Here is a 57671-nt window from a genome sequence, read left to right on the forward strand (position 1 = left end):
CGAGAACTTCAGCGAGATCCCCGACGACTCCACGAGATAGCTGTGGCCTGCTCGTATGCCGCGCCCGCGCCGTCTCCCGCATCGCGGCGGCGCACGGCGTCGCAATCGTCTACGGCTACCCCGAGCGAGACGGCCGGGCCGTGCACAACTCCGTGGCCCTCGTCGGCCCCGACGGCAGCGCCCTCGCCGGCTACCGCAAGACGCATCTCTACGGCGGCTACGAGACGACCAACTTCTCACCCGGAGACCGGCTCGTCGTCCAGGCCGACCTGGAAGGCGTCCGGATCGGGCTTCTCGTCTGCTACGACGTGGAGTTCCCCGAGACCGTACGGGCCCACGCGCTCGCCGGAACCGAACTGCTGGTCGTGCCGACGGCGTTGATGCGCCCGTACGACATCGTCGCCGAGACGGTCGTACCCTCCCGCGCCTGGGAGAACCAGCTCTACATCGCCTACACCAACCGCCTCGGCCGCGAAGGGGAGTTCGACTTCGCGGGCCTCAGCGTCCTCGCAGCCCCCGACGGCACGGCACCCGCCAGGGCCGGACGCGGCGAGGAAGTGCTCGTCGCCGGAGTCGACACCGGCCTCCTTCGAGCCTCGCGGGACCAGAACCCCTACCTCGCCGACCGGCGCCCCGGCCTCTACGCCGCCTGACCCCGCCGGTCGTCAACACACCCGGCTTGCCCACGAGTTGAGCCGCCACGAACACCCGCACCCCACGCACAGGAGAAGCACGCGATGACGTCCACGGTGCCCACGGCCGTACACGAGGAGCAGCAGACCGCGGCCGCGCCGCTGACGATGTTCGGCCCCGACTTCCCCTTCGCCTACGACGACTTCCTCGCCCACCCGGCCGGGCTGGGCTCCGTACCGGCCACCGAGCTGGGCACCGAGGTCGCAGTCATCGGCGGAGGCCTCTCCGGCATCGTCGCCGCCTACGAGCTGATGAAGACGGGCCTCAAGCCGGTCGTCTACGAGGCCGACCAGATCGGCGGCCGGCTGCGCACCGCCTCCTTCGAGGGGTCCCAGGACGGGCTGACGGCGGAGATGGGGGCCATGCGCTTCCCGCCGTCCTCCACCGCCTTCCAGCACTACGTGGAACTGGCCGGCCTGGAGACCGTTCCCTTCCCCAACCCCCTTGCTCCCGGCACCCCTTCGACCGTCGTCGACCTCAAGGGGCAGTCGCACTACGCCCGTACGCTGGAGGACCTGCCGCCCGTCTACCACCACGTCATGGACGCATGGAACGCCTGCCTGGAGGACGGCGCCTCCTTCTCCGCCATGCAGCGCGCCGTACGGGAGCGCGATGTGCCGCGCATGCGTGAGATCTGGTCCCGCCTGGTCGACAAGTTGGACAACCAGACCTTCTACGGCTTCCTCTGCGACTCGCCCTCCTTCTCCTCCTTCCGGCACCGCGAGATCTTCGGACAGGTCGGGTTCGGCACGGGCGGCTGGGACACCGACTTCCCCAACTCCATCCTGGAGATCCTCCGCGTCGTCTACACGGGAGCGGACGACGACCACCGCAGCATCGTCGGCGGCAGCCAGCAACTCCCCCTGAAGCTTTGGGAGTTCGAGCCCGACAAGCTCACGCACTGGGCGCGCGGCACATCTCTCGCCTCGCTCCACCCCGGCCGTACGCACCGGCCCGCCGTCACCCGGCTGCACCGCACGGCGGGCAACCGCATCACCGTCACCGACGCCGACGGCGACATCCGCACCTACCGGGCGGCGATCTTCACCGCACAGTCCTGGATGATGCTGAGCAAGATCGACTGTGATGACGCGCTGCTGCCCATCGACCACTGGACGGCCGTCGAGCGCACCCACTACATGGAGTCCTCGAAGCTGTTCGTGCCCGTCGACCGCCCGTTCTGGCTCGACGAGGCCGTCGACGACAAGGGTGAGCCGACCGGCCGTGACGTGATGAGCATGACGCTCACGGACCGCATGACACGCGGCACGTACCTGCTGGACGACGGACCGGACCGTCCCGCGGTCATCTGCCTCTCCTACACGTGGTGCGACGACAGCCTCAAGTGGCTCCCGCTGGACGCCAATCAGCGGATGGAGGTGATGCTGAAGTCGCTCGGTGAGATCTATCCGGGCGTCGACATCAGGAGCCACATCACCGGCAGCCCCGTCACCGTCTCCTGGGAGAACGAGCCCTACTTCATGGGCGCGTTCAAGGCCAACCTGCCCGGCCACTACCGGTACCAGCGGCGGCTGTTCACCCACTTCATGCAGGACGCCCTGCCGCAGGACAAGCGCGGGCTCTTCCTCGCCGGCGACGACATCTCCTGGACCGCGGGCTGGGCCGAGGGCGCCGTGCAGACGGCGCTCAACGCTGTGTGGGGCGTCCTCCACCACCTCGGCGGCGGCACCGACCCCTCCAACCCGGGCCCCGGTGACGTCTACGACGAGATCGCGCCTGTCGAACTGCCGGAGGACTAGCGGACACCCCTAGGGCCTCGTGCAGCTGGATCAGGGGCGACTCGTGGCGGGGGAGTCGTTGGCCGACCGCCCCGCGCGCCAGCCGGACGAGCGGTGAGCCCGGGATGAACGGCCGCCCCGGGTCCGTACCCGGGGCGGCCGCCCTCACATCCCCGCTTCGCGCACAGCGGCGTACAACTCGCGGGCCGAATCGAGCAGTTCGGCCACATCGCGTGATCCCGCCTGCACGTCCACGATCGCCTCCTGGACCCCGGCCGCGACGCCTTCCGCAAGGTCCTCCACGATCTGCCCCACGCTTCCCTGATGGGGGCGCCGGTCACCGCCCATCGGCTTCGGCGTGATCCGCGCGCTGCAGCGCTGCACCAGAGTCAGGGAGTCGGGATCCCGCCCGTGGCTCTCGGCCAGCTCGCGGATCTTCGCCCAGGTCGAGGCCACCACCGGATGCGGTGTGAGGGAGGGGAGCCAGCCGTCCGCGCGGCGCGCGAGCCGGTCCAGCGTGCGGTCGTTGCTCGCCGCCAGCAGCACGGGGACGCGACCGGCCGCCGGCTTCGGACCGACATCGGACGCGGGGATGCGCGTACGGACACCCTCGTACGCCGATGGCCCGGGGCCCCACACCGTCTCGCACACGTCCAGAACCTCGTCCAGCAGCTCGCCCCTCCTGCTGAAGTCCACGCCGGCCGCGGCGTATTCGTCACGCGACCAGCCCGTGCCGAATCCGGCGACCATGCGGCCGCCGCTCGCCGCGTCCAACGAGCCCAGGGTGCGGGCCAGGTCGAACGGCGCGTGCAGCGGAGCGACCAGCACCGAAGTCCCCAGCCGCACGCGCTCGGTGACGGCCGCCGCGAGCGCGAGGGTCACCAGCGGGTCCGCGACGTGACGGAAGGTCTCGGGCCAGGGCCTGCCCGGCACGCGGTACATGCCGTCGACCGGTTCGTCCGGCACCAGAGTGCGCTCGAAGACCCACACGCTGTCGAAGCCGCACTCCTCGGCCTCCCGTGCCACTGCGGTCACATCGTGGCTCGCCCCGTACTGCTTCATCTGCGGCAGACCGAGGCCCAGGCGCAGTGTCATGTTTCCTCCCACGCGTCCCTCCGCCCGTACGGTGCGCACGGGCATCTCGCATCCCTAGACGAGAACACTCCGCCGTACAAGACCCCGTGGCCGAGTGGCCCGCGGCCGTCAGCGGACGGGAAGGGGCGTCAGCAGGCATCGTCCGGCCATGCCCACACCGGCGTCGAGACGCTCCGCGAACTCCTCGGCGAGCTGCGGCAGGCCGCGAAGCTCCCACAGAGTCCTGAACGCCGCCCACGCGCCGCCCCGCGCCATCTCCAGGCTCCAGGCACCCAGCAGATGGGTCAGCGGGTCCGCGACGTCGAGCATGTCCGGGCCGGGCATCAGCTCCTCCCGGATGCGCTCCTCCAGCCCGGTCAGCAGCTCACCGATGCGCTCGAAGTCGCCCTCCAGGGCCTACGGTTCGGCGCACCGGGACCAGCACGTCCCCAGCAGCGCCAGCGGCAGGTCGTGACCGATGTGGGCGTTGATCCCGGAGATGGCGAACTGAAGCGGCCGTACGGACGGATGGCGGCGGAGCTGGAAGAGCGGACGCCACGAGGCGGGCGTGCGGTCGCCCGTGGCCGACGCCTCCACAGCGCGCAGATAGCGGTCGGCGAAGCGCACGCCCAGCTCCTCGGCCGCTCCACGGTCGGTGAACCAGCCCGTATCCAGGCGCAGTTGAAGCTCTTCGGTCACCGCCAGATACACCCGGTTGAAGACCGCCACCCCGTCTCCGCGGGGCAGATCCGTGCTGATCGCGCGCATCCGCCGCACGACGTCCCGCACCGAGTCCGGCCGTCGCGGGCCAGGCTGGGCGAGGAGCGTGCACTGTCTCGAGTACGGAGGGGCATCGGACGCCCGTCGCAGGGGCGTCTGCTCGGTCGACGTCATCAACTCAGCGTGACAGGTCGGTGGCGTACGGTGGCGAATCCGCGGCGCACTGCGCCCGGACGGGGGACGGACGGGGCCGTACGAGCGCAGCGCACGGCCCTCGCTCACCGGCCGCTGAGGTCTCTCTCTCGCGTCGGGGCAGCGTCCGGACGGCCGTTGATCCCTTGCGGAGGCGGCTCAGTCCGCCGTCTCACCGGCCTTGGCTGCCCGGCCCGCCTCGTCGTGCTCCGGCGCCCGCGGTGCGGAGACTGCCGAGACGCCGCCGGCACCCGCCGTCGCCGCTGGGGGAGTTGTCTGCGTACGCAGCACTCCCGCCCCGAAGACCAATCCGAGCAGCAACACCGTGACAAGGCCGAACGAGAACCTCAGCGAGGTCGCCTCCGCGATCCAGCCGACCGCGGCGGGAGCGGCAAGACCGGATGCGTAGGCGAGCGTCGCGACGCCCGCGATGGCCTGCCCGGGGGCGGACGTCTTGATGCGTCCCGCGGCGGCGAAGCACAGCGGAACCACCACCGCGACGCCGACTCCGATCAGCGCGAAGCCGGTGATCGCGAGCGGAGAGGTCTCGGCGGCGACGACGAGCGCACAGCCGAGCGCGGCAAGGAGGCCGCTGGCACGCACCGTTCGGACCGGGCCCATGCGCCGCACCACGGCGTCCCCCACGAGCCGCGCGACGGCCATCGTGCAGGCGAAAGCGGTGAACGCCGCCGCAGCGAGCCCCGGATCGGCGTCGGTGACGTCGCGCAGATAGATGCCCGACCAGTCCATGGAGGCACCCTCGGCGAAGACCGCGCAGAGGCCGATGAGGCCGACCGCCAGCACACCCTTGCCGGGCAGCGCGAAGCGCGGCGGCTCCTCCGCGCCTGACTCGCCGGTCTCCGGATCCGCCGCGGACTCTTCCCGTACGTCCAGTGCCCAGCGGCTCGCGACGAGTGCCGTGACCGTCAACACCGGTGCGACCAGCGCCAGATGGATGCGGCCGTCGAGCCCGTTGTGCGCGGCCAGCGCGCCCACCGTGCCCCCCAGCAGCGTGCCCACGCTCCACATGCCGTGGAGCCCCGACATGAGTGAACGTCCGTACCGCTCCTCGATCTGCACGCCCTGCGAGTTCATCGCCACGTCCATCAGGCCCAGTCCGCACCCGTAGACGAACAGAGCCACGCACAGCCAGGGCAGACCGGGGGCGAGCGGAGGCAGTACGAGCGCCAGGCAGCACAGCACGGACAGCCATGTCAACGAGCGGCGGGGACCGTAGCGGTGCGAGAGGCGGGCGCAGAGCGGCATCGCGGAGGAGGCGCCCACGGTCAGGAAGACCAGAGCAAGGCCGAGCCAGCCGGGAGTGAGATCCAGGTGCTCCCGGATCCACGGGATGCTCGTGGCGAAGCTGCCGCTCGCGCCGCCGTTGACGGCGAAGACGACGGCGATCGCGCCCCGTGCCCGGCGAGTGGCGCCATCGGCACCGGTCTGCTGCATGTACGGGACCCTCCGGCCTGTGTGTTCGTTCCCCCTGCGCGCTGCGCGCACCTTTGCTCGCGCGCCCCACGGCCTGCACGATCCGGGCCACTGTACGGGGGGTCGTGCACCGTCGAACAAGAGGTTTCCGCAACGGGATCGAGCCAATTGAGAGCGCTCACATCCGGCGCTCCCCGCCGCGGTGTGCTGTGAGTGAGCCCACAGCACTCGGGAGCGTGCCCGGAGCGGCGGCGTGGCAGACTGGAGGCGTACCAGTGACGTCAGCGCACTCCGGGGTCGGTGAAAGTCCGAACCGGCGGTTACAGTCCGCGACCCGATCGCCTCCAGCGACCGGTTGACCAGGTGAAATTCCTGGACCGACGGTTAAAGTCCGGATGGGAGGCAGTGCGCGGCGGGCCGAGACCGGTACACCACCGCATCCGGGCGGTCCGTTTCCGTCGTATCCGCGACGGGGCCGGTTCCGCTTCCGAGGACCGTTCTGGTTCCAGGTGGTGTCCACCGCTCGCAAGCCCGTACACATCCCACATGCCCCGGAGTCCGTGCCCTAGAGGCAGGAGAGACCCGGTGGCCACCGACGCCGCAGTGTCAGCACCGTCAGCCGATCCGGCAGAGCGGGCTGCCATGCGCCGAGCGGTCGAACTCGCCGCCCGCGGGCTGGGATCCACCAGCCCCAATCCGGTCGTCGGCTGCATCGTGCTCAACTCCGAGGGCTTTCCCGTCGGTGAGGGCTGGCATCAGCGGGCCGGCGGCCCGCACGCCGAGATCCACGCACTTGCCGAGGCCGGTGACGACGCCCGCGGAGGCACCGCGATCGTCACCCTCGAACCCTGTGACCACACCGGCCGCACCGGCCCCTGCTCTCTGGCGCTCATCGACGCGGGCATCGCGCGCGTCGTCTACGCCGTCGCCGATCCCGCCGCGGGCGGAGGCGCCCGCAGGCTCGCCGAGGCGGGCGTCGACGTGGAGCGGGGGCTGCTCGCTGAGGAGGCCGTGGCCGGCAACGCCGCCTGGCTCACCGCGATGCGGCTGCAGCGCCCGTACGTCATCTGGAAGTACGCCGCGACACTCGACGGCCGTATCGCAGCGGCCGACGGCTCGAGCCGCTGGATCACCTCCGACGAGGCGAGGGCGGACGTGCACCGGCTCAGGGCCCGCACCGACGCCGTGATCGTCGGCTCCGGCACGGCCCGCGAGGACGACCCCCACCTGGCGGTGCGCGGTGTCGCCGGAGCCGTCCAGCCGCTGCGGATCGTCATCGACACCGACGCCAAGTCCGTACGGCCCGGCGCGCGCGTCCTCGATGACGCCGCCCCCACCCTGATCGCCGTCGCGGACGACGCCGACGCCGGTGAACTCGAGCGCACCGCAGAGCTGTTGCGCCTTCCACGCGCCGCCGAGGGACGCCCGGGGCTGGACCTGACGGCGCTGCTGGACGCACTGCACGCCCGCGAGGTGCGGTCGGTCCTGCTGGAGGGCGGCCCGACGCTCGCCGGCGCGTTCGTCGAGGCCGGCGCCGTCGACGAGGTCATCGGCTACATCGCGCCCGTACTGCTGGGCGCCGGACCCGCGGCGCTCGGGCACGCCGGAATCGCCACCATCGCGCAGGCGTTGCGGCTGAAGGTGACCGAATCCGTACGTGTCGGCGCCGACTTGCGCATCACCGCGGTTCCCGAAGGCGCTCCCCGCGCCAAGGCCACCGCTGCTTCCGCTGCCGCCACCGCTTCCACTGCTGCCACCGAGGAGTCCTGAGTGTTCACCGGAATTGTCGAAGAACTGGGCGAGGTCGTCGGCGTCGACGAACTGCCGGGCGCCGCCCGCTTCCGGCTGCGCGGCCCCGTCGTGACGGAAGGCGTCCGGCACGGCGAGTCGATCGCCGTCAACGGCGTCTGCCTGACCGTCGTCGAGACCTCCGACGGCGAGTTCACGGCCGACGTCATCCAGGAGACCCTCACCCGCTCCAGCCTCGGTGCGCTGAGCGTCGGCTCCCGCGTCAACCTCGAACGCCCGCTGGCACTCGGCGGCAGGCTCGACGGACATCTCGTCCAGGGCCACGTCGACGGCACCGGCCACATCACCCGGCGTACCGAGGACGGCACGGTGGAGGTCCAAGTGCCGCCGGGGCTGGCGAGGTACATCGTGGAGAAGGGCTCCATCACCGTCGACGGCGTGAGCCTCACCGTCGTCGAGGCAGGCGACGAGCACTTCACGGTCAGCCTGATCCCCACCACCCTGGAGCTGACCACTCTCGGCATCAAGCGGCCCGGAGACCCGGTCAACCTCGAGGTCGACGTACTGGCCAAGTACGTCGAGCGGCTGCTCGGGAAGGAAGCCGTCCGATGAGCGGACTCGAGTGGCTGAACAGCCAGGCGTTCACGGCGTTCGGCCAGCACGTGATCTACTCCGACATCATCGGCAACGTCGTCGGACTGGCCGCCCTCGCACTGGGCTGGCGGCGCTCCATCCTCACCTGGCCCGTGCAGCTGCTCTCCGGCGTCATCCTCGTCGGCGCCTACTACTCGGCCCAACTCGCCGGCGGAGTGGGCAAACAGCTCCTGGTCATCGTCGTCGCCGTGTGGGGCTGGCGGCAGTGGCGGAGCGGCAAGCAGCAGACCGGGGACGGGACCATCGCCGTCCGCTTCGCCGGCGCACGCGAGCGGACGCTGCTCCTGGCCGGCACGGTATTGGGCACCCTCGCCGTCGGCTCGCTCTTCACGCTCGTACCGAGCCTGTCGTGGAACCCGTGGCCCGACGCGTACATCTTCGTGGGCACCCTCGCCGCCATGACCGCCCAGGCGCGAGGCCTCGTCGAGTTCTGGTTCGCCTGGCTCCTCGTCGACGTCGTCGGCGTCCCCCTGGCCTTCAGCAGCGGGCTGGCCTTCTCCGGCCTCGTCTACGTCGTCTATCTCGGGCTCGTGCTCTGGGGTCTGCGCAGCTGGTGGCTGCGGACGCGGACGGCCACTGCGGAGACCTCCGCGCCGCACCGGGGCGCGGCGGAAGGAGCGGTCCCATGAACGGCACCGGCAACGGCGCCGGTCCGGCCCCCGGCACCAACCCCACGACCCGAACCGACGGCCCGGGCGGGCCTCACGAAGGAGTCGCAGGCATGAACGCAGCCCCGAGCCCCTACGCGGCGGAGCAGGCAGGAGACGGGCAGGACGGCGGCCCGGTGGACTTCACCCTGGACCCGGTCGAGCGCGCCATAGCGGACATCGCATTGGGCAGGCCCGTCGTCGTGGTCGACGACGAGAACCGGGAGAACGAGGGCGACCTCATCGTCGCGGCGGAACGGATCACCCCCGAGATCGTCGCGTTCATGATGAGCGAGTGCCGGGGCCTGATCTGCACGCCCATGGAGGCCTCCGACCTCGACCGGCTCGACCTGCCTCAGATGGTCGAGCGGAACTCCGAGGCGCAGGGCACGGCCTTCACCATCTCGGTGGACGCCGCCGCCCGCCACGGCGTGACCACCGGCATCTCCGCAGCCGACCGGGCCGCCACCATCCGCCTGCTCGCCGACGCTGAGACCGTGCCCGCCGACTTCGTGCGCCCCGGGCACGCCTTTCCGCTGCGTGCCAAGCCCGGCGGCGTCCTGGCGCGGGCCGGCCACACCGAGGCCGGAGTCGACCTCGCCCGGCTCGCGGGGCTGCGCCCGGCCGCTGCCATCGTGGAGATCGCGGGCGAGGACGGCACCATGCTGCGGCTGCCGGAGCTGCTGCCATTCGCCCGCAAGCACAATCTCGCGATCATCTCCATCGAGGACCTCATCGCACACCGCAGGAAGGCCGAGCCGACGGTCCGGCGCGAGGCCGTCACGCGGCTGCCCACGCGCCACGGCGAGTTCAAGGCGTACGGATACCGCTCCGCCGTCGACGGGGTCGAGCACATCGCCCTGGTCGCGGGTGACCTCGCGGAGGTGGACGGCGAGGACATCCTGGTGCGCGTGCACTCCGAGTGCCTCACGGGCGACGTCTTCGGTTCGCTGCGCTGCGACTGCGGCACCCAGCTGGAGACCTCGCTGGAGCGCGTGCAGGCCGAGGGCCGCGGAGTGGTGCTGTATCTGCGCGGGCACGAGGGCCGCGGAATCGGCCTGCTGTCCAAGCTGCGCGCGTACGAGCTGCAGGAGCGCGGCCGCGACACCCTCGACGCCAACCTCGAACTGGGGCTCCCCGCCGACGCGCGTGACTACGCCGCCGCCGCCCAGGTGCTCGACGACCTCGGCGTACGTTCGCTGAGGCTGATGACCAACAACCCGGAGAAGACGGCCGCGCTCACGGAGTACGGGCTGCGCGTCAACGCGCGTGAGCCCATGCCGGTGCAGGCGGGCGAGCACAACCTCCACTACCTGCGTACCAAGCGGGACCGCATGGGCCACGACCTTCCGGGGCTCGACGTGGAGCCGGTCTCTCCCTGCGCCAACCAGTGAGCGGCGACCAACGCCGGCGCCGTGAGGCGTGACCCGAGCAAGAGCCCGAACATGAACCGAAACATGAACCCGAGCCGGCCCGGCGCGAGCCCGGTCGCCCCGGTCCCCGAAGCGGGTCGAAGGACCCGGACAACCAACTCAGCACTCAGGCAAGGAGCATCGTGAGCGGCAAGGGCGCCCCCGAACTGTCCGTCAAGAACTGCGGCGACCTGCGCGTGGCCGTGATCGCCGCCCAGTGGCACGAGCAGGTCATGGACGGCCTCGTGGACGGGTCGCTGCGCGCCCTGCGCGAACTCGGCATCGACGAGCCGACGCTGCTGCGCGTCCCCGGCTCGTTCGAGCTGCCCGTGGTCGCCAAGGTGCTCGCCGAGCGCGGGTACGACGCCATCGTGGCGCTCGGTGTCGTCATCCGCGGAGGCACACCGCACTTCGACTACGTCTGCCAGGGCGTGACGCAGGGGCTGACGAAGGTGTCCGTCGACTGTGGCGTCCCCATCGGCTTCGGCGTGCTGACCTGCGACACCGAGGAACAGGCCCTGGACCGGGCGGGGCTATCGGGCTCCTCCGAGGACAAGGGCCACGAGGCGGTCACCGCCGCGGTGGCGACCGCCTCCGTGCTGCGCACCGTGGCCGAACCCTGGCGCTAGCGGCCGCGGGGGCTGCACGTAGAGTTGAGAGCACCATGGCGAACAAGACATTCGAGGAGCTCTTCGCCGAGCTCCAGCAGAAGGCCGCCACCGGCGACCCCATCACCTCCCGCACGGCGGAACTGGCCTCCCAGGGCGTGCACGCCATCGGCAAGAAGATCGTCGAGGAGGCCGCCGAGGTGTGGATGGCCGCCGAGTACGAGGGCGACGAGCGGACGGCGGAGGAGATCTCGCAGCTCCTCTACCACCTCCAGGTGATGATGATCGCCCGCGGCGTCTCCCTCGAGGACGTATACGCTCACCTCTGAGTTCGCACCGCCGCGTCCGCCACGCGGCCCCGGCGCCCGGACCCGCTCCCACAAGACGTACACACCCCACGCACCCACGCAAAGAAGGAAGCCCGCACCATGCTGCGCATCGCCGTCCCCAACAAGGGTTCACTGTCCGAGCCTGCGGCGGAGATGCTCCATGAGGCGGGCTACCGGCAGCGCAAGGACCGTCGCGAACTGGTGCTCGTCGACACGGAGAACGAGGTCGAGTTCTTCTTCCTGCGGCCGCGCGACATCGCCGTCTACGTCGGCTCCGGCAAGCTCGACATCGGCATCACCGGCCGCGACCTCCTCCTGGACTCGGGAGCGAGCGCAGAGGAGATCCTCCAACTCGGCTTCGCAGGCTCCACGTTCCGCTACGCCACGCGCCCCGGCACCGCCGAGTCCGTGCGCGACTTCGGCGGCATGACCGTGGCCACGTCCTTCTCCGGCCTGGTCACCAACCACCTTGCCGAGAACGGCGTGAACGCGTCCGTCGTGCACCTCGACGGTGCCGTGGAGACCGCCATCCAGCTCGGCGTCGCCGAAGTCATCGCCGACGTCGTGGAGACCGGCACCACCCTGCGCAACGCCGGCCTGGAGATCATCAGCGAGCCGATCCTGCACTCGGAGGCCGTGGTCGTACGCGGCAAGGACGCCCCTGACGACGACCCGAAAGTCCGCCAGTTCCTCCGCCGGATGCAGGGCGTCCTCGTCGCCCGGCGCTACGTGATGATGGACTACGACATCCGCGCGGAGCACCTCGAAGCGGCCGTCGCCCTCACACCGGGGCTCGAGTCGCCCACGGTCTCCCCGCTGCACGACCAGGGCTGGGTCGCCGTGCGCTCCATGGTCCGCACGAAGGAGGCCCAGCGAATCATGGACGACCTATACGAGTTGGGCGCCCGCGCCATCCTCACCACAGGCATCCACGCCTGCCGCCTCTGAGGCGTGCCGCCCTGTCAGGATCCCGGATGATGAGTGAACTGCCCGCCCTCCCCGTCACGTTCCGCCCCACGCGCACCCGCGTCGTGCTCATCAGCGTGGGCGTCGCGGTCTTCGCCGTGCTCACGCTGATCGGTCTGACCATTCCGGCGTCGAGCCCGGGGGAGAGGGTCAGCTTCGTCTTCACCGGGCTGCTCTTCCTCGGCGTGCTCCTGCTCCTCTCGCGTCCGCACGTCATCGCGGACGAAGGCGGAGTCACCGTCGTCAACCTGACCACCCGGCGCCGCCTCGAATGGGCGGAAGTGCTGGGCGTGATCCTCCGCCCCGGGGACCCGTGGGTCTCCCTCGACCTCGCGGACGGCACCAACCTGCCCGCGATGGGCATCCAGCCCGGAATCGCCAGGCAGCAGGCCATCGCCGACGCGCGAGCCCTGCGCGCCCTCGCGGAGAAGCACGGCACGGGGGACACGGTGCACTGACAGGCAGCCCACCGCCACGCCAGTCCCTCCGCCCGGGCGGAACCAATTCGTCCGGCCGACGCCTCTGCCGCAGGCTCGGCAGTCTTGATTACTCTGGTCGGAATGGCGGTTCCGCCGGACACCCGCATACGACCCCGTCCCCTGCCTTCGGCGGGGAGACCCCCAACCCGAGGAGTGACTCCCGTCGCCAATGGACGGATCGTCCTGTAGTACCTGCGCTGTGCCTCCCCTGCCGGACCGGGGAGTCACAGCATGACCCTGTCACTCGTACTGCTCGCCGCGGCCTTCGTGCTGATTCTGGCCAACGGCTTCTTCGTCGCCGCGGAATTCGGCCTCGTCACCGTCGAGCGCCCCGAGGCCGAGCGTGCCGCGGCCGAGGGCGACCGCCGGGCCCGCGCCGTCACCGCCGCCCTCCGGGAGCTCTCCTTCCAGCTCTCCGGCACCCAGCTCGGAATCACCATCACCTCGCTCGTCGTCGGCATGCTCTGCGAGCCCGCCCTCGCCCAGCTGCTGAGCCCGCCGCTGAGTGCCGCGGGTCTGCCCGAGGGAGCGGTGCCCGGTGTGGCAGTCGGGATAGGCATGCTGTTCGCCTCGGCGGTCCAGATGGTCATCGGCGAACTCGTGCCGAAGAACTGGGCCGTCTCCCGGCCGCTGGCCGTCGCCCGGTTCGTCGCCCGCCCGCAGCGGCTCTTCTCCGCCGCGTTCCGGCCCCTGATCACGCTGCTCAACGCGATCGCCAACCGCATCGTCGGCGCCTTCGGCGTGCAGCCCGCGGAGGAGCTCGCCTCCGCCCGCACCCCCGGCGAACTGGTCTCCCTCGCACGGCACTCCGCACGCGCCGGCGCCCTCGAACAGGACACCGCCGACCTGTTCGTACGCACCCTCTCCCTGACCGGGCTGACCGCACAGCACGTGATGACCCCGCGCGTCCGGGTGTGCGCACTGCAGGCCGGCGCCACCGCCGAGGACGTACTCAACCTCACGCGCGCCACCGGCCTCTCCCGCTTCCCGGTCTACGGCGAACGGCTGGACGAGATCATCGGCACGGCCCACCTGAAGGACGCACTCGCCGTTCCCGCCCAGGAGCGGCTGCGGACCCCGGTCTCCGACATCGCCGCATCCGCGCTGCTCGTGCCGGAGACCCTGCCCGTGCAGCCGCTGCTGGCGCGGCTGCGGAGCGAGGCGCCCATCGCCGTGGTCGTCGACGAGTACGGCGGCACGGCCGGGGTGGTCACCCTGGAGGACATCGTCGAGGAGCTCGTCGGCGAGGTACGCGACGAGCACGACGAGCACGATCTGCCGGAGCTCGCCCCCGCCGCACCCGACCCGGAAGGCCGCCCCGCCTGGGACGCCGACGGGTCCTGCCGCGTCGATGTGCTGCGCCGCATCGGGCTCGACGCGCCGGAGGGCCCGTACGAGACCGTGGCCGGACTCGTCGCCGACCGTCTCGGCCGCATCCCCGCACCGGGTGACGTCGCGCAACTGCACGGCGAGGAGGGCGCCGCGGACTGGCAGCTGCGTGTGCGGCTCGTCTCCCACCACCGTGCCGAGCGCGTGCGCATCGTGCGCGTGGGGGAGGGCGCCCGTACCGCGGCGCTCGCCGGGCGGGCCCAGCCCGCCGAGGGGAGCCGAGGATGAGCGCCCTGCAACTGGTCTTCGCCGCTCTGCTCGTGCTCGGCAACGGCTTCTTCGTCGGTGCCGAGTTCGCGCTGGTCTCGGTGCGCCGCAGCCAGATCGAACCACTCGCAGCCGACGGATCGGCCCGTGCCCGCAGGGTGCTGACCGGGCTGGAGAACCTGCCGCAGATGATGGCGGCCGCCCAGTTCGGCATCACGGTCTGTTCGCTGACGCTCGGCGCGGTGGCCGAGCCGACGCTGGCCCACCTGCTGGAGCCGCTCTTCCACGCGGCACGGCTGCCCGAGGCCCTGGTCCATCCGGTGGGCTACGTCATCGCGCTCGCCGTCGTCGTCTCCTGCCACCTCGTCATCGGCGAGATGGTGCCCAAGAACCTGGCGATGGCCGCTCCCGAGCGCACCGCGATGTTGCTGAGCCCCGCCCTGGTGGCCTTCGCCCGGCTGTGCCGCCCGGTGACCGCAGCCCTCGGCAACTGCTCGAAGCTGATCCTGCTCCTCTTCCGCGTCGAGCCCAGGGACGAGGTCGAGGCCGTCTTCACAAGCGAGCAGCTCACGGACCTCCTCGCGGACTCACGCCAGGCGGGGCTGCTGGACCACGAGGAGCACGAACGCCTCTCCGACGCCCTCGAACTCGGCTCCCGCCCCGTCACGGACGTCCTGCTGGCCCCTGCGTCGCTGGTGACCGTCAGACCGGACGTCACCCCGCGCGAGGTCGAGGAGCTGACCGTGCGCACCGGCTACTCCCGGTTCCCGATCTGCGCACCGCCCGACGGTGCCTTCATGGGATACCTGCACGTCAAGGACGTGCTGGACCTGACCGAGCACGATCGCGCCGTCCCGCAGCACCTGTGGCGCTCGATGACCACGCTGCGCGCCGAACTCCCCCTGGACGACGCGCTGGCGGCCATGCGGGGCGCGGCCTCGCACCTGGCGGCCGTCGCGGACGGTTCGGGGCGGGTGCTGGGTCTTGCCGCGCTGGAGGACGTGCTGGAGATGCTCGTCGGCGAGGTGCACGACCCGGCACACGAAGCCGCCGGCACACCGCCGCGCCAGCGGACGCAACCTCCGGCAGAAGGGAAGGGCGCCTCGAACTCCCCGGCGGAGGAGGGGACTTCGGCCGAGCAGGCGGACGCGTCCGTCAGGTCAGCGGAGGCGGCGGGTCAGCGCGCGGACCGTCAGGGCCCCGCCCGGACAGCACCTCACCGTACGCCTGCATGAGGTCGGGCAGCCGCAGTGTCGACAGGTCGTCCCGGGTGGGGGTGCCCGGGTAGCCGGTGAGCCGGAGATCGCGGTACGCGCAGCTCTTCTCGTAAAGGGTGCGCAGGAAGCGGCCGTTGCCCAGCTCGTCGACCCAGCCCTGGTCGACGACGTGCCCGCTGATGCTGCGCATCTCGTCCAGGCTCTCCTCGTCCCACACGTCGCCGTTCTCCGCGGCCAGCACCTCGCCGATCGCGGTCAGCTCCAGTGGACGGTAACTGGGGAAGTCGACGCGCGTCGTGAACCGGGACGACAGGCCCGGGTTGGCGGCGAGCAGCCGGTCCATGCCCTCCCGGTAGCCGGCGAGGATGACCACGAGCTGGTCGCGGTTGTCCTCCGCCCGCTTCAGCAGCACCTGCAACGCCTCGTCGCCGTAGGCGTCGCCCTTGCTGTAGCCGGAGTTGGCCAGGGAGTAGGCCTCGTCGACGAAGAGCACGCCGCCCATCGCCGAGTCGATGAGCTCGTTGGCCTTCACGGCCGTCTGCCCCAGGAACTCGCCCACCAGATCGGCCCGTTGGGCCTCCACCAAGTGGTCGCCGCCCAAGAGTCCCAGCGCGTAGAACGCCCGGCCGAGTATTCGGGCCACCGTCGTCTTGCCCGTGCCGGAGGGGCCGGAGAAGACGAAGTGCCGTTTCGGCGGCTGCACCGGCAGGCCCTGGGCGGCGCGCAGCCGCGCCATGTGCAGCTGCGCGGAGAGGGCGCGCACCTGCCGCTTGACCGGCTCCAGGCCGACCATCCGCTCCAGTTCGTCCAGCGCCTGCGCCAGCAGCACCGGGTCCGAGGGGCCGGTGAGCACCCGTTCCACACCGGGATCGGTGGTGTGCGGCACGATCCGGTCCCGTACGGCGTCGGAGTCCACCCGCACCGGTTCGGCCGGGTCACCGGAGTCCTCCAGGCGCAGCGCGTCGGCCTCGGGGTCCACATCGGGGTCGGCACACTCGGCCGGGTCGGGAGCGTCGAGTCCGCCCGGGGGCGGGACGGGGCCCGTGGCCGTCTCGCCGGGAGGGCCGTCGCTCTCCATGCCCGCGTCGAGACCGCCCTCCATCCCGTCGAGGCCGTCCAGCCCGCCGCGACCGCCCCGGCCCGCACCGCCCGTGCCCGTACCGGCCATGGTGACCGCAGCGGCCAGATCGCCGGGGTCGCCGAGACCGTCGCCCTCGGCGATGGTAGTCAGCCGGGCCGCGGTGTCCCTGAAGGCGGGGTCTATGCGGTGCACCGCGCGGTACAGCGGCAGCGCGGCGGCGCTGCGGCCCGTGCCCTCGCGGGCGCGCGCGAGCCAGTAGCGAAGCTCCTTGCGCTGCGGCTGTTCACTGCGGCAGCGCATCAGGGCGGCGGCGAGCAGCGGTTCGGCCTGCCCGTACATCTCCAGGCGCACTCGCGCCATCCCGGCGAAGAGCCCCGCCTCGATGCCCAACAGCGGGTCGTCCACGAGCAGTTCGGTGTGTGCGACGAGCCGCTCCCAGTCCTTGGCGAGGTACGCGCGGCACGCGTGCAGGAAGCGGACCTGGGCGTCGGTCTCCACGGGAGGGCAGTCGGCCAGCGCCCGGTCGAGTTCGGCGACGTGCCGTCCGTCGAGCCAGTGCGAGGCGTGCGCCAGCAGCAGATCGCGTTCGCTCTCCAGCACTGGCTGGACCCACCAGCCCAGCCAGTACCAGGAGTTGAGGTTGCGGGCGTAGCGCGAGCGCTGCTCACCGAAGCGCTGCCGGTTCTGGTACATGCGCAGCAGGGCGGTGGGGGTGTCGGCGCGAAGTGCGTGCAGACCGAGCCAGCCGTCGGCCATGCCCGGGTCGAGCCGGACGGCGGTGTGGAACTCCTCCTCGGCCTGGGCGTACTGCCCCACGGTGTAGGCGTCCACTCCGCGAAGCCAGGCGAGATCGGCAGGGGCGTGCAGGTGCTGGCTGCCCTGCGTGCCGTAATCCATCACGTCCCCCACGAAACGTCCCCCGTCATCCGCCGACGGCTGCCCGCTCCACCCCTTGGGACATCGCCCCCCGGGATGTCCCCCGCGCCGGATGACCGGCGACCGGATGAGGCGTCGGACGAACGTCCGTGCTCCGGGCGGGAATTGGGGTCAGCTGACCCTGGTTTGCCCGGACTCCAGCGCCCCTACGCATCGTACCTGCGAGGTCGTCGCGTTCGAAGGGTGGTGCAGAAGTGCGGCAACGGACAGGAGGGAAGGACTCCGGTACGGGGACGGGTGGTCACGCACCGTGAGGAAGGAGCCGGCGGGATCCACCGGGACCGGAGGCGGACAGGACGAAGCCCCCGATCACGGGGGAACAACCGGGGGCTTCGCGCTGCAGGCGACCTGTACAGACCGCCTGTTGGAAACGTAATTCCTGTGGCCCTCCCGGGTCAAGCGGCTCCGAGCCACCGCCGCCGGGGCGGGCCGGAGCCCGCCTGGGGGAAGGTGCATGCACGCCCAACGGGTAACCAAGAGTGACGAGTTGGGACTGTCAGCGGCATCCCACAGGTCCCGTGCGCACCTCGTATCCCCGGGCTCCCTGGCGCACCACGAGATTCGCATACGAATACGAGGCGTCCTCCGTGAAATGCTCGGTCTCGGCACGCGTCCAAGTTGTCCAGAAACCATCGAGCTCTTGGCCGTCCCGTAGCCGTCCGCGACGCCAGGCCTCATCCGCGCGGAGATCCATCCAGTGCACGCACGCCAGGTGCGGGCGCACAGCGCGGCGGCCGGCCCCCACCCCCTCGATGAGCACCACGGGCTCCGGCGGCACCTCGACGTCAGCATCCGGAGGGAAGCTCCGGCGCGTCCAGTCGTAGGCCGCGTAGCGCGCGGTCCGGCCCTGCGAGAGGGGAGTCAGGACCTGTTCCGTCAGCCGTCCGGTCCAGTCGAAGAAGGACTCGTGACTCGCCAGGTCGTCCAGGTGCACCACAGGCGCACCCCCCAGCTCCTCGGAGAGGCGGGCCGCGAACGTCGTCTTGCCCGACCCCGCGTGCCCGTCGACGGCCACGAGCCGCACCGGCCCGCAGGAGGGCGGCAGCGCCCGAAGACAGGCGGTGAGACGGGCGAGCGGGACGGGTATATGGGGATCGACGGGCGGGTTCATCGGACGCATCGGCTTCAGCGTACGGTCCGTCCGCTCCGAACCCCCGCGTCACTGGTCCACACCAATGTTGGTGGGGGCGTCGAAGGCCTGTTCTCTGGCCCGAGGGGCGCTCCAGCGGCGATAGTGGCACTCTTACGCGCACCTGCCGCCGTACGGAAACCGAGTTGAGGGATCTATGGCCATGAACAGCAGACCCGCCACGCGCCGCACCGTACTGGCCGCCGTCGTCGCCACGGCGGCCGGCGTCGCGGGAGCCCCACCGGCGTACGCGGGCGGGCGGGCGGCCGCGAAGGCGGGCCGCGACGCGTCGAAGATCTCGATGCGCACCTGGAGCCGCTACCGCGACTGGGCGGAGGGCAAGGCCGAAGGGGTGCGCGCGGTCAACGGGAACCGGCCCTCCATCGTCTTCGAGCGTCCGCAGGGCACCGCCGAGTACAAGGACCCGCACACCGGCGAGAGCGCCACCTGGGAGTACGCCACCTGGACCTCGCCGCTGCACAAGTCCGGCGTGCCGGCCGGCGAGGTCATCACGTCCTGGAACGCCCATACGCCCAAGGGCACTTGGCTGCGCATCGAACTCCACGGCGTCTACTCCGACGGCACGAAGACGCCCTGGTACACCATGGGCATCTGGACCGCCGGCGACGGCAAGGACGTTCCGCGGCGTACGTCCGTCGACGACCAGACGGACGACAAGTCCAGCGTGTGGACCGACACCTTCGCCATCGACGACCTGGCCGACGGCCTCCGGCTCGTGGCCTACCAGGTGCGCCTGACCCTCTACCGCGCGATCGCCAGCGGCTCCAAGCCCGCGGTGTGGCGCGTCAGCGCGATGAGCTCGGACGTTCCCGACCGCTTCGAGGTCCCCGCATCGAAGCCCGGCGTCGGTCGCGGCGTCGAGCTGGACGTGCCGCCCTACTCGCAGGAGATCCACAAGGGCCAGTACCCGGAGTACGACAACGGCGGCGAAGCGTGGTGCAGCCCGACCTCCTCGCAGATGATCCTCTCGTACTGGGGCCGGAAGCCGTCCGCCGAGGACCTGTCCTGGGTCAACCCCGACTACGCGGACCCGCAGGTCTGCCACGCGGCTCGCCACACCTTCGACTACCAGTACGACGGCTGCGGCAACTGGCCCTTCAACGCCGCCTATGCCGCCACGTACCGGAACATGGAGGCTGTGGTCACGCGCCTCGGCAGCCTCACCGACGCGGAGCGCCTGGTGGCCGCGGGCATCCCCGTCATCACCTCCCAGTCCTTCATCGAGACCGAACTCGACGGTGCGGGATACGGCACCGCGGGGCACCTGATGACGGTCGTCGGCTTCACCAAGGAAGGCGACATCATCGCGAACGACCCCGCGTCCGACGACAACGACGCGGTGCGGCACGTCTACAAGCGTCGCCAGTGGGAGAACATCTGGCTCCGCACGAAGCGCAAGGACGCGGACGGCAAGGTCAAGTCCGGTACGGGCGGCGTGTGTTACCTGTACTTCCCGACCAGCCTGACCGAGAAGCAGCGGCGGGTTCTCAAGTCCCTCGGCGTGCTCTGACATCCACAGAGACGGGCCCCTCGCACACGTTGCGAGGGGCCCGTTCTGCTTCCGGCAGTCGCCGGTGCCGCCTCGGGTGCGCGGCTTGCCTTTGCCGTTGTGTCCGGGCGGCCGGTACGGATGTGCCGGGCCCGGACGCCGCCAGCGGGCCGTCGCCACCGATGATTCTCTTCGTTCCCGATCGTCTCCACCTGGAGAGCGAAACGGAGAGGTGAGAGATGAGCGTGTTCGTCTTGGTTCCCGGGGCCGGGGGCGCGGCGTGGTACTGGCACCGTGTCGTGCCGGAGTTGCACGCGCGGGGCCATGAGGCGGTCGCCGTCGATCTGCCTGGCGCCGACGAGTACGCGGGGTTGCCCGAGTACACCGAGGCGGTGGTCGCTGCGATCGGCGATCACGATGAGCTGGTGTTGGTGGCCCAGTCGATGGGCGGTTTCACCGCCCCGATGGTCTGCGCTCGTGTGCCGGTGGATCTGCTGGTCCTGGTGAACGCGATGATTCCGTTGCCAGGCGAGACGCCGGGGGCGTGGTGGGGGAGTACCGGATCGGAGGCGGCCCGTGTGGCGGCAGCCGAAGCAGGCGGGTACACCTCGGAATTCGACCTGGACACCTACTTCCTGCATGACGTGCCGGCCGAGGTCGCCGCCGCAGGGGAGGCGCACCAGCGGCCGGAGGCCGATGTCGCCTTCGGCCAGCCCTGCGGCATCGAGCGATGGCCGGAGGTGACGACGCGCGTGCTTGCCGCATCCGAGGACCGGTTCTTCCCCGTGGATTTCCAGCGGCGAGTCGCGCGCGAGCGTCTCGGGGTCACGGCCGATGTCGTCCCGGGCGGTCACTTGGTCGCGCTGTCACACCCCGTGGAGCTGGTCGACCGGCTGATCGGTCATCTGCCCTGAAGCGACGTCGGGCTGTCCCCGTCGGGCGACAGGGCGGTGACGTCACCTCGCATGAACATCCGGGAGCCGGTTCATCGGCCCTTGGCGCTGAGAGCACGCCGAACGATCGCTGTCGCGGTGGGGGAACGATCGGCCCGTCGGCGTCTTACCGGTGGAGAGTCTTCGCGTAGGTGACATCCAGCTCGGCGGCGAGGGCCTCGGCCAGCTGGAGCCTCTGGGCCGGGTCGATGACGATCTGCTCGAGCGAGGCGAGGCCGCAGAGCTGGGAGAGGTCGTTGCCGCGCAGGTCCAGGCCGCGGTACTTGCCGCCGTCGAACTCGGTCAGCCGGAGGTCGCAGTCGTCGATCACGACGCCGCTCAGGTCGGCGTCGGCGAAGGCGGTCTCACGCAGCGAGCACCGGGCGAAGATCACGGGACCGGTGGCCCGCACGCGGGTGCAGGTGCTGTAGTCGAGCCTGCAGTTCTCGAAGAGGACATTCTCGAACGTGACGTCTCGCAGGGCGGCGCCCGTCAGAGTGCAGTCGCGGAAGACGGTGCCGGCGACCTTGCTGTCCGTCCACTGGAGGTCGGCCAGGTCGCAGTCGGAGAACTCCACGGAGTCGACCCGGAGTTGGTCGAGCCAGGTGCGCCGGGACTTGAGGCCGGTGATCCGCCCGTCCATCAGGTGCGTGTCGGCCAGGCTGAGGTCGCGCAGCTCGGCGTCGGCGTAGTGGAACTCCGCCATGCGGCCTCGACCGCTCTCCAACGACGTGACGTCGGATAAGCAGATGCCCGGTGCGTCCAAAGCGGGGAGCGTGACGCTCGTGCGGCGAATCGTGCGGGTGTCCATGACCAGCCTCTCAGCGCGGACCGGGCGCCGGCGCTGCTGGCTGCCCGCAGAAATCGGAAGGGCCCTCGCCGACATCGACGAGCGATGACACGGAGGTCAGTGCGACTCCCCACGCCGCCTCGCACTCCCGCTCGTTCTGCACCGGGCGAGACGTCTCACCCGCAGGGGTCCTGGCGCCGCGTGCCTGTACGTGTCTCGCTGAAGATTCGCCTTCTGGATCACGGCCCGGACAGTACCCAACTCACCTGCCCCGGAAGCGCGGTCGCGTCGAATGGCCAGAACGCTTGCTCAGATCCACCGCCGGGGTGCGTCGCACACCAGGGCTTCTGCAACACGTGGTGGAGCTACGCGCCCACCACGACCCGGAACCGGTCTCGATCCGCGTGCAGTCGCCACAGCTGTTCAGCCAAGTCGCCGGGATCACCGAGGGCTTCACCGGGACCGATCCTGACCGGCACCACGAGGTGCGACACGTGAATGTTCTCCGGGGCGAGTGCCTCATGGAGCATGGTCAGGTAGGCGGCCTCGCCGGCCATCGCGATGCTGGTGCCCGCAACTCTCCCTGCTGGTACCAGCGATGAACCGCCGCTGACGAACAACAGGGAGCCGGTTCCGCGTTCGCGCATGCCGGGCAGCACGGCCTCCACGGCTGTCATGGGGCCGTGGACACTGAACTCGAAGGCGGCTTGTGCCTGTTCCCGTGTGGTCTCGAGCACCGGCTGCAGGTAGTCGGAGGCGGGCAGTGGACTGTACTCGAGTACGTCGATACTGCCGAAGTGCCTCTCAGCTTCGAGCAGTGCGCTGGAGAGTGCTTCGTGATCCCGGACGTCAGCGGTGAAACCGGCAGCGTCCAGACCGTCCTCGCCCAAGGCGGTCGCCATGGTGTCCAGCCGCTCCTGGTTCCGGGAGATCAACGCAATCCGGTGGTCGTGGGAGCCGAAGACGCGTGCGACGGCCATGCCCATCTGCGGGCCTGCGCCGATGATGGCGAGGGTTGGCATGAGACTCCTCGGGTTGCTGGAACTGACAAGGACCCTAGAAGAATGGACAGTCCCGGCCTGTCGCCTGGCCAGATTCGCCGCGACGGGTCCCCTCGCTCGGTCTCACCGAGGCGGATGTCTCGCAGTTGTTCACTCGGCTCCACTGCGACGGAGACTGACGGATGGCTCGTCGCTCGACGCGGACAACCTGAGGTCCGTGATGAACGCCTCGCAGCTGTCAGCCACGGTACGTCTCAGCCAGGGAAGAGAGGCTCGTAGGGCGCGCCCTCCGGCGTGAAGATGAGGACGAAGTTCCCTCCGATTCCCAGCACCACCTCCCGCAGGCGGTCCAAGACGTCCTTTTCAGCAGCAAGGGCAAGGCCAAGGGCGGCGGCTGCACGGTCTCGTCGAGCCTCGAGGTTCGGCACTTCCTCCAGGTACTCCGCCGCGAGCTGACGACTTTCCTCCGCAGTGAACCTCTGACAGCCGCGCCACCATGGGGCGACCAACAGGAGCTGCAGGAGTTCGGGGAAGCCGATCGCCAGCAACGCCGCACCCCCTTCGGAGTCCGCATACAAGACAGGACGTTCCTCGCCACCCTCGCCGCAGAAGAAGAAGGTGCCCCCGGCCCCGTCGCCCGCGAAACCCTCCAGCGCGGCACCCGAGGCGAGGTGGACTTCCTCGACATGGTCGCCTCGGTCCAGGTCGAAGTCCCCCGGCCAAGTGAGAAAACGGGCAGCTTCTTCCTGCTCGCGGACGGCACCGATCAACGAGTTCATGCGCGGGAGCTTAGGCCCGCCCCCTGACAAGCATTATTGAGTAGCGATCGGGGAACCGGCTGAACTGCCCGCAGCGGTCCGTGTGTTCGTTAGCCGTTCTTCTCAGCCTGTCGGTGGAGTACCGCCGCGCGCTCGCATCGGTGGCGGCTCTTCCCCGAACACCCAAGGCGCCAGGACGAGTTCGCGCCCGTCCGGATCCAGATACGTCACCGCGTCGTTGAGATCCCAGTACCGGTACTGCTGCGCGGGCTCGTAGCCGGCCTCGGTGATCCGCCGTGCCACGACATCGCGTGCTGCCTTGCCGGAGAAGTACAGCACCAGCTCCTCGTGGCGGTCCACGGGCACCGGTTCGAGCCCTTCCACCAGTTCGAACGTGGTCGATGCTCCGGGCAAGCCGAAAATCGCACAGCCGAAGTCGTCCGGGCCGGTCTCGGCGGCGTACAGCAACGGCAGCCCGACCACGTCGCGGTAGAAGATCACGCATTCCTCGTACCGGTTGCAGCGCCGCCCGATCCGGGTGGCGCCGACGGCCAAGCCCTCGGGCCAGCTGTTCGTCTCGTTCACGCACACCATCCTTTAGCTGTCTCACTGAAGCGGCCAGGTCCGCAGCCTGATGGAGGCAACCTGCGGAGCACATCCGCGGGCCGCCGGCAAACATCGAGAACTTCGTTGCAGCGCCCTCCTCAGCGCACACTCCTTCAGCGACCTGTCGCTCAACCGGTCGGCCAGTCTCCGCGCCCGGCCAGATGCAGCACCAGGGCGGCGATGTTCCAGGCATCGTCGTCGCCCCGGTGGTGACGGCCCTCCAGGGGGAGGCCGGCCACCGTCAGCGCCTGGGCCATTCCGGGGCGTCGGCCCAGGCCGTGGGAGGCGGTGAAGGCTGCCTTCGCGTTGGTGTGACGGCGGCCGAAGGGATACCTCGTATCCGTGTTCCGGCACTGGCGGGTGAACTGGTTCCGGTCGTAGTCGCCCCAACTGGCCCATGGCAGCAGGCCCGTGCGGTGCCGGTCCGCGAGTGCCCGGCACGCCTCGGCGAAGGGCAGCCCCTGGTCCACGTCGGTCTGCGTCAGCCCGGTCAGCCGCGTACAGAACGGGCTCACGCTCGATCGTGCCGGGCGTACCAGCAGCCGGTGCTTTGCGACGCGCTCGCCCACGCGCAGGTCGACGACGGTGAGCCCGATCTCGATGATCTCGCTGACCTGGCCGGGCGGCGGCCGTCCCTCCCAGCACGTCGCTTCGACATCGACCACGTTCAGCAGGTGCTCGTCCACGTCCCCGTCCACGAGGAGTGAGGATAGGGACAGCCTCGCGCCAGGTCATCCGGATTCGGGCCTCCACCGCCCGCCGGCCCACGCCCGCTACACGGCGGCAGAGCGCGGACCTGCCGCTCCTGCTCACGGTGATGCTCCGACTCGGCCTCGACGGACCAGGCGGCACGATCGCTCGTCCGGTTCGAGAATCCGTCTCGAGCCCGTGTGGCGGTGACCCGCGCTGCCACTTTTCGGTCAGGATCACTCTGGGGCAGCCGGCTCGTGATCGCTCTCGCCGACCTGGCTCACATCAGGTAGTGGGCGTCCCGGTGCCGTGTTGGACTGGGCAGAGTGTTGATCATGACGATGCCGATCGGCGTCGTGGTGCGGCACCGGACATACCCGGTCGCTCCCATGGCCTGACATCGAGGATACGGAGGCAGCCGGTGGCGGACCCGCGAGACGACGAGCAGCTCGCCGGACGCCTGGTGGCCGTGACCGCGTTGGGAATGGTGCTGATCGTTCCGCCGCTGCTGGCGCAGTTCGACCGAACGGACCGGGTCTTCGGCGTCCCGATTCTCTGGGCCTACCTGTACATCGTCTGGGTGATCGTGATCGGCCTGGTCGCCCTCATCAGCGGCAGATCGAGGTAACGCCGTGCTCCAGACCTGGGTCATCGTCGTCATTTCGGTGGGATACCTGGGTCTGCTCTTCGCTGTGGCCTCTTTCGCCGAACGGCGGGCGGACACCGGCCGAAGCGTGATCAACAACGCCACCATCTACGCGCTGTCCCTCGCGGTGTACGAGACCGCGTGGGGCTTCTACGGCAACGTGGGCACGGCCGCCACGGACGGAGTCGGCTTCCTGTCGGTCTACCTGGGGCCGATGCTCATGTTCGCGCTGGGCTGGCTGGTGCTGCGCAGAATCATCCGCGTCAGCCGGCGGCTCCGGATCACCTCGCTGGCCGACTTCGTCTCCGCCCGCTACGGCAAGAGCGCCGCACTGGGCGGTCTGGTGACGATCATCGCCGTGGTGGGGATCGTTCCCTACATCTCGCTGCAGCTGAAGGCGATCTCCAACACCTTCGAGATCCTTCGCCGGCATCCCGACATCACCTCCACCTCGGAGCTGGGCAACGTCCCGCTGTTCCAGGACACCGGGTTCTACGTGGCGCTGCTGCTCGCCGCGTTCACCATCCTCTTCGGCACCCGGCACCTGGACACCACTGAACGCCACGAGGGCATCGTCGCCGCCGTCGCGTTCGAGTCCGTGGTCAAGCTCGTGACGTTCCTCGCGGTCGGGATCTTCGTGTCCTTCTGGGTGTTCGGGGGGTTCGGTGACCTCTTCTCCCAGGCCGCGGACGCCGATCTCACCGGGCTGTTCACGGTGCGGGAGGAGACCGGCTACGGCGAATGGGTCTGGCTCAACGTGCTCTCCATGCTGGCGATCGTGCTGCTGCCCCGGCAGTGGCAGATGATCGTCGTCGAGAACGTCGACGAGGGGCACCTCAAACGGGCGATGTGGCTCTTCCCGCTGTACTTGCTCGCGATCACCTTCTTCGTGCTTCCGATCGCGGCCGGCGGGTTGCTGAAGTTCGGCAAGACCGTCGACGCCGACACCTATGTCCTGGCCCTGCCGATGGCCGAAGGCCCCCAGGTGCTCGCGCTGCTCGTCTTCATCGGCGGCATCAGTGCGGGCACCAGCATGATCGTGGTCGAGACGATCGCGCTCAGCACGATGGTGTCGAACTCACTGGTGATGCCGCTTCTGCTGCACACCAGGTCCCGGCTGGCGCACCGGGCCGACGTCGCACGGCTGGTGCTGGGCATTCGCAGGGCGACCATCGTGCTGGTGCTGCTGCTCGGCTACACCTACTTCCGGCTCGCCGGCGAGGGGCCGGCGCTGGGATCGATCGGCACGGTGTCGTTCGCAGCGGTGGCACAGTTCGCGCCCGCGATCCTGGGCGGCCTGTTCTGGAAGGGCGGCACCCGCCGGGGCGTGCTCGTCGGCCTGCTGGCGGGGTTCGCGGTATGGGCGTACACGCTGCTGCTGCCGATCTTCGCCGACGCCGGGTTGCTGCCTGCCTCGTTCGTACGTGACGGTCCGCTCGGGATCGAGCTGCTCCGGCCGGAGCACCTGTTCGGTCTGTCGGGAATGGACTCGATCAGCCACGCGATGTTCTGGAGCGCACTTCTGAACATCGGCGGATACGTCGTGGTCTCACTCGCCGGCAGGCCGGACGCCGCTGAGCGGGTGCAGGCCATGCAGTTCGTCGAGGTCCTCGCGGAGCCCGTCAGGGAGCGGCGCCGCTGGCAGTCCCGTGCCACGGTCGGTGAGCTGGAAGCGCTGCTCGAGCGCTTCCTCGGGAGGGACGGCGCTCAGCGGGCCATGAGCTCCTACCCGGGAAGAAGCCCCGAGTCGTCGGCATCCGAAGCGGCCCCGGAGCTGGCCCATTTCGCGGAAGCCCAGCTCGCCGGTTCGGTCGGCGCCGCGTCCGCGCGGCTTGCGGTCGACGCGGTTGCCGGAGAGGAGCACATCGGCACCGACGACGTCATGGAGATGATCGGTGAGGCGTCGCAACGGGTCGAACTGGTGCGGCGGCGGCTGAAGTTGCTCTACGACGCGACCGGGGGCATCGGCACGACCCTGGATGTGACCCAGACGGCCGAGGAACTGGCGCAGGTCGCGGTCCCGCGCGTCGCCGACTTCGTCACCGTCGACCTGGCCGAGTCCGTGCGGCGTGGTGACGAACACGGGGCGAACGGCACCGGCGTCAGCACCGACGGCGTTGGTACGCGCATGCGTCGCCTGGCATCCAGCGGCATCCGCGATGACGCTCCGCTCTTCGACACCGGCGACATGATCACTTTCGTGCCGTCCTCGCCGACGGTCCGCAGCCTCGAGAGCGGGCAGGCGGTTTTGGTGCCCCGTCTGGGTGATTCCCCCGGGTGGCAGGCGGTGGACCACGCGCGGGCCGCCCGCATCCTCGAATACGGAATCCACTCGCTCATCACGGCGCCGCTGCCCGCGCGCGGCACGATGCTGGGCGTCGTCAACTTCTGGCGCTCCGAGAAGCCCGAGCCCTTCGAGCAGGACGATCTCTTCCTCGCGGCCGAACTGGCCGCCCGTGCCGCGGTGTCACTCGACAACGCCCGCCGCTACACCCGCGAGCACGGCATGGCCGTGGCCCTGCAGCGGAGCCTCCTGCCCCGCGCGCTGCCCGAACAGAACGCGGTCGAAGTCGCCTCCCGGTACCTCCCCGCGCAGGAGGGGGTCGGCGGCGACTGGTTCGACGTCATCCCGCTGCCGGGCGCCCGGGTCGCGCTGGTCATGGGCGACGTCGTCGGGCACGGGCTGCATGCCGCCGCCACGATGGGCAGGCTGCGCACCGCCGTGCACAACTTCTCCTCCCTGGATCTGCCGCCCGACGAACTCCTCGGCCACCTCGACGAGTTGGTCACCCGCATCGACCAGGACGCCGTCGCGGCCGGTGACGACACGGCCATCACAGGCGTCACCTGCCTGTACGCCGTCTACGACTCCGTCTCCCGCACGTGTGCCATCGCCAGGGCCGGCCACCCGACGCCCGCGCTCACACACCCCGACGGCACGGTGGAGTTCCTGGACGTACCGTCCGGCCTTCCACTCGGCATCGGCGGACTGCCCTTCGAGTCAACCGAGTTGCCGCTTCCCGAGGGCAGCCGGCTCGTCCTCTACACCGACGGCCTCGTCGAGCGCCGCGACCAGGACATCGACACCGGGCTCCTGCTGCTCCGCGAGACTCTGGCGCGCGCGGACCAGGCGCCGGAGGAGACCTGCGACGCCTTGCTGGACGCCCTGCTGCCGGACGTCCAGAGCGACGACATCGCACTGCTCGTCGCCCGTACGCGCGGGCTGGCTGCCGGGCAGGTCGCCGAGTGGGACCTGGAGTCGGACCCCGCCGCCGTTCGCCGCGTGCGCGGCGCCGTCTCCGAACTCCTCGCGGAGTGGGGGCTGGAGGAGCTCGTGGACACCACGGAGCTGATCCTCAGCGAGCTGATCACCAACGCTATGCGCCACGGCACAGGGCCCATCAACGTCCGGCTGCTCCGCGACCGCACGCTCTTCTGCGAAGTCTTCGACCACAGCAGCACCTCGCCGCATCTGCGCTACGCGGCCAGCATGGACGAGGGCGGACGCGGCCTGTTCCTCGTGGCCCAGCTGGCCGAGCGCTGGGGCACGCGCTACATCAAGGACGGCAAGGTCATCTGGGCCGAACAGACGGTGCCGCCCGGGACGCGTGGCAGCTGACCGGCGCCGCCCCGGACGGGTTCTGCGGGCGCCCTAGCCCGGGGCGATCAGGTTGCGGTCATGAGGAGTGCTCGTGCCGCGGGCGGGCGCGCCGGCGGCACGTGCTCGTAGGACCAGAAGCAGCAGGCTCAGCACGGCGACCGCGTAGGACGAGTAGTACGCCTCGTCATACATGAGGGCGGGCACTCCGTCCGTCTCCGTTGTGAACAGCCCCGTCTCCGCACCTCCGATGAAGGTGGCCGCACCTGCCACGTGCGGCACGAGCAGGGCGGCGACCCGCAGTTGCAGCGCCGACCGTCCGAACATCGCAAGGACGAGAAGCAGATAGGGAAGCAGACCCACGTAGGGATCCTGCGCACTGTAGGGCATGCTGTTGAAGGCGAAGAGCAGTGCCACCCCGGTGACCGCGAGCAGAGTGCCGCGCACACCGATGAGTTGGGCGCCTCGTCGCGGTCCCGGCGAGGCGATGAGCGATATGGCGGCGATCAGCCCGGTGAGCAGCAGCGGCGGGTCGAGCATGTCGCTCCAGTAGCCGTTCACGACGTCAGAGATGCGGAAGCCCAGCGCCATGACGGCGAGAGCTGCGGCTGTGGCTGCGGAAGCCCACCGCTTCCCCGCCAAGCCCGCCACGGTCACGATGGTCCAGCCGACGACGTAGAGGCTGACCAGTATCCGTGTCGGATCGAAGGGGACCCCGTCGAGTCCCCGAGGGTCGAAGTCTCCGTCGGCCACCACCGCGATCATGGGGTTCGGGCTGCAGGCGAGCATGAGCAGCGGTGCTATGAGGCTCACCACCGCCAGCGCGTCGCTCCATTCCTGGCCGAAGGCGCTCTGCAGGTGCCTCCAGCGGACCTTCAGGCCGCCGCGGACCAGATCGATCCGCTCGGCCCAAGTGATCCGTTGCTGACCAGGAGCGGCACAGGCGAGCAGCACGGCCAGCATCTCCTCCTCGTGCACGTGGCGATGAGGCCGCGGATAGACGCGCATCAGCCGGCGGTAGCGGTGCTCCAACGTGCTCATGCCGTCCCTCCGGCCAGGCCGTGCCGCCCGCGGAGTCTTGCGGTGGCGATCGTGGCGTTGGCGCGCATCCGTTCGACTTCGACCTCGAGTCGGCTGGCGCCCGTGTCGGTCAGCCGGTAGTAGCGGCGCAGCCGACCGGCGGTCGCCCGCTCCGCTACTACCGTGCGCATGTCGCCGGTTCGGCCTCGCAGCGATCTCCCACGCCCCCCGGGCGCGCGAAGCGCCCGGTCTCCGTGCCACCTCGGACGGCACCCGCATCCGCCGCCCCGTCGAGGCTGAACTGGCTGGACGCCCTTCGCGGCATCGCGGCGATGATGGTGGTCCTCGACCACTCCTCTTCGGCCTTCCTTCCTGAATTCCGCAGGAATCTGATGCCGTGGTTCGACTGCGGCCGCTACGGGGTCATGCTCTTCTTCCTGGTCAGCGGGTACGTGATCCCCGCTTCGCTCGAGCGCCGGGGCAGCGTCCGGGCTTTCTGGATCGGCCGCGTCTTCCGCATGTACCCCCTGGGGATCACTGCTGTGGCCGCCGTAATGGCGCCGTACCTGACGGGCCACGCCCAGCTCCACACGCACCTACCGGACCCGTCGCCGACCGGCTTGGTGGCGGCCGTTCTCGCGCACGTCACCCTGCTCCAGGAACTCCTGGGCATCGAGAGCGTCCTGATCGTCCTGTGGACCCTCTCCTACGAGGTGGCCTTCTACCTCCTCGTCGTCGCTCTCTTCACCCTCCGCAGGCACCGCAGGTCGGTCCCGGTCGCCATCGTTCTGGCGGTACTGGCCGTACTTGCAGCCGCCACCGGCGTGGTCGCAGGCACCCTGCAACCCTCAGCGCTGTCAGTCGCCTTGGGCACCGTCCCGCTCACCGTCGCCGCCACCACGATCCTGGTGGCGGCCGTGTGCTGCTCCGCCGCGCGCAACAATTCACTGCGCATGAGCGGTGCCGTCCTGGGCGCGGTACTCGCGCTCGTTCTGGTCGTCTTCAACGGCACCGTGCCCTCCTGGGAGGGCCTGGTGATCCTCGCGGTGATGTTCCTGGGCACCGCCGTCTACCGGGCCGAGCACGCGCAGATCCCCGACCGGAGCGCTGCCCGGGCCGCCACTGTCGTGCTCTCCTGCGCCCTGGTCTGCGCCTTTGCCTACGGTGACGGCACCTTCAACGCCCGTGGATGGATGGTGGCCTTCGCGCTGGCCATGCTCACCTTCCGGGTCGCACGGGCAGTGCGCCACGGGCGTGTGCCGCGTTGGCTGACCGGACTGGGCACGATCAGCTACTCGATCTATCTGCTGCACCCGGTGCTGCTGTCGGTCGTCGGCACGATGGCCGGCCGTCCGGAACACGACAGGCTTCTCCTCGAACTGGGCTTCCTCGCCGTGCTGCTGCCGCTGTGCATGGTTACCTACCGGTGCATCGAAGTACCCGGGCAGGGATGGGGCCGGAAGCTGGCACGTAGGAGTGGGTGATCACTGCCCCGCTGTGCGAGAGCGTGCCCCCGGCCGCCATAGGTTGGTGCCATGCTCGACTCAGAGGACGTCCGCAGTATCGCGCTGTCCTTGCCGGAGACAGTGGAGAAGGAAGCGTGGAGCATGCCCACGTTCCGCGTCGCCGGCAAGATGTTCATCACGGTCCCCGACGATGAGACGTCGTTCGCCGTGCGCTGCCCCAAGCACGAGAGGACCGAACTGATCGCGGCGGAGCCGGAGAAGTTCTGGGTTCCGCCGCACGAGGCAGGAACCCACTGGGTGCGCGTCCGTATCGCTGCACTTGAGGATCGTGACGAGATGCGCGACATCCTCGTCGATTCCTGGAAGCAGGCCGCCCCTTCCCGTCTGCTGGACGCTTTCGGCGACCTCGATTCCGGTGAGGGCCCGGGGGCGCGCTGAGCCTCCTTCTGAGTCCGAAGCCGTGTCGATTCGGTGGGACGTCGTTCGTGTAGAGGGTGAAGAGCCGCGGCGGACCCGGCCGCTCCTCAAGGGCGACGCTGCGGATGCCGTCGCCCGGCTGAAGGAGGAACTGGACGAGAACCTGATCGTGTTCGGCAGCGGAGTGCTGGTCCGGTCGCTGCTGCCGCACGGCCTCATCGACGAGTTCGTCCTTCTGATCCATCCACTGGTCCTCGGTTCGGGACGCCGCCTGTTTTCCGAACCCGGCTTGGAACGGTCCGTGTTCCGGTTGGTGGAGTCCACGGTCACCGGCACCGGCGTGATCGTCGCCGCGTACCAGCCCGCTGATGCGGCCGGCTGAGGGTACTGGGGCCCCGCCTTACGGAGACCGCGGTGATCTGACGCTACGACGCGACGGGGCTCTCGATCAGCGTGATGCGGTTGCCGTCCGGATCGTGCACAGCCGCGAACCGGACCTGCTGGGCGCCCAGTTGGACGTCACCGGGCTCGATGCTCCGCTCCGCGAGCTCCACCAAGGTCTCGTCCAGGTCGTCGACGGCGAGGTTCAGGAGTGTCGACCCCGCGTGCTCCGGCGATTCGAAGACCTGGACCCAGCCGCTCGGTGCCACGTGCCAGTCGGCCAGCCCCGGCATCGGCCTGGTGTCCGGCCGGCGGCCCATGAGGCGTTCGTACCAGCTCACGGCGACCTCGATGTCGCGAACCGGAGCGACTGCGAGCACGTGCGAGAAGATCATGGCGAACTCCGTTCACTCGGATGTGCGTTCACGCCGTACTGACATCGCCGGTGCTGGTTTCTCATCGCCGCGCTCTTCCCGCTTCCGTGGAACAGGCGTTCACGTGTGAGCACTGCGTGCCCCGGCTGGGGCGCGGCGGCTGACTCGCCCACCGCCTCTGCCCACCAGCACGCTCGCGCCCGTCGCCACGGCCCACCAGCACGCTCGTGCCCGTCGCCCGGTGTCTGCCATTGGGAGGGCCTGACGGCGCTCGGTGACAGCGACTCCGGCCGACGGGTAACCCATGGGCATGATCCTTTCGTGGGAGGTACTGCCGGAGTCGGGTCTGCGTGAGGCGATCGGCGTCCTCGTACGTGTGGTGGAGACCGCAGGCGCGCTGATCATTTTCGTCGGGGCGGTCTGGGCGTTCGCCCGTTTCATCGCGGCGCTGGTGCGTGGCAGGGGGCAGGTGAGCGGCTTCAACCGGATCCGGCTGACGCTGGGCAGGTTTCTCGTGCTGGGACTCGAGTTCCAGCTGGCGGGCGACGTGCTTCGTACCGCGGTGGCACCCAGTTTCACCGAGATCGGACAGCTCGCCGCGATCGCCGCCATCCGGACGGCCCTCAACTACTTCCTGGGCCGTGAGATCGCCCATGAACGCGCCGCGCTTGAACGCGAGGCAGAGCAGGGCCCACAGCAGGACGCGCCCGTCGGCCCCGGCGGGCGAAAGGCTCCGTAGGGTGAAGGCGGCGATCGAGGCGGCCGCCCTGCTGGTCACCGCAGTCGGCGTCGTGACCTTCCTGGCGGCCTACGCGACCACGCGCAGCATCCGCTCCGCCCTGCCGATGCTCCTGGACTTCTTCATGGCGGCCGGGCTGATCCGCCTCGCGGGTGATCCGTCCTGGAGCAGCATCTTGCTGACGGTCGCCATCATCGCCGTCCGTAAGGTCGCCGCTTTCGGTGTCGCCGAGAAGAGCACAGCATGAGCGGGACCTCTTGATGCGTCCCGTCGGCTGTGCGGGTTGAGGCGCCCCAGGCCCGGATCCCGGCCGCTGCTGTGCGGGCGGGGGAGCGGCGCGGGTGGCGCTACTGGAGGAGCGGGTCGGGGGCGAGAGTGATGGTCAACCAGGGCGCGGCGACCTGGCGGAAGCTGTGGCCGACGGGCTCAAGGCCGCCCTGCTCATCGAGGCTGAAGATCGTCACCATCATCATCGCCGAGTCCTCTGCGACGGAGGCGAGGTGGGTACCGCAGCGTGGACAGAAGCCGCGTTGCAGGGTGGGCCAGGACGCGTACCAGGTCGGCTCGCCTCCGGGGCCGGTCCAGTTCAACTCCTCCTTGCGGAACCCGACCCACGCCATGGCCGGTGAGCCGGAGATGAGCGTGCAGTGCTCGCAGGAGCATGCGTGGGGGTCGTCCGGGGTGCCGGTCACCTCGTAAGCGATGTCGCCGCACTGGCAGCGACCCGTCCGCAGCTCGGGGGCGGAACTCGGTCCGGTCATCTCAAGCATCTCCCTTGATGAAAAGGGTGGTTGGGAGTGTCAGTGTGCTACCTGACCGGGATCGACGACCGGTGTCAGGGGCCCCGGGGCCACGCAGGCGGGAGCATGTTCACTCGTCGCGGTGAACGACCCGGCGCCGGAACGACTCCTGGCGGGGGGCACTACAGGTCCCTTCAACGGGCGGCGGCCCGGGGGCAGTTGAGGGGAGGCCGTGGCCGATGGCGCCCCGGTCGGAGGGGCGCGCCCCTCTACCCTTGCGTCCAGCCGCTCTGCGCATCGGCCCGGACGGCGCTGTGCCGCGCGAGCCTCACCACGTCGTCGGGCGTCCCGCTCAGGTCTCCGTCTCCCGGGCGGTCTCCTCGACGCGTTCTCGTACCCGGGCGAGGAAGGCCTGAACTTCACCGCTGGGCAGGGGAATCGGGGAGGAGCGGGGGCGCTCGAAGCTGCGCACCGCGGCCTCGATGAGCGGTCGGAAGTCCTTCTCCGCCCCGGCGACTTCCTCGGCCGCATGGCGCTTGGCCATCCAGCGCCCCGTACGGCAATACGCCACGGAGCGGCAGCCGTTGAGCACCCGGTTGTCCGCCAGGTGGCCCTCGCCGTCGCTGTGCTCACGGATGGAAGCGCTGATCGCGGCGAGCAGTTCAGGGCGCTCCGGTGTGGCGATCACGTCACGCGCGGGACGGCCGAACAGCGTGAACCCGGCCTGGTGGGCGACGGAACGGTCGATGACGTACCAGAACCCCGGGGACTCCGCCGGGTCGAAGCTTGCCTTGTTCGCGAGCATCGGGCCGGTGTTGAGATCCAGCAGATACCCGGCCTCGCCGGAGGGGCGGCCCGCGAAGCCCTCTTCGTAGACGACGAGTTCCAAGCCGGGTGCCGGGCAGTGCAGATGTGGGTGGCTGAGGGCACCGGCCAGGTCGTGAAGGGCCGCACCGGGCGATGAGGAGTCCACGACGACCGTCACATCGACATCGCTGCGCCCCTGCCGGTAGTCGTCCAGGGCGAGAGAACCGACCGCGACGACACTCACCAGATGAGCCCCGCACACCGATTCCGCCCGGGCAACGAGTTCTTCGAGGTAGGAACGCAGTGCGGCGGGGAGGGCCTGCCGCCCGTCAGGGGTGGGGATCACGCGCCCAGTATCCACGCTGTGATCAGGACCGGGAACGAGGGTGGTGCCTGCCCGCGCACGCCACGGCTTCCGCACCCACCGAGCTCCCCGCCGCCAGGCCCAACGGAGGTGATCTCACCGCAGGTTGTGAGAGCGGCCAGCAAGCCCGCCGCCCGTCTCGGAGCGGCGGCCGGCGATGCTGCCAGCGTCCTACGTCGCGCCCCGACCGGCCTCGGCGCCAGTGCCATGTCGCAGAGGACGCAGAGGACGTGGCGAGCCCCGGAGGCCCTTCAGCCCGGGGCTTCAGGGGGCGAAGCGGTCAGGGTCTGCCGACTTCCAGTCGGCTGCCCAGTCCGCCGGAGGGCTCTCCAGCAGCTCTCCCGATGCGAGCCGTTCGAAGAGCTCGTCGCTGGAGCGGATGGTGGCGGGGTCGATCCGGTGTCGCAACATGTGCGGACGCAGCTCATGCGGACCGTCGACTCCCATGGCGGCCATGATCTTCATGGCGCTCTCCACGGTGGCGCGCTGGAAGCGGTGGACCCGAGGCGCCTTGTCGCCGACGTCGAGGGCCCTCGCACGGCGCGGGTCGTGGGTGGTGACGCCGGTGGGGCAGGTGTTGGTGTGGCAGCGCTGTGCCTGGATGCATCCCACGGCGAACATCATGGCCCGGGCGGAGTTGGTGTAGTCGGCCCCCTGGATCAGACGCTTGACCATGTCGGAGCCGGTGGCGATCTTGCCGCTCGCGCCGAGGCGTATCCGCCCCCGCAGACCGGTGCCGGCCAGCGCGTTGTGCAACGTCAGCAGGCCCTCGCTCAGTGGCTGACCGAGGTGGTCCGCGAATTCGAGCGGCGCGGCGCCTGTGCCTCCCTCGGACCCGTCGACGACGACGAAGTCCGGCGTGACGTCCTCGTCCAGCATGGCCTTGCACAAGGCCAGCACCTCGCGCCGGGAGCCGACGCACAGTTTGAGTCCGGTCGGCTTGCCGCCGGCCAGCTCCCGCATGCGCGCGATGAAACGCACCAGCTCACGCGGTGTGGAAAAGACCTTGTGGTAGGGCGGAGAGACGACGGTCTCGCCCTTGGGCGAGCCTCGCACACGAGCGATCTCGGCGTTGACCTTCTCGCCCGGCAGCACCCCTCCGATCCCGGGCTTGGCACCCTGGGACAGCTTCAAGGAGACGCACTTGACCTGATCGAGCGCGGCTTTCTCCGCGAACTGGGCAGGGTCGAAGCCGCCGTCCTCGGTGCGGCAGCCGAAGTAGCCGGTGCCGATCTCCCACACCAGGTCGCCGCCGTGCCGCAAGTGGTACTCGGACAGCCCGCCCTCCCCCGTGTCGTGCGCGAAGCCGCCCAGCGCGGCACCGCGATTGAGGGCCAGGACCGCGTTGGCCGAGAGCGAGCCGAAGCTCATCGCCGAGACGTTCAGCAGCGCCATGTCATAGGGCTTCGTGCAGCCGGGACCGCCGATCCGCACCGTGGGCACCGCCTCCGGCACAGGCCGGGGCGCGATCGAGGGCACCAGGAAGTCATGGCCGTCGGCATACACGTCCCGTTCCGTACCGAACGCTTCCTCCGCGGCGGTGCCCTTGGAACGCTCGTAGACCATGCTGCGCACGTCGCGGTCGAAGGGACGGCCGTCGTAGTTGCGCTCGATGAAGTACTGCTGCAGTTCCGGGCGGATGCTCTCCAGCAGGAACCGCACATGGCCGAGCACGGGATAGTTGCGGAGCACCGAGTGCTGTCGCTGGAGGAGGTCGTGCACGCCCGTTGTGGCGAGCGCCAGCAGGACCACGGCCGGAATCCACCACCATGACGAGACGAGCACGGCGAACCCGGTCACCGCGAGGGAAATGGCCGCGAGAACCGTCACCCAGGCAAGTCTGATCACACTGGAGACTAACCCGGACGAGTGAGTGGCAGAGCCCCATGACAACGGTTCAGACGATCGACCGTCCTGGGGGCGTGCTCGTCCCGGTGAGCTCGCCGGACATCACCAGCAGCGCGACCGCCGCAACGCTCCGGCACCAGTCGGGCATCGAGTCCTCGGAAGTGGTTCCACCTCCTGAGACGCGTATGGATACTCATGGTCAACCAGGGGCATCGAGATCCGGCAGACCACGGGGTTGAGACACCAGAGCCGGGCCTGGTCCGACGGCCGGCCCAGGCAGGAGCTTCCCTCGAGCGCCCGCGAAGGACGACGAAAGGCATGGCTGTGACAGTGCACGATCCACAGCAGCAGCTCGACGGCACCGACCGCCGGGAGCCCGCGGCTGCGGTGCGAGTGCGGGGGCTGCGGAAGCAGTTCGGCGATCACGTGGCGGTCGGGGGCATCGATCTGGACATCCCGGCGGGGAAGTTCGTCGGGCTGGTCGGCCCGAACGGCGCCGGCAAGACCACCACCCTCTCCATGATCACCGGCCTGCTGCGCCCGGACTCCGGCACCGTCGAGGTGGCCGGGCGAGACGTGTGGCGCGACCCGGTCGACGTCAAGTCCCGCATCGGGGTGCTTCCGGAGGGGCTGCGCCTGTTCGAGAGGCTGTCGGGGCGTGAGTTCCTCAGCTACCTCGGCGCGCTGCGCGGCTTCCCCCGCGACGAGGTGGAGCGGCGAACCACGCAACTGCTCGACACCCTCGACCTGGTCGGCGCCCAGCACAAGCTCGTCGTCGACTACTCGACCGGCATGCGCAAGAAGATCGGTCTCGCCGCGGCGCTGCTGCACAACCCCGAAGTGCTCTTCCTCGACGAGCCGTTCGAGGGCGTCGACCCGGTCTCCGCCGAGACCATTCGCAGCGTGCTCGAGCGCTACACCACCTCCGGCGCCACAGTCGTCTTCTCCAGCCACGTGATGGAGCTGGTGGAGTCGCTGTGCGAGTGGGTGGCCGTCCTGGCCGGCGGCAGCATCCGCGCCCACGGGCCGCTCGCGGACGTCGTGGGTTCTGCGGAGTCCCTCCACGAGGCGTTCCTGCAACTCGTCGGTGCGCGCGAGCGCGCCGCCGCGGGGGACGGTCTCGACTGGCTCGGCGGTGGCAGCAAGGTCCCGGGCGGCGGCGCCCTGTGAGTGAACCGCAGTCCGTCACCTGGACGTTCGTACGAATCAAGCTGTCCCTCCTGCGCAACGGTCTGCGCCAGTCATCCGGCCGCACCGCCGCGTTCGTCATCTCCATAGTGCTCGTGCTGCTGCTCGGCGCGAGCCAGCTCCTGGGGCTCATCCTGCTGCGCGGCAACGAGCACGTCGCCGCGGCCGTCATCCCGCTCGCCGCAGTGACGGCGCTGGGCTGGGCCGTGATGCCGCTGTTCTTCCCCGGTGGAGACGAGACCCTCGACCCGACCCGGCTGGTCATGCTCTCCCTGAGGGCCCGGCAGCTCATGCCGGCGCTGCTGACCGCGTCCCTCGTCGGCATCGGCCCGCTGTTCACCGTGCTGCTCGCGCTGGGCGCGGTCCTCGCACTCGCGCAGGGCGTCGCGGGGGCGGTGACCGCGGTGATCGCCATGCCGCTGATGATCCTCGTGTGCGTTGCCCTGGCGCGTGCGGTGGCCGCCGTCAACGTCCGCCTGCTCTCCAGCCGCCGGGGCCGTGACCTGGCCCTGCTGAGCGGCTTGATCATCGCCGTCGGAATTCAGCTGCTCAACCTGGGTGTTCAGCGACTTGGCGCACCGGGCGGACTCTCGACGCTCGAGCCCGTGGCGGACGTGCTGGCCTGGCTTCCGCCCGCCTCCGCCGTGGCCGCGGTGCAGGCCGCGGGAGACGGTGCGTACGGCACGGCGCTCGTCCAGATCGTCCTGTCCGCTGCCGCGCTCCTCGCGCTGCTGTGGTGGTGGCATCGCAGCCTCAACCGGCTGATGACCTCGCCGGACGCCTCGACGGTCCAGGCGGCCACGGCGCCGGAGAAGACCCGCGGATCCGGCTCCGGCAAGGGGCTTGCCGGGCTCCTGCCGCAGGACCGTACGGGCGCCGTGATGCTCCGTACCCTGCGCTATGCCTGGCGGGACCCGAAGACGAAAGTGGGCTGGGCGTCCTCGCTCGGCGTCGGCGCGCTGCTGCCCGCCGTCTTCGCTGCTCAGGGCAACGGCAGCGTCTACAACGCCTGTTGGGCGGCGGGACTGCTCGGCATCCAGATGTACAACCAGTTCGGGCAGGACCACTCGGCCTTCTGGATCGTGGCCTCGACGATCTCCTCCCCACGTGAGGCGTACGTCGAGATGCGCGGCCGGATACTGGCCATCGCGCTCATCGCGACGCCCTACGTCACGGCTGTGGCGGTGGCCTACACGTTGATCCTGGGGGAGTGGCGGGTACTTCCCGAACTGCTGGGGCTGACCCTTGGAGTGCTCGGCGTCCTGATGGCCACCGGCGTCTTCTCGTCGTACCGCTTCCCGTATTCCATCCCGCAGGACAACGGCTACAAGAACGTCGTCCCCGGTCAGGGCTCCCTCGCCTACCTCAGCATCTTCGGCGGCATGGCCCTCGGCGTCCTGCTCTGCGCCCCGTTGATCGCCTTGACGATCTGGCTGCACCTCTCAGGAGGGCACGAGTGGTTCTGGCTTCTGCTGCCGCTCGGCATCCTCTACGGCGCCGCCGCGCCCGCCCTCGCTCTGCGGGTGGCGGCTCCGCGGGTGTCAGCGCGTCTACCGGAGATCCTCGCGGCGGTCAGCAGGGGCTGAGCCGCAGGGCGGCCACGAGCCGGGTCCTCCCAGCCGGGAGGACCCGGCTCTCCGCGTTCGCAGGAGTCCGAAGTGCCCCTGCAGGGCTACTTTTTGGCCCCTTCCGGGTCGGAGAAGCCTTCGGAGGAACGCCAACTCAGGTGCGCGGAACCACCGCAGTCCACCTCCTCGCTGCGAAAGAGCAGTCGGGGCTTGGACATGGAGCCGCCCGCAGCGCTCTACCGAACGCCATCAGAGCGCTGCGGGCGGCTCCATGATGGCGTTCGGTCAGGCCGCGTTCTCCGTACTCCAGCTCGACGTCGCGACCGTCGGCGAGGGCGAGGCGGGTCTTTCCAGGCCGACCCGCTCTTCAACCGGCCCTTTTCGTCGGCCTGTTCACTCCAGTGTTCGTCCCAGACGAACCATCCTCCCGTCAGTGCCACGACGAGGGTGCATACGCCGGCCAGACGGTCGTACAGCCACGGGGCGTGAGGATGGGCCTGGAGCTCACCGGCGTTGCGATCAAGATCGTCTCTGCCTGGGGGATCCAGGGCGGGGCCAACTCCTCGTCGTCGAGGGGCCCAGCGCGACGACGGCTCCGGGGGCGGGAGCCGGCAGCAGTCGCACAAGCGAAGGAGGCAACCTCTCGCTGTGCAGTCCCGTGGGCAGGCCGAGGCCGCAGTCCGCCGCCTCGCCCGTGACGTTGCGTTCCGGTCCCAGGCGTCCTCGTCGTCGTCGACTAAGGCCCACCTCGGCGGCCACACCACACCGTCGGGTCAGCTATGCGTGGGCGGTCAGGACGGTCTCCCGAACGGCCCTGCCTCTCACGACGAATTTCGACCCGCATCCACGCACGCCGCGACCGGAACCGGGCTCCGGCACCCCGCCTGGTGAGCGCTCCTGAGGCGCCTGAACGGGATGCGTCCCTCCGGAGGGCGTGGTTCGCTCGAAGGGTCCCTGGACGGCCGAACGGGACGGCTGAGAAACGGGAGCGCGGCGGTCGACCGGGTGCCGCGAAGAGTGTGTCCGTCTCGGGGAATCAGGGTGTGCCCGACGCCCGAAGCACGCCCTTACCTTCCGAGGGGGTCGGCGCGTCGCTCGTCCGGGCTGCCGTGCCGGGGCTGATTTCCCGTCAGCGGCTCTGCGGCTATTCGAGCTCGACCGCTCTGAGCTGCAATTTCTCTCTGCCCGAAGTGGCCGACGGGGAGCGGAAAACGAGCCCCAGGACCCACCCCAAAAGACTGCTTGACAAGGGGTGAAGCGCGACCTCACAGTAGGCCCTACGCACAACGCAACCGGATGCGTTCTCTGCGTATTTCTGAAGTATCTCTTTGCGCCCCTGATCAGGGCCCACCGCAAGTGTGCCCTAAGGGCGTAATTCCTCCTGCCTCAATAATCGTTCGGTGTTCGCGATCGCGCGCAGCCGGTCGAGTCAGCGGAAGAACTCTGTGCAATTACAGGGAGGTGGCGTTGGCTGCTGGTCCTTCAGACCAGGTCGGTGCAAGTCCCGCACGAATGAGTAAGTGCCTATCAGTGACTGGAAAGGGTGAGTGCCAAGTGACACAAACAGCTGTCGAGACGCCGTTGCAGGTGCTTGAGCATGAGCCCTATCTGCAGGTCACGTGGCGCGACACTCAAACCCCCGCTCGTGGATTCGTCGTGATCGACCAGCTGGTCACGGGCATCGCCACGGGGGGTCTGCGCATGCGGCCGGGTTGCACGGTCAATGAGGTGGGCGAACTCGCCCGCGAGATGACCCTGAAAATGGGTGCCTTCGGCATTCACGTCGGCGGCGCCAAGGGCGGCATCGACTTCGACTCCGCGGACCCCCGAGCCGAAGAGGTACGGGAGCGGTTCCTGCAGGCGGTCCGGCCGCTGCTCGAACGCTTCTGGGTGACCGCGGGCGACCTCGGGACACAGCAGGAGCAGCTCGACCGGGCCTTTTCACGGGTCGGCATCGACGAGACCTCCCTCCACGCAGCCGTCGTCCGTGCCCCCGACGGGGCCGAGGTGCGCTCACGCATCCGGCAGGCGTTCAACACGCGCACCGAGGGCCTGAAGCTGTCCGAACTGGTCGGCGGCTACGGCGTGGCGGAGGCAGCCCTGGCGGCCTTGGAGCACCGGGACATTCCCGCTGAGACGGCCCGTGCGGTCGTGCAGGGATTCGGTGCGATGGGCGGATCCACAGCCCTCTACCTGGCGCGCGCCGGCGTGAAGATCGTCGGAATCACGGACGCCCAGGGCCTGATCCTCAACGAGACGCGCGGCCTCGACGTGGAGCTTCTGCTGTCCGCGCGTACCACGGGCGGCGTCATCGACCGCTCCGCGCTGCGCGACGACGACATGGAATGCCCGGGTGACTCCTGGCTGAGCCAGGACGTCGACGTGCTCGTGCCGGCTGCCGTCTCCTACACGATCACCGCGGACAACTGCGACCAGATCCGGGGCAAGCTCGTGGTGGAGGCGGCGAACGTGCCCACCACCCCCGAGGCGGAGCAGCGTCTCCTGGAGCGGGGGGTCACGGTGGTCCCCGACTTCATCGCCAACACCGGTGCCGCTGCCGGAGCCTGGTGGGTCATCCTCGGTGAAGTGGTCAGCCCTTCCGGCGCGTGCAGCCGGCTGTCCGCCCAGATCCGTCCGCTCGTCCAGGACCTCATGAACCGGGCCGACGAAACCGGGACGTCGATGCGGACCGCCGGGGTGCAGTTCGCAAAGGAGAATTCCCAGCGGCTGATTCGCGAGTACGGCGGCGCGGTGGCATTCCGTGACCTGTTCCCCAGCACGCCGCAGGGCCTGCAATTCACCGAGGGTGACGAGGGACCGGCTACAGGGCTCTCGCATGCTTCGGACGTCGCCGATATCGCGGAAGCGGTAATCCACTCGCCGAACGCCGCGTTCCCGGGTGCGGTCGACGTGGTCGACGTCTCCCTGGAGACCGGCCGTGAGCCCAACGGTGCCGCCTGCCCGGCTTACTGGCCCGGCCCGGCGGACCCGGATTCCGCACAGTCCTGACGCACCCAACGCGCGCAATGATGCTGCCCTGCACCGGTTCCCGCCGGTGCAGGGCACGTCTGTTTCAATTGCGTTTCGGGCGTAGCGTATTTCGGCGTGCGGTCAACTCAAGGCACTCGCCCGGGAGTTGCCGCGCGAGAGGGTGAGAGGGCGTGCCTCGCGTTAACTCCAGCCCGTTCGCCCGTACTTCGGTCGGGCATTCCTTTGTGTTTCTGAATGAAGCCCGGGCGGGGGCGAGGCAGTTGGGGCCGACGCCTGGGTCGTCGCAGGCTTCGCCGCGACGGACAGCGATGACAGCGCTTGCAGTCTCGCCGCATCGGCGGCCTCCGGGCGCCCCGCCGCACGTGCGTGGTTCGACGGGCCGATCAAGGGCGTGTGTCCGTGCTCGGCCATGGCTGTCGAGGCCCCGCAGGGCCGTCGCGCTCGGCTCAAGACCCCCGGTTGCTGACCGTTGAGGGCGACGGGGCCACTCCGGGAGCCCTGGCGCCTGGGCGACGGCGCGGGCCCATCGAGCAGAGGCGGTCGCATGGGCTCCGGTGCGCGGCCTCGGGGCAGTCCAGGACCACGCACAGGTCTCCCTAAAAGACAGACCGATTTGCCTAAAAGCTTTAGGCAACTGCACAATCGGGTCTGCTGAACGGGGGCGCATGATGCGTGCAGGGCTGACGGCTGAACGCCTGGCTCAGGCGGGTGCGGAGCTGGCCGACGAGGTCGGCTTCGAGCAGGTCACCGTCTCGGAGCTGGCGAGACAGTTCGACGTGAAGGTCGCGAGCCTCTACTCGCACGTGAGGAACTCCCACGACCTCAAGACCCGGATCGCCCTGCTCGCCCTGGAGGAGCTCGCCGACCGGGGCGCCTCGGCGCTGGCCGGGAGGGCGGGCAAGGATGCCCTGGCCGCCTTGGCGAACGTCTACCGCGACTACGCCCGCGAGCACCCCGGGCGCTACGCGGCCGCCCAGCTGCGGCTCGACCCGGCGGCGGCCGCCGCGAGCGCGGGTGGCAGGCACTCACAGATGGCGCGGGCAGTCCTGCGCGGCTACGACCTGACGGAGCCGGACCAGACGCACGCGGTCCGCCTGTTGGGCAGCGTCTTCCACGGCTACGTCAGCCTGGAGATGGGCGGAGGGTTCAGCCACAGCGCTCCCGACACCGAGGAGACCTGGGCAAGGATCCTCGACGGCCTCGACGCCCTGCTGCGGAACTGGCCCGAAGCATGACCGGTCCGCACGAGCCCGAGCGCCGGGGCGGGACACCGGCGAACTTCCCGACACAGCAATCAGGTTGAGGCAATGCACACCAAGGACGACTGGATCACCACCCCCGTCACCGCTGACCTTCTGCGCGGTGCCCTGGACGTGGAGCGGACTGCGCGGGGCGTGCTCCCGCACCGGCTGCCTGCTCGTGCCCGCGCCCAGTGCACCGACGGACAACTGGCCATGGCGGAGGCTCAACCCTCCGGCGTACGGCTGGTGTTCCGCACCCGGGCCACCGCCCTCGAACTGGACACCCTGCCCACCAAGCGCGTCTACGTGGGCGCTCCGCCCCGTCCGGACGGGGTCTACGACCTGCTCGTCGACGGCCGCCTGGCCGGCCAGGCCAGCGTGCTCGGCGGCAACACCTTGACCATCGACATGACCACCGGGACCGCTGAGAACAACGCCGGGCAGATCGGCACCCTCCGCTTCACAGAGCTGTCCGAGGGTGTCAAGGACGTCGAGATCTGGCTGCCGCACAACGAGACCACCGAACTCGTGGCCCTGCGCACCGACGCCGCCGTCGAGCCGGCCGCGGACCGCGGCCGCATGGTGTGGCTGCACCACGGCAGTTCGATCAGCCATGGCTCCGACGCCGCCAGCCCCACCACGACCTGGCCCGCGCTCGCCGCCTCCATCGGCGGCGTGGAGCTGATCAACCTCGGACTGGGCGGCAGCGCCCTGCTCGACCCGTTCACCGCCCGCGCACTCCGGGACACCCCCGCAGACCTGATCAGCCTCAAGGTGGGCATCAACCTCGTCAACACCGACCTGATGCGCCTGCGTGCCTTCACCCCCGCCGTCCACGGCTTCCTCGACACCGTTCGCGAAGGCCACCCGGACACGCCGCTGTTGGTCGTCTCGCCCATCCTGTGTCCCATCCACGAAGACACGCCGGGCCCCAGCGCCCTGGACTTCAGCACCCTCAGCACCGGTCTACTGCAGTTCCGGGCGACCGGCGATCCGGCGGAGCGTGCCGGCGGGAAACTGACGCTGAACGTCGTACGGGACGAGCTCGCCCGGATCGTCGCTCAACGGGCCGTCGAGGACCCGAATTTGCATCACCTCGACGGCCGCGAGCTCTACGGTGAGGCGGACTCCGCCGAGTTGCCGCTGCCGGACCAGCTCCACCCGGACGCCGCCACCCATCGCCGCATGGGCCGGCGCTTCGCCGAACTCGCCTTCACCGGCGACGGCGTCTTCGCGGACCACCCCAACTGACAGAGCACGCCCCCTGGTTACTCCCGCTTTCATCGCGCGCACGGAGCTGCGGGGGGCCGGGCGGCCGCAGCTCCGTGCGCGCGGCGCTAGGCCGGACTCCACTTCTGGCGGTCCTCGCCCGAGCAGTCCGACAACTGGAGCGCAGCGCCGCTCTGGATGTCGCCGTCCCGCACCGCCACGCACTTGTCGGCCTGCGGGTTGACCAGGTCGCTGCCGTCGCTGAGCCGGAACTGCTGCGCCGGATTGCCGCTGCACTCCGCGAGTTGGATGACGGTGCCGTTCACGTTCGAGCCGTTGGCGACATCCATGCACAGCCCGAGGGCGCGTACCGTGCCGTCGCTCGCGAAGTTCCACTGCTGCGCGTCGTCGCCGGAACACGTGCGGATCTGCAGCGGCGTCCCGTCGTCTCCTTGGCCGCCGGGGACGTTGATGCACTGGTCCGAGTTGTGGTTCCAGATGCGGACGGAGCCGGGAGAGCCCTGCCCGCCGCCTGATCCGCCGGGCGGCCGAGCCGTTGCCGACGGCGCTTGGCCGTCGCCCTTCTGCGGCGGACGCTTCCCGTCGTCCCCGTCGCCGGGCGACCCGGTTCGTGAGCCGCGTGGCCCGGGGTCCTTCCTCTTGCCGGACGACGATTCGCTCGGGGACGGGGAACGCGGGTTGTAGTCGTCCTGCCCGCCCGTCCATTCGGGGCCGGGTGTGACGTCCGAATCTGCTCTCTCCTCGGTGTCGATTCCGCTGTAGAGCACGACCCCGCCGGTCAGCAGCCCTGCGACGACCAGGCCCGCCGTCGTGGCGAGGACCGTCTTGCGGAGCCGGCCGGGCGGCGGTGCGTCGGGGGCCGGGCTTCTCGAACCCGCCGGGACGATACGGGGGTTGACCGCCGTGACGATGGGGCCGACAGTGTCCGGCTCTCCCTCCGGGAAGGAGCCGGTCGGGGGGTGGCCCTTCTCCCGGTCCGGCAGGGAAGCAGACGTCTCCTCCGCGTCGCGTGCGTCGCGTGCGTCGCGCGCCGAGTGGGTGGCTTCCCGGTCCCGGGAAGGGCCCTGTGCCTGCTGCTCGTCACGGGAGTCCGTCATCGCGTCCTATCGCTCGGTGGGGGCAGTGCATGAAAGAGGGGCGTGGCCGGCCGGTCCGTCGACGTGCCAGGACGACTCGTGAATCCACGGTCACAGGAGTGCTGAGCACGATGTCCTGAACGCGGATCGCTCGAACGCCGTCGGCGACGCAACGCGCGCGGGCACAGGTCCCGGTGTGCCCCGGCGGATATGCGGCCGTGGGGGCGCGGGTTGCCCGCCCCCGTCCAGTGAACAGGGGACGAGCGGTCGTGTGAAACCTCTTCTTGGAAGAAGCGGTTCGAAGGCACCGGAAGGATCGGCACGATTCCGGGCGAGGGCCCGCCTTCCGGGCTCAGGGTTGATTCAGCATGTCTCCGTGCGTTCCGGAATCCTGAACGGGGCGGTCGCGGAAGCACTTCCGGCCCGGCACTTCGCGGCGAAGTACCGGGCCGGGCAACCAACTTGTCTCTCAGGAACCGTTCTTGCCGTACGAGCGCGGCTCGGCGGTGGAGGGCGGCAGGTCCCCGTTGAAGCGGGGGTCGACGTAGTCGCCGAAGTCGAACTTGCGCGGGATGAGCTTCAGGCCTGCGAAGGTGTCGACGATGTCCTGCTCGGAGGCGACCGCTGCCTTGTCGATGGCGACGGGCACCCGGGTGCCGTTCGTGCGCTTCACCGCGTCGAGCGCTGCGGGGTAGGGCAGTCCGGTGTCCTCCGCCCAGACCTTCGCCCACTTCTCCGGATGCTTGAACACCCAGGCCTGGGCCCTCTTCAGACGTTCGATGTAGTCACGGATCGCCGCGGCCTTCTTCTTGTCCTTGAGGGCGCCGGGGGCGGCGACCTGGAAGTTGAGACCGTTGACGACCCCGTCGCCGTCGGTGAGGACACGGCCCTTCTTGCTGCGCAGGACCTGGGAGGTGTACGGGTCCCAGACCGCCCACGCGTCCACCTTCCCGCCGTTGAACGCGGCCAGGGCGTCGGCCGGCTGGAGGTAGCTGAGCTTGACGTCCTTGATGGTGAGCCCGGCCTTCTTCAGGGACGCGACGAGCTGATAGTGGGCCGAGCTGCCCTGTGCGACGGCGATCGTCTTGCCCTTGAGGCTCTTGGTCTCCTTCAGCTTGGAGTCCGAGGGCACGAGGACGGTCTCGCCCTTCGACGTGCCGTGCGTCGCGGCGACCACCGAGATCTTCGAGTCGGCGCCGGCGGCGAAGACGGGCGGGGTGTTGCCGACTGCGCCGATGTCCGCGGCCTTGGCGTTGATCGCCTCGAGCAGCGGCGGGCCCGAGGTGAACGTGGACCACTTGATCTTGTAGTGCAGGTCGTCGAGTTCGCCGGCCGCTCGCAGCACGGCTTCCGAACCGCCTTTCTGGTCACCGACGTTGAGGGTGAGCGAGCCCTTGCCGTCGGTGCCGCCCTTGGAGCCGCCCGCTGCCGAACCGCCGGCGGACGATGTGCCGGAGCAGGCAGTTGCCAGCAGCAAGGGGAGGGGGATGAGCAGAGCGGGGATGGTGCGTCGTCGCATGGTGCGTCCGTTCAAGTCGATTGCGTGCAGCAGCGCTGAGGGGGAGCGGGTCAGGCGCCCGCGTAGGCGGGGAGGGGTGCCTCGACACCGAGCCGGTCCAGCAGCCGGGCCCGGAGTTCGGCGAATCGCGGGTCACCGATGTCCCTCGGCCGGGGCAGGTCCACCTGTGACTCGTAGGCGATCCGGCCCTCGTCCATGACCAGCACACGGTCGGCGAGCAGGAGGGCCTCCTCGACGTCATGTGTCACCAGAAGTACGGCGCAGCCCCGGCGTTGCCAGAGTTCGTCGACGAGTTGCTGGGCCTTGATGCGGGTGAGTGCGTCGAGAGCGCCGAACGGTTCGTCGAGCAGCAGGAGATCGGGTTCGCGTACGAGGGCGCGGGCCAGCGAGGCGCGTTGGGCCTCACCACCGGAGAGCGTCTTGGGCCAGGCGTCGGACCGCTCGGTCAACCCCACTTCCTCCAGCGCCTGTTCGGCCACCTCGCGTCCGGGCCGCCCGGGGAGCCCGAGCAGGACGTTGCGCCACACCCGCTTCCAGGGCATGAGCCGGGGAGCCTGGAAGGCGACGGCCCTGCGGCGCGGCACGAGAACGGTGCCGCCGATCTCACGGTCGAGGCCCGCGAGGATGCGCAGCAGGGTGCTCTTGCCGCATCCGCTGCGGCCCAGCAGAGCCACGAACTCACCGGCCCGCACGTTCAGTTGAAGCCCGTCGACGACCGCGTTGCCGTCGAACTCGCGGGTGAGGCCCTCGACGCGTACGACGGTGTCGGGGGAGGCGGTCGGACGGTCTGGGGTGCGTGCCTTCACTGGCCGGTGAACGTCGGTCGCCATTGCAGCAGCAGCCTTTCGAGAGTGCGGACGATGAAGTCGGCGAGGAGGCCGAGGAAGGCGTAGACGACAAGGCAGACGACGATCACGTCGGTACGCAGGAAGTCGCGGGCCTGGACCATCAGGAAGCCGATGCCGGCGTCGGAGTTGACCTGTTCGGCGAAGACGAGCGCGAGCCAGGCGATGCCGAGCGAGTAGCGCAGGCCGGTCATCGCGCCGGGCAGCGCGGCAGGCAGGATGACGTGCCGCACCAGCCCCCAGCGGGACAGGCCCAACGACTCGCCGGCCTCGATCAGTTGGGCGTCCACGCCGCGGATGCCCGCGTAGACGTTGAGGTACAGCGGGAAGGTGACGCCCATCGTGATGATGGCGACCTTCGGGGTCTCCCCGATGCCGAACCAGATGATGAACAGGGGAATCAGACCGACGAAGGGCACCGTGCGCAGCATCTGGACACTCGCGTCGACAAGGTCTTCGCCGATCCGGAACAGGCCCGACGCGAGGGCGAGAAGCGTGCCCACGAGCGCACCGCACAGCAGCCCCACGGCGACCCGTTGCAGCGAGACGCCCATCGCCTCGGGCAGCGAACCGTCGGCCACGAGGCCGCCGCCGACCTGGGCGATCGTGCCCGGTGAGGCGAGCACGTCGGCCTGAAGTACCCCCACGGAGCTGAGCAGTTGCCACAGGGCGAGCAGCAGCACCGGGCCGGAGGTGCGGCGCAGCCAGCGGGGGAGACGGGCCCGCCGTCGAGTGTCGGAGGTGATGGGTTCGAGGACGGGCTCGGGCAGCAGATGCGGCGCCGCACCGGACGCGTCCGGAGAGGCGTGACTGACACTCATTGAAGGCTCCACGTGGGCAGCGGGACAGCCCTGGGCGGCTCTGCACGCGTGAGGCGTGTGAGCGGAGCCGCCGAGGCGAAAAGTTGGAAAAAGCGGGGGAGTTGCGGCAGACGTCAGCAGCCGCGACAGACCGCGGACGCCACCCGCAGCAGGTCGATGTGTCCGCGCGTGGTGAGCATTGCTGAACGCATGCGGCCCGCGGGGCGGGGCGCCGCTGTGGAGGCCGCGGCGGGATTCGAACCCGCGTAACTCGCGTTGCAGGCGAGCCCCTCAGCCTCTCGGGCACACGGCCGTCGTGAAACGACTGACCCGACCGTAGACGGGGTGGCGATGGCCGCGGAAGGGAAGCCCGGGCGGTGCCACACAGTTGTCATACGCGGTTCACGAGCCGGGTCGTCAGTCATACCGAGGACGCGCTTTCCTTCGCGGCGGAGCCGGTCCCGGCCGGTGCTGCGTCCCGTTCCAGAGCGATGTTCCGGCGGTGCTCCCGGAAGGCGTAGGCGAGCGCGGCTGCCCAGAGCACGTACAGCCCGGCGTAGACGGTGCCGGGCACCGCGCCGTCCGCGGCGATCCAGTCGCTGTGCAGCAGGGTGCGGGCGTTGGTGACCAGGATGATGCCGCCGACCGCAGTCCCGAGGACGCGCGGGGGGACACGGCGTACCAGCCATGCGGCGAGCGGTGCGGCGATCACGCCTCCGACCAGGAGCGCCGCCGCCCAGCTCAGGTTGACGCCCTCGGAGCCGAGGCTCGTCAGGAAGCCGATACTGGCGGCGACGGTGACCAGGAACTCGCTCGTGTCCACGGAACCGATCACCTTCCGCGGCTCCAGTCGTCCGCCGGCCAGGATGGCCGGAGTGCCGACGGGGCCCCAGCCGCCTCCGCCGGTGGCGTCGACGAACCCGGCGACCAGCCCGAGCGGGGAGAGGAAGCGTTTCCGCAGCGGCTTGCCGAGATTGCGGGTCGAGAGTCCGAAGAACGTGAACCGCGTCAGCAGGTAGAGCCCCAGGCCCAGCAGGATGAGGGACATGACCGGTTCGGCGACGGCCGTGGACAGTCCGGACAGGACGGTCGCTCCCGCGAACGCGCCCACGGCCCCGGGGACGCCGATCTTCGCGACGACGCGCCAGTCGACGTTGCCGAAGCGCCAGTGCGAGGCACCGGAGACGAGCGTCGTGCCGATCTCGGCGAGGTGCACTGTGGCGGACGCGGCCGCGGGGTTGGTGCCCACTGCCAGGAGCAAGGTCGTGGACGTGACCCCGTAGGCCATTCCCAGGCTGCCGTCGACCAGTTGGGCACCGAGGCCGGCGAGGGCCAGCAAGATGAGCGTGCGCATGCGACTCCGACCCCATTCCCTAGTATCCCTATCGTCTTGATAGAGAATGTGCCGACGGTGATGCGCCGGTCAAGGGCGTCTCGTCAGCTGGACACGGTCATGGATTCGTCCACGCCTCGGGCAACTCCGTCAGCCGGTGGATGTGTTCAGGAAGGTCGGCGGCCGCGACGTCGGCCAGCGTGACCTCGCTCAGGATGGCGCGGACGTTGGCACGGACCGCGATCCACAGCGGGAGCAGCGACTCGGCCGGGCCGGTGTAGGTGAGTTCGGGGGGACGTTCGCCGCGTACGGACACCAGGGGGCCGTCCACCACACGGATCACGTCGGCGACGGTGATCGACTCGGCGGGTGCCGCGAGCCGGTAGCCGCCCTGGCCGCCGCGCTGGCTGATAACGAGTCCGCCCCGCCGCATGTCGTTGAGGATGCTCTCCAGGAACTTGTGCGGGACCCCCTGGGCCTTGGAGATCGCCTCGGTCTTGATGGGGCCGTCGTCCTGCGCGGCCGCGAGTTCCAGCGCGGCGCGCACCGCATAGTCCGCTTTTGCCGAGATCCGCATGGCGGCATTATCCGGCACGGCGGGCGGCCGCTGGGCAGGGGCTCCGCCGGCAGGCGTCCCAGGCCGGGGCGAGCGGCAGGGCACGACGCGTCGGCGGCCGGTCGTTCACGGCTGCCGGGTGTGCGCGTCCGGCGCCCCCGTACTCGCCGTGGCCGCTGATCACACCACGGCGAGTGAGCGCACTTCGGTCATCCGGCCTGGCCGCTGTCCTTCAAGGACCCCCAGCCGTGCCAGCGGTCGACCTCGATCCAGGCGCTGACCCGGCCGCGGTCCCGCTGCGGATACTGCTTTCCCGTGTAGTGCCGGGCGAGGCGGTCGATGTCGGCCAGACCCTCGTCCTCGCGGAGCTCGGCGACGGTGCCGATGATGCTGATGTGCGTGTACCAGTTGGCCTCGTCGAGCACGGTGAGCGTGACCCGGGGGTCGTTCCGCAGGTGCTCCAGCCTCTTCCGACCCTCATCCATGTTGACCAGAACGCGTCCGTCGACCCAGAGGTACCAGGTGGCCGTGGAGACCGGCTGCCCGTCGGAACGCAGGGTCGTGATGACGGACGGATTGGCGTTGGCCAGCATCGTGACTGCGGCCTCGGGAAGCGGTGGCTTGGACATGCGGATCCCTTCGAACTTCGGTCCGGCGCCTGCCGGTGCCGGCACCCATTGTGCGGACGGACGCTGGGTACCCGGGTCCGCGACGCTGACCCAGGGGGAGGGCCACTCCGCTGGATCAGCGCCGGCGCGGTCACCTGCGCAGGCGGTAGCGGAGCCAGACGAGGCCGTCCCGCAGGGACTCGTTCGCCACAAGCTCCAGCACAGCGCCGGAACGCCCCGATGCCCCGTGCCACATGTGCCCCTCGCCCGGCCCGGCCAGGCACGGGTGTACGAGCAGACTCACCTCGTCCAGCAGATCGGCTGCGAGGAGGGCACCGTTGAGGGCGCCGCCGCTGTCGACACGTACCGTACGGGCGCCCTCGGTCTCCGCGAGAGCCCTCAACACCGCCTCCAGATCGACCCGTTCGGTGCCCTCGACCAGCTGCCGTACCCGACGCGCCGCGGGGTGCGGTGAGGTGGCTTGCGAGTGCAGGGCGAGCACGTCCGACCAGTGGCCGGCGTCGCGCAGCTCCGTCCATCGGCTTACGCGCCCCCTGCCGTCCACCACGGCCAGCAGCGGCCCGTCCTCGGCGGGCCCGGGGCCGGGGGCCGATGCGAGCAACTCCTCCTGGGCGAGGATGGTGTCGGCCCCCGGCGAGGGTGACGTCTGTGACAACGGCCGTACCGCCGACGGCTGCCGCAGCCGTCGGCGGTACGGAGCCGGACCCGCAGGTGCTCCGGGCCCCTCTACTCGTTGCGCAGGACCGGGCGGAGCGCGTCGAGGACGCTCGCGTCGTCGATGGTGCCGGGCACAGGTTCGTCAGTGCCCTCGGCGATGTTCCGCATGGTCTTGCGCAGGATCTTCCCCGACCTGGTCTTGGGCAGGGCCGCCACGACCGAGACCTCCTTGAGCGAGGCGACCGCCCCGACCTGGTCCCGCACCATCTGGACCAACTCCGCGCGCAGGCCCTCCTCGTAGCCGTCGGCGCCGGCGTCGACACCTGACTTGAGGACCACGAAACCGCGGGGGACCTGGCCCTTCAGCTGGTCGGCGACACCGATGACGGCGCATTCCGCGACGTCGGGATGGCCGGCCAGGACCTCCTCCATGCCGCCGGTGGAGAGCCTGTGACCGGCGACGTTGATGACGTCGTCCGTACGCCCCATCACGTACAGGTAGCCGTCCTCGTCGAGATAACCGCCGTCACCGGTGAGGTAGAAGCCGTCGAACGCCGACATGTACGACGAGACGAATCGCTCGTCGTCGTTCCACAGCGTCGGCAGCGACCCCGGAGGCATGGGCAGCTTCGCCACGATGGCGCCGTTGGTTCCGGTCGGCACCGGCTTGCCGTCGCCGTCGAGCACCTGGATGTCCCATCCCGGCAGCGGCTTGGTGGGCGATCCGGGCTTGACGGGCAGGAGTTCGATGCCCGCCGGGTTGGCGACGATCGGCCAGCCGGTCTCGGTCTGCCACCAGTGGTCGATCACCGGGATCTGAAGCAACTCGGAGGCCCAGCGGTAGGTTTCGGGATCCAGCCGCTCCCCGGCGAGGAAGAGGTACTTCAGCGAGGACAGGTCGTACTCGCGGGCGTGGTCCCCGTTCGGGTCCTCCTTCTTCAGCGCCCGGAACGCGGTGGGAGCGGTGAACATCGAGCGCACCCCGTACTCGGACGCGACCCGCCAGAACTGCCCCGCGTCGGGGGTGCCGACCGGCTTGCCCTCGTAGAGCACCGAGGTGGCACCGACCAGCAGCGGCGCGTAGACGATGTAGGAGTGGCCCACGACCCAGCCGACGTCGGACGCGGTGAACAGCGTCTGACCTGGGCCGACGTCGTAGACGTTGGTCATGCTCCAGGCCAGGGCGGTGGCGTAGCCGCCGCCGTCGCGGACGACGCCCTTCGGCTTCCCGGTCGTCCCGGAGGTGTAGAGGACGTAGAGCGGATCGGTGGACTTCACCGGCACCGGCGCGGCAGGTTCGGCCGCCGCGCAGGCCTCCGCCCAGTCGACGTCGCCCTCGCCCAACGTGGCCTTCGCCTGCGGGCGTTGGAGGACCACCGACTTCGCGGGCTTGTGCGCGGCGAGCTCGATCGCCTTGTCCAGCAGCGGCTTGTACTCGATGACGCGTGAGCCCTCGATCCCGCAGGAAGCGGAGACGACGACGACCGGAGAGGCGTCGTCGATGCGTACGGCCAGCTCCTTCGCGGCGAAGCCGCCGAAGACCACCGAGTGCACCGCGCCCAACCGCGCGCAGGCGAGCATCGCGACGGCCGCCTCCGGCACCATCGGCATGTAGATCACGACACGGTCGCCGGTCCCGACGCCCATGTCGCGCAGCGCCCCGGCGAAGGTCGCGACCTCGTCGCGCAGACGGCTGTAGGTGTAGGTCGTCTTCGTGCCGGTGACGGGGGAGTCGTGGATCAGCGCCGGCTGGTCGCCGCGTCCGCCGTCCGCATGGCGGTCCAGCGCGTTGTAGGAGACGTTCAACTCGCCGTCGGGGAACCATCGGTAGAAGGGCGGCCGCGAGTCGTCCAGTGCCTTCGAGGGGGCCTTGTGCCACTCCAGCGCGTCGGCCGCGTCCAGCCAGAACCGTTCCCGGTCCGACACGCTCGCGCGGAAGATGTCCTCGTAGGTGCCCACCGGGGCCTCCCTCCGGGCGGCCCGTGGGAGCCGCCCCGTCGCGTGTTGGTTCTCCGCCCCGAGCCTGCCCGCCCGGACGGAACCAACGCAGTCCTCACCGTTTGCGGAGCCACTGATTCCGCTCCGCTCGGCCGGTACGGCGACCATACGGCCAACGCACGGTCCTGGTCAGCCGCCGGGACGGGGGTCGGCGGATTCACGGGGACCACGGGACGGCAGGGCCTGCGCTCGATGCCGGGGCGGCCTCGCCCTCGATGCCCGCGGCAGCCGGTCAGCCCCAGCCCGCCCGGGTCCGCCTGACGCGGCGGCCGCTCGATGCCGGGGCGGGCCCTGGGAAGTGCGCGATGCGGGCAGAGCTGCCCGTCAGGAGATGCCTGGCGGCGTCCGCTTCTTGTTCCTTGACCCGGATCTCGTGCCGGTCCTAGCTTCCGTGAGGAACGACTGCCTCATGTGTTCCCGTGGGCCGCCCGGCCGGCCGACCCCTCCCGTCCCGCCCCTGCCACAGAGGAGCATCCCCGCATGCCCTTGCAGTCCACCGCCGGAGCCGACGAGGCCCCCGGACCGGTCGGCCTCACCTCCGGCGCCCATACCGTCCTGCGTCCCGCCGGAGCGGCTCGGATCACGGGCGGCCTGTGGGACGCGAGGCGCACCGTGAATGCGCGTACGAGCATCCCTGACGGCTACGAGCGGCTGGAGGAAGCGGGGAATCTGCACAACCTCCGCCTGGCGGCGGGCACTTCACAGGGCGCGTACGTCAACGACCTGCCGTTCATGGACTCCGACGCCTACAAGTGGCTGGAGGCCGCTGCCTGGCAGCTCGGGGATCCGGCGACGGACACCGCGGCCGCGGGTGAACTCGCTGACAGCATCAGCAAGTTGACGACCCTGCTCGAACAGGCCCAGCAGCCCGACGGATACCTGCAGTCCTACTACCAGGTGCAGAAGCCGTCGGTGCGCTTCCAGGAACTCGCATGGGGCCACGAGTTGTACTGCGCCGGCCACCTCGTCCAGGCCGCCGTCGCCCACGTCCGCACCACCGGACGTACCGAAGTCCTCGCCGTCGCACGCCGGCTGGCCGACCACGTCGACGAGCGCTTCGGCACCGGCGAAGGCCGCATCGACGGTGTCTGCGGACATCCCGAGATCGAGACCGCACTGGTGGAGCTGTACCGCTGCACCGGCGAGCGGCGGTACCTCGACCTCGCCCGCTACTTCGTCGACCGTCGCGGCCACGGCCTGCTCCCCGAAGGCCGGTTCGGCAGCCGCTACTGGCAGGACCACGTGCCGGTACGGGACGCCGATGCCGTCGCAGGCCACGCCGTGCGCCAGTTGTACCTGCTGGCGGGGGTCGTCGACGTGTACGCCGAGACGGGCGACACGACGCTGCTGGAGGCCGCCGAGCGGCTGTGGGAGGAGGCGGCGGCCAGGAGGAGTTACCTCACCGGAGGCGTCGGCTCGCACCACGAGGACGAGGCGTTCGGCGACCCGTACGAACTGCCCCCGGAGCGCGCCTACACCGAGACGTGCGCCGCCATCGCCTCCGCCATGCTGAGCTGGCGGCTGCTCCTGGCCACGGGCCGCGCCCGCTACGCCGACCATCTCGAACGGGTGCTCTTCAACGGTTTCCTCTCCGGCGTCTCCCTCGACGGCCGGAGCTACGTCTACGTCAATCCGCTCCAGGTCCGTGACGGCCACGTCCAGAGCGAGGGCGACCACACGGCGTTCCGCACCCGCTGGTTCCGCTGCGCCTGCTGCCCGCCGAACGTGATGCGGCTCCTTGCTTCGCTGCCGCACTACATGGCCGCGTCGGACGGTGAGGGCCTGCTCCTGCACCAGTACGCGACCGGTTCGTACGCGGCCGGTACCGCCGCCGTCGACGTCGCCACCGACTACCCCTGGAACGGCCGCGTCGAGATCACCGTGACGGGGTCCGGCGCCGAAGAGGCGGCGGGCGACTGGCCGTTGACCCTGCGGATCCCGCACTGGGCGGCAGGCCGCTGGTCGGCGCGCGTCGCCGGAGAACCCCTGAGCGCGAAGGAGGCCGTCACCGACGACGGGTGGCTGCGGCTGCGCCGCCCGTGGCGCCGCGGCGACAAGGTGGTCCTGGAACTGGACCTCGCATCACGGCTGACCTCCCCTCCCTCGCGCGTGGACGCGGTCCGCGGATGCGTCGCCGTCGAACGCGGTCCCCTCGTGTACTGCGTCGAGCGCGTCGACCAGCCCTCGGGCACGCGGCTCGACGACCTGAGGCTGGACCCCGCCCGTCCGCTCACCGAGACCAGGCGGGAGGACCTGCTGGGCGGCACGGTCACCGTCGGGGCCACCGCTCGGACGGCCGCGCCTCCACCAGCCGGCTCCTGGTGGCCGTACGACGAGAGGCCGTCCCCTGACGTCGCTGCCGGTCCCACCGGCGCGGAGACGGAGGGCCCGTTCGAGGTGACCGCCGTCCCGTACCACCTGTGGGCCCACCGCGAGGACGGCCCCATGCGCGTGTGGCTCCCGCTGGACGAGCGCAGGCAGGCGCCGCGCCCTTGAACTCCGCCGCCTGACGGGGCTCAGGGCCGGTTCAGCTTCGCCGGATCTGCATGATCGCGACTCGGGCGTCGTGTCCGTCGACGTGCATCGGAACGGCAGCCGTGGGCTTGAGCCGGATCGGTGCCGTTGGTGCCGGGGAGCCAGGCGATCTCGTCGATGCCCCGAGAGGAAGACGCGCTCGTGCTGCCGTAGACCGCGGAAA

General features: G+C 70.1%; 51 protein-coding genes, 1 tRNA gene, 1 pseudogene and 1 riboswitch. Of the genes and pseudogenes, 27 read left to right on the plus strand and 26 right to left on the minus strand.

The window, feature by feature from the left end:
- Both H5J26_RS02645 and H5J26_RS02650 read left to right on the plus strand, forming a co-directional pair.
- Window positions 1-653 (plus strand): carbon-nitrogen hydrolase family protein (locus H5J26_RS02645; protein ID WP_181764015.1); only part of this gene is annotated, 653 nt, incomplete at its 5' end.
- A gap of 84 nt (window positions 654-737) precedes the next feature.
- Complete coding sequence (locus tag H5J26_RS02650; RefSeq protein ID WP_181764016.1) at window positions 738-2453, plus strand: flavin monoamine oxidase family protein; 1716 nt, start codon at window positions 738-740, stop codon at window positions 2451-2453.
- 144 nt (window positions 2454-2597) lie between these two features.
- On the opposite strand, the gene H5J26_RS02655 is transcribed toward H5J26_RS02650, so the two are convergent.
- The 3 genes and pseudogenes from H5J26_RS02655 to H5J26_RS02665 all read right to left on the minus strand — a co-directional run bounded on the left by H5J26_RS02655 (window position 2598) and on the right by H5J26_RS02665 (window position 5873).
- Entirely contained in the window at window positions 2598-3527 is a 930-nt protein-coding gene (locus H5J26_RS02655; RefSeq protein WP_181764017.1) for an LLM class F420-dependent oxidoreductase, read from the minus strand.
- Between the two features lie 108 nt (window positions 3528-3635).
- Window positions 3636-4400: pseudogene (locus tag H5J26_RS02660) on the minus strand (DUF5995 family protein).
- Window positions 4401-4577: 177 nt separating this feature from the next.
- On the minus strand, window positions 4578-5873 hold the full coding sequence (locus H5J26_RS02665; RefSeq protein WP_181764018.1) for an MFS transporter: 1296 nt from the start codon (window positions 5871-5873) through the stop codon (window positions 4578-4580).
- A 261-nt stretch (window positions 5874-6134) separates the two neighbouring features.
- Window positions 6135-6265, plus strand: a riboswitch (FMN riboswitch).
- A gap of 229 nt (window positions 6266-6494) precedes the next feature.
- On the opposite strand from H5J26_RS02665, the gene ribD reads away from it, so the two are divergent.
- The 10 genes from ribD to H5J26_RS02715 all read left to right on the plus strand — a co-directional run bounded on the left by ribD (window position 6495) and on the right by H5J26_RS02715 (window position 15527).
- Window positions 6495-7622, plus strand: a complete 1128-nt coding sequence (gene ribD, locus H5J26_RS02670) for a bifunctional diaminohydroxyphosphoribosylaminopyrimidine deaminase/5-amino-6-(5-phosphoribosylamino)uracil reductase RibD (RefSeq protein ID WP_235980355.1) — start codon at window positions 6495-6497, stop codon at window positions 7620-7622.
- Window positions 7623-8213, plus strand: coding sequence for a riboflavin synthase (locus H5J26_RS02675; protein ID WP_181764020.1), 591 nt, complete (start codon window positions 7623-7625; stop codon window positions 8211-8213).
- A complete protein-coding gene (locus H5J26_RS02680; protein ID WP_181764021.1) occupies window positions 8210-8884 on the plus strand; it encodes a nicotinamide mononucleotide transporter family protein in 675 nt (224 codons plus the stop codon). The genes H5J26_RS02675 and H5J26_RS02680 overlap by 4 nt, the downstream gene beginning before the upstream one ends.
- A gap of 92 nt (window positions 8885-8976) precedes the next feature.
- Window positions 8977-10296, plus strand: coding sequence for a bifunctional 3,4-dihydroxy-2-butanone-4-phosphate synthase/GTP cyclohydrolase II (locus H5J26_RS02685; protein ID WP_181764022.1), 1320 nt, complete (start codon window positions 8977-8979; stop codon window positions 10294-10296).
- A gap of 161 nt (window positions 10297-10457) precedes the next feature.
- Window positions 10458-10943, plus strand: a complete 486-nt coding sequence (gene ribH, locus H5J26_RS02690) for a 6,7-dimethyl-8-ribityllumazine synthase (RefSeq protein WP_181764023.1) — start codon at window positions 10458-10460, stop codon at window positions 10941-10943.
- Window positions 10944-10978: 35 nt separating this feature from the next.
- The gene (locus H5J26_RS02695; protein WP_181764024.1) at window positions 10979-11251 is read left to right on the plus strand and encodes a phosphoribosyl-ATP diphosphatase; all 273 of its coding nucleotides are present in this window, start codon (window positions 10979-10981) and stop codon (window positions 11249-11251) included.
- A 99-nt stretch (window positions 11252-11350) separates the two neighbouring features.
- Entirely contained in the window at window positions 11351-12199 is an 849-nt protein-coding gene (gene hisG, locus H5J26_RS02700) for an ATP phosphoribosyltransferase (protein WP_181764025.1), read from the plus strand.
- Window positions 12200-12225: 26 nt separating this feature from the next.
- Window positions 12226-12675, plus strand: coding sequence for a PH domain-containing protein (locus H5J26_RS02705; protein ID WP_181764026.1), 450 nt, complete (start codon window positions 12226-12228; stop codon window positions 12673-12675).
- A 252-nt stretch (window positions 12676-12927) separates the two neighbouring features.
- Window positions 12928-14313 (plus strand): hemolysin family protein, encoded by a 1386-nt coding sequence (locus H5J26_RS02710; protein ID WP_181764027.1) that lies wholly within the window; start codon window positions 12928-12930, stop codon window positions 14311-14313.
- Window positions 14310-15527, plus strand: coding sequence for a hemolysin family protein (locus tag H5J26_RS02715; RefSeq protein ID WP_181764028.1), 1218 nt, complete (start codon window positions 14310-14312; stop codon window positions 15525-15527). Before H5J26_RS02710 ends, H5J26_RS02715 begins: the two co-directional genes overlap by 4 nt.
- Here the strand turns inward: H5J26_RS02715 and H5J26_RS02720 are convergent.
- Window positions 15448-17499 carry an AAA family ATPase gene (locus tag H5J26_RS02720; RefSeq protein WP_181764029.1) on the minus strand — a complete coding sequence of 684 codons (2052 nt, stop codon included), beginning with the start codon at window positions 17497-17499 and terminating at the stop codon, window positions 15448-15450. The genes H5J26_RS02715 and H5J26_RS02720 overlap by 80 nt on opposite strands.
- 523 nt (window positions 17500-18022) lie before the next feature.
- Complete coding sequence (locus H5J26_RS02725; RefSeq protein WP_181764064.1) at window positions 18023-18637, minus strand: uridine kinase family protein; 615 nt, start codon at window positions 18635-18637, stop codon at window positions 18023-18025.
- Between the two features lie 181 nt (window positions 18638-18818).
- Between H5J26_RS02725 and H5J26_RS02730 the strand changes: the two genes are divergently transcribed.
- Window positions 18819-20186 carry a peptidase C39 family protein gene (locus H5J26_RS02730; protein ID WP_181764030.1) on the plus strand — a complete coding sequence of 456 codons (1368 nt, stop codon included), beginning with the start codon at window positions 18819-18821 and terminating at the stop codon, window positions 20184-20186.
- 218 nt (window positions 20187-20404) lie between these two features.
- Complete coding sequence (locus tag H5J26_RS02735) at window positions 20405-21079, plus strand: alpha/beta fold hydrolase (protein ID WP_181764031.1); 675 nt, start codon at window positions 20405-20407, stop codon at window positions 21077-21079.
- Between the two features lie 145 nt (window positions 21080-21224).
- On the opposite strand, the gene H5J26_RS02740 is transcribed toward H5J26_RS02735, so the two are convergent.
- The 5 genes from H5J26_RS02740 to H5J26_RS02760 form a co-directional block, all read right to left on the minus strand.
- A complete protein-coding gene (locus tag H5J26_RS02740; protein WP_181764032.1) occupies window positions 21225-21908 on the minus strand; it encodes a pentapeptide repeat-containing protein in 684 nt (227 codons plus the stop codon).
- Between the two features lie 344 nt (window positions 21909-22252).
- Window positions 22253-22909: an SDR family NAD(P)-dependent oxidoreductase gene (locus H5J26_RS02745; RefSeq protein WP_181764033.1), complete on the minus strand. Its 657-nt coding sequence runs from the start codon at window positions 22907-22909 to the stop codon at window positions 22253-22255.
- A gap of 233 nt (window positions 22910-23142) precedes the next feature.
- Complete coding sequence (locus tag H5J26_RS02750; RefSeq protein ID WP_181764034.1) at window positions 23143-23667, minus strand: hypothetical protein; 525 nt, start codon at window positions 23665-23667, stop codon at window positions 23143-23145.
- Window positions 23668-23769: 102 nt separating this feature from the next.
- Complete coding sequence (locus H5J26_RS02755; RefSeq protein WP_210770940.1) at window positions 23770-24231, minus strand: VOC family protein; 462 nt, start codon at window positions 24229-24231, stop codon at window positions 23770-23772.
- A gap of 149 nt (window positions 24232-24380) precedes the next feature.
- A complete protein-coding gene (locus tag H5J26_RS02760; RefSeq protein ID WP_181764036.1) occupies window positions 24381-24950 on the minus strand; it encodes a 3'-5' exonuclease in 570 nt (189 codons plus the stop codon).
- A 413-nt stretch (window positions 24951-25363) separates the two neighbouring features.
- On the opposite strand from H5J26_RS02760, the gene H5J26_RS02765 reads away from it, so the two are divergent.
- Together H5J26_RS02765 and H5J26_RS32370 are read left to right on the plus strand one after the other, a co-directional pair.
- Window positions 25364-25570: a hypothetical protein gene (locus H5J26_RS02765; RefSeq protein WP_181764037.1), complete on the plus strand. Its 207-nt coding sequence runs from the start codon at window positions 25364-25366 to the stop codon at window positions 25568-25570.
- 4 nt (window positions 25571-25574) lie between these two features.
- Window positions 25575-29207 (plus strand): SpoIIE family protein phosphatase, encoded by a 3633-nt coding sequence (locus H5J26_RS32370; RefSeq protein WP_419183746.1) that lies wholly within the window; start codon window positions 25575-25577, stop codon window positions 29205-29207.
- 33 nt (window positions 29208-29240) lie between these two features.
- Here H5J26_RS32370 and H5J26_RS02775 read toward each other — a convergent pair whose 3' ends face one another.
- Both H5J26_RS02775 and H5J26_RS02780 read right to left on the minus strand, forming a co-directional pair.
- On the minus strand, window positions 29241-30227 hold the full coding sequence (locus tag H5J26_RS02775) for a hypothetical protein (RefSeq protein ID WP_181764038.1): 987 nt from the start codon (window positions 30225-30227) through the stop codon (window positions 29241-29243).
- Complete coding sequence (locus tag H5J26_RS02780; protein WP_181764039.1) at window positions 30224-30397, minus strand: hypothetical protein; 174 nt, start codon at window positions 30395-30397, stop codon at window positions 30224-30226. The genes H5J26_RS02775 and H5J26_RS02780 overlap by 4 nt, the downstream gene beginning before the upstream one ends.
- A 63-nt stretch (window positions 30398-30460) precedes the next feature.
- On the opposite strand from H5J26_RS02780, the gene H5J26_RS02785 reads away from it, so the two are divergent.
- The 3 genes from H5J26_RS02785 to H5J26_RS02795 are packed head-to-tail and all read left to right on the plus strand — an operon-like array spanning window position 30461 to window position 32471.
- Complete coding sequence (locus H5J26_RS02785; RefSeq protein WP_309237749.1) at window positions 30461-31690, plus strand: acyltransferase; 1230 nt, start codon at window positions 30461-30463, stop codon at window positions 31688-31690.
- Window positions 31691-31741: 51 nt separating this feature from the next.
- The gene (locus tag H5J26_RS02790) at window positions 31742-32110 is read left to right on the plus strand and encodes an MmcQ/YjbR family DNA-binding protein (RefSeq protein WP_181764040.1); all 369 of its coding nucleotides are present in this window, start codon (window positions 31742-31744) and stop codon (window positions 32108-32110) included.
- Between the two features lie 22 nt (window positions 32111-32132).
- Window positions 32133-32471, plus strand: a complete 339-nt coding sequence (locus H5J26_RS02795) for a dihydrofolate reductase family protein (protein WP_181764041.1) — start codon at window positions 32133-32135, stop codon at window positions 32469-32471.
- A gap of 43 nt (window positions 32472-32514) precedes the next feature.
- Here H5J26_RS02795 and H5J26_RS02800 read toward each other — a convergent pair whose 3' ends face one another.
- On the minus strand, window positions 32515-32865 hold the full coding sequence (locus H5J26_RS02800) for a VOC family protein (protein ID WP_181764042.1): 351 nt from the start codon (window positions 32863-32865) through the stop codon (window positions 32515-32517).
- Between the two features lie 289 nt (window positions 32866-33154).
- On the opposite strand from H5J26_RS02800, the gene H5J26_RS02805 reads away from it, so the two are divergent.
- Both H5J26_RS02805 and H5J26_RS02810 read left to right on the plus strand, forming a co-directional pair.
- Window positions 33155-33583 carry a DUF1622 domain-containing protein gene (locus H5J26_RS02805; RefSeq protein ID WP_181764043.1) on the plus strand — a complete coding sequence of 143 codons (429 nt, stop codon included), beginning with the start codon at window positions 33155-33157 and terminating at the stop codon, window positions 33581-33583.
- 1 nt (window position 33584) lies between these two features.
- Entirely contained in the window at window positions 33585-33830 is a 246-nt protein-coding gene (locus H5J26_RS02810) for a DUF1622 domain-containing protein (RefSeq protein ID WP_181764044.1), read from the plus strand.
- 100 nt (window positions 33831-33930) lie between these two features.
- On the opposite strand, the gene H5J26_RS02815 is transcribed toward H5J26_RS02810, so the two are convergent.
- From H5J26_RS02815 to H5J26_RS02825, 3 genes are all read right to left on the minus strand, one after another.
- On the minus strand, window positions 33931-34344 hold the full coding sequence (locus tag H5J26_RS02815) for a GFA family protein (protein ID WP_181764045.1): 414 nt from the start codon (window positions 34342-34344) through the stop codon (window positions 33931-33933).
- Between the two features lie 331 nt (window positions 34345-34675).
- Window positions 34676-35476, minus strand: coding sequence for an aminoglycoside adenylyltransferase domain-containing protein (locus H5J26_RS02820; protein ID WP_309237750.1), 801 nt, complete (start codon window positions 35474-35476; stop codon window positions 34676-34678).
- A gap of 282 nt (window positions 35477-35758) precedes the next feature.
- A complete protein-coding gene (locus H5J26_RS02825; RefSeq protein ID WP_309237751.1) occupies window positions 35759-37324 on the minus strand; it encodes an FMN-binding glutamate synthase family protein in 1566 nt (521 codons plus the stop codon).
- A gap of 336 nt (window positions 37325-37660) precedes the next feature.
- Here H5J26_RS02825 and H5J26_RS02830 point away from each other — a divergent pair, with 336 nt between their 5' ends.
- The 5 genes from H5J26_RS02830 to H5J26_RS02850 all read left to right on the plus strand — a co-directional run bounded on the left by H5J26_RS02830 (window position 37661) and on the right by H5J26_RS02850 (window position 45581).
- Window positions 37661-38512, plus strand: a complete 852-nt coding sequence (locus tag H5J26_RS02830; protein WP_181764047.1) for an ABC transporter ATP-binding protein — start codon at window positions 37661-37663, stop codon at window positions 38510-38512.
- The gene (locus H5J26_RS02835) at window positions 38509-40116 is read left to right on the plus strand and encodes a transporter (RefSeq protein ID WP_181764048.1); all 1608 of its coding nucleotides are present in this window, start codon (window positions 38509-38511) and stop codon (window positions 40114-40116) included. Before H5J26_RS02830 ends, H5J26_RS02835 begins: the two co-directional genes overlap by 4 nt.
- 1536 nt (window positions 40117-41652) lie before the next feature.
- Window positions 41653-43107 (plus strand): Glu/Leu/Phe/Val dehydrogenase, encoded by a 1455-nt coding sequence (locus H5J26_RS02840; RefSeq protein ID WP_210770942.1) that lies wholly within the window; start codon window positions 41653-41655, stop codon window positions 43105-43107.
- 647 nt (window positions 43108-43754) lie between these two features.
- Window positions 43755-44324 (plus strand): TetR/AcrR family transcriptional regulator, encoded by a 570-nt coding sequence (locus H5J26_RS02845; RefSeq protein WP_181764050.1) that lies wholly within the window; start codon window positions 43755-43757, stop codon window positions 44322-44324.
- A gap of 72 nt (window positions 44325-44396) precedes the next feature.
- Complete coding sequence (locus H5J26_RS02850; RefSeq protein WP_181764051.1) at window positions 44397-45581, plus strand: GDSL-type esterase/lipase family protein; 1185 nt, start codon at window positions 44397-44399, stop codon at window positions 45579-45581.
- Window positions 45582-45667: 86 nt separating this feature from the next.
- On the opposite strand, the gene H5J26_RS02855 is transcribed toward H5J26_RS02850, so the two are convergent.
- The 10 genes from H5J26_RS02855 to H5J26_RS02900 form a co-directional block, all read right to left on the minus strand.
- On the minus strand, window positions 45668-46657 hold the full coding sequence (locus tag H5J26_RS02855; RefSeq protein ID WP_181764052.1) for an RICIN domain-containing protein: 990 nt from the start codon (window positions 46655-46657) through the stop codon (window positions 45668-45670).
- Window positions 46658-47105: 448 nt separating this feature from the next.
- The gene (locus tag H5J26_RS02860) at window positions 47106-48155 is read right to left on the minus strand and encodes an ABC transporter substrate-binding protein (RefSeq protein ID WP_181764053.1); all 1050 of its coding nucleotides are present in this window, start codon (window positions 48153-48155) and stop codon (window positions 47106-47108) included.
- 50 nt (window positions 48156-48205) lie between these two features.
- Window positions 48206-48985, minus strand: coding sequence for an ABC transporter ATP-binding protein (locus H5J26_RS02865; RefSeq protein ID WP_181764054.1), 780 nt, complete (start codon window positions 48983-48985; stop codon window positions 48206-48208).
- Window positions 48958-49821 (minus strand): ABC transporter permease, encoded by an 864-nt coding sequence (locus H5J26_RS02870; RefSeq protein WP_181764055.1) that lies wholly within the window; start codon window positions 49819-49821, stop codon window positions 48958-48960. The genes H5J26_RS02865 and H5J26_RS02870 overlap by 28 nt, the downstream gene beginning before the upstream one ends.
- Window positions 49822-50038: 217 nt before the next feature.
- Window positions 50039-50113 (minus strand) — tRNA-Cys (locus H5J26_RS02875).
- A 108-nt stretch (window positions 50114-50221) separates the two neighbouring features.
- A complete protein-coding gene (locus H5J26_RS02880) occupies window positions 50222-51154 on the minus strand; it encodes a sulfite exporter TauE/SafE family protein (RefSeq protein WP_181764056.1) in 933 nt (310 codons plus the stop codon).
- 97 nt (window positions 51155-51251) lie between these two features.
- On the minus strand, window positions 51252-51710 hold the full coding sequence (locus H5J26_RS02885) for an RrF2 family transcriptional regulator (protein ID WP_181764057.1): 459 nt from the start codon (window positions 51708-51710) through the stop codon (window positions 51252-51254).
- Window positions 51711-51898: 188 nt separating this feature from the next.
- Window positions 51899-52318, minus strand: coding sequence for a PPOX class F420-dependent oxidoreductase (locus H5J26_RS02890; protein ID WP_181764058.1), 420 nt, complete (start codon window positions 52316-52318; stop codon window positions 51899-51901).
- 130 nt (window positions 52319-52448) lie between these two features.
- Window positions 52449-52973, minus strand: coding sequence for a dihydrofolate reductase family protein (locus H5J26_RS02895; protein WP_210770943.1), 525 nt, complete (start codon window positions 52971-52973; stop codon window positions 52449-52451).
- A gap of 71 nt (window positions 52974-53044) precedes the next feature.
- Window positions 53045-54934 (minus strand): propionyl-CoA synthetase, encoded by a 1890-nt coding sequence (locus H5J26_RS02900; protein WP_181764059.1) that lies wholly within the window; start codon window positions 54932-54934, stop codon window positions 53045-53047.
- A gap of 519 nt (window positions 54935-55453) precedes the next feature.
- Between H5J26_RS02900 and H5J26_RS02905 the strand changes: the two genes are divergently transcribed.
- Window positions 55454-57469, plus strand: coding sequence for a glycoside hydrolase family 127 protein (locus H5J26_RS02905; RefSeq protein WP_181764060.1), 2016 nt, complete (start codon window positions 55454-55456; stop codon window positions 57467-57469).
- The last annotated feature ends 202 nt before the right edge of the window (window positions 57470-57671 follow it).

This window comes from Streptomyces albidus (ex Kaewkla and Franco 2022) (assembly GCF_013870515.1).
GTDB classification, from domain to species: Bacteria; Actinomycetota; Actinomycetes; order Streptomycetales; family Streptomycetaceae; genus Streptomyces; species Streptomyces albidus.

Bases quoted from the DNA above. Each gene is read 5' to 3' on its own strand.
- H5J26_RS02665 (WP_181764018.1), bottom strand. From the start codon at position 5,873: ATGCAGCAGACCGGTGCCGATGGCGCCACTCGCCGGGCACGGGGCGCG.
- H5J26_RS02715 (WP_181764028.1), top strand. From the start codon at position 14,310: ATGAGCGCCCTGCAACTGGTCTTCGCCGCTCTGCTCGTGCTCGGCAAC.
- H5J26_RS02750 (WP_181764034.1), bottom strand. From the start codon at position 23,667: ATGAACTCGTTGATCGGTGCCGTCCGCGAGCAGGAAGAAGCTGCCCGT.
- H5J26_RS02735 (WP_181764031.1), top strand. From the start codon at position 20,405: ATGAGCGTGTTCGTCTTGGTTCCCGGGGCCGGGGGCGCGGCGTGGTAC.
- H5J26_RS02800 (WP_181764042.1), bottom strand. From the start codon at position 32,865: ATGATCTTCTCGCACGTGCTCGCAGTCGCTCCGGTTCGCGACATCGAG.
- hisG (WP_181764025.1), top strand. From the start codon at position 11,351: ATGCTGCGCATCGCCGTCCCCAACAAGGGTTCACTGTCCGAGCCTGCG.
- H5J26_RS02790 (WP_181764040.1), top strand. From the start codon at position 31,742: ATGCTCGACTCAGAGGACGTCCGCAGTATCGCGCTGTCCTTGCCGGAG.
- H5J26_RS02725 (WP_181764064.1), bottom strand. From the start codon at position 18,637: ATGAACCCGCCCGTCGATCCCCATATACCCGTCCCGCTCGCCCGTCTC.
- H5J26_RS02650 (WP_181764016.1), top strand. From the start codon at position 738: ATGACGTCCACGGTGCCCACGGCCGTACACGAGGAGCAGCAGACCGCG.
- H5J26_RS02890 (WP_181764058.1), bottom strand. From the start codon at position 52,318: ATGTCCAAGCCACCGCTTCCCGAGGCCGCAGTCACGATGCTGGCCAAC.
- H5J26_RS02815 (WP_181764045.1), bottom strand. From the start codon at position 34,344: ATGACCGGACCGAGTTCCGCCCCCGAGCTGCGGACGGGTCGCTGCCAG.
- H5J26_RS02655 (WP_181764017.1), bottom strand. From the start codon at position 3,527: ATGACACTGCGCCTGGGCCTCGGTCTGCCGCAGATGAAGCAGTACGGG.
- H5J26_RS02850 (WP_181764051.1), top strand. From the start codon at position 44,397: ATGCACACCAAGGACGACTGGATCACCACCCCCGTCACCGCTGACCTT.
- H5J26_RS02775 (WP_181764038.1), bottom strand. From the start codon at position 30,227: ATGAGCACGTTGGAGCACCGCTACCGCCGGCTGATGCGCGTCTATCCG.
- H5J26_RS02685 (WP_181764022.1), top strand. From the start codon at position 8,977: ATGAACGCAGCCCCGAGCCCCTACGCGGCGGAGCAGGCAGGAGACGGG.
- H5J26_RS02845 (WP_181764050.1), top strand. From the start codon at position 43,755: ATGATGCGTGCAGGGCTGACGGCTGAACGCCTGGCTCAGGCGGGTGCG.
- ribD (WP_235980355.1), top strand. From the start codon at position 6,495: ATGCGCCGAGCGGTCGAACTCGCCGCCCGCGGGCTGGGATCCACCAGC.
- H5J26_RS02780 (WP_181764039.1), bottom strand. From the start codon at position 30,397: ATGCGCACGGTAGTAGCGGAGCGGGCGACCGCCGGTCGGCTGCGCCGC.
- H5J26_RS02870 (WP_181764055.1), bottom strand. From the start codon at position 49,821: ATGAGTGTCAGTCACGCCTCTCCGGACGCGTCCGGTGCGGCGCCGCAT.
- H5J26_RS02865 (WP_181764054.1), bottom strand. From the start codon at position 48,985: ATGGCGACCGACGTTCACCGGCCAGTGAAGGCACGCACCCCAGACCGT.
- H5J26_RS02740 (WP_181764032.1), bottom strand. From the start codon at position 21,908: ATGGACACCCGCACGATTCGCCGCACGAGCGTCACGCTCCCCGCTTTG.
- H5J26_RS02695 (WP_181764024.1), top strand. From the start codon at position 10,979: ATGGCGAACAAGACATTCGAGGAGCTCTTCGCCGAGCTCCAGCAGAAG.
- H5J26_RS02855 (WP_181764052.1), bottom strand. From the start codon at position 46,657: ATGACGGACTCCCGTGACGAGCAGCAGGCACAGGGCCCTTCCCGGGAC.
- H5J26_RS02680 (WP_181764021.1), top strand. From the start codon at position 8,210: ATGAGCGGACTCGAGTGGCTGAACAGCCAGGCGTTCACGGCGTTCGGC.
- H5J26_RS02905 (WP_181764060.1), top strand. From the start codon at position 55,454: ATGCCCTTGCAGTCCACCGCCGGAGCCGACGAGGCCCCCGGACCGGTC.
- H5J26_RS02710 (WP_181764027.1), top strand. From the start codon at position 12,928: ATGACCCTGTCACTCGTACTGCTCGCCGCGGCCTTCGTGCTGATTCTG.
- H5J26_RS02745 (WP_181764033.1), bottom strand. From the start codon at position 22,909: ATGCCAACCCTCGCCATCATCGGCGCAGGCCCGCAGATGGGCATGGCC.
- H5J26_RS02730 (WP_181764030.1), top strand. From the start codon at position 18,819: ATGAACAGCAGACCCGCCACGCGCCGCACCGTACTGGCCGCCGTCGTC.
- H5J26_RS02885 (WP_181764057.1), bottom strand. From the start codon at position 51,710: ATGCGGATCTCGGCAAAAGCGGACTATGCGGTGCGCGCCGCGCTGGAA.
- H5J26_RS02805 (WP_181764043.1), top strand. From the start codon at position 33,155: ATGATCCTTTCGTGGGAGGTACTGCCGGAGTCGGGTCTGCGTGAGGCG.
- H5J26_RS02880 (WP_181764056.1), bottom strand. From the start codon at position 51,154: ATGCGCACGCTCATCTTGCTGGCCCTCGCCGGCCTCGGTGCCCAACTG.
- H5J26_RS02830 (WP_181764047.1), top strand. From the start codon at position 37,661: ATGGCTGTGACAGTGCACGATCCACAGCAGCAGCTCGACGGCACCGAC.
- H5J26_RS02705 (WP_181764026.1), top strand. From the start codon at position 12,226: ATGATGAGTGAACTGCCCGCCCTCCCCGTCACGTTCCGCCCCACGCGC.
- H5J26_RS02860 (WP_181764053.1), bottom strand. From the start codon at position 48,155: ATGCGACGACGCACCATCCCCGCTCTGCTCATCCCCCTCCCCTTGCTG.